General features: G+C 71.0%; 57 protein-coding genes (2 of these 57 only partly in view). 32 read left to right on the forward strand and 25 right to left on the reverse strand.

The annotated features are described in order from the left end of the window. The 3 genes in view from AB0B61_RS33905 to AB0B61_RS33915 are tightly spaced (each overlapping or abutting the next) and all read left to right on the forward strand, a layout consistent with a single transcriptional unit that may run on beyond the window. Positions 1-363 carry the final stretch of an alpha/beta hydrolase gene (locus AB0B61_RS33905; RefSeq protein WP_358440668.1) on the forward strand. Its footprint begins 1,050 nt before the window's first position, so 363 of the gene's 1,413 nt are visible here — the last part of the coding sequence; its start codon lies off the left edge, out of view; its stop codon occupies positions 361-363. Then, positions 345-608: an ATP-binding protein gene (locus AB0B61_RS33910; protein WP_358440671.1), complete on the forward strand. Its 264-nt coding sequence runs from the start codon at positions 345-347 to the stop codon at positions 606-608. Before AB0B61_RS33905 ends, AB0B61_RS33910 begins: the two co-directional genes overlap by 19 nt. Beyond that, positions 602-1,261, forward strand: a complete 660-nt coding sequence (locus AB0B61_RS33915; protein ID WP_358440674.1) for a response regulator transcription factor — start codon at positions 602-604, stop codon at positions 1,259-1,261. Before AB0B61_RS33910 ends, AB0B61_RS33915 begins: the two co-directional genes overlap by 7 nt. Positions 1,262-1,473: 212 nt before the next feature. On the opposite strand, the gene AB0B61_RS33920 is transcribed toward AB0B61_RS33915, so the two are convergent. After that, the gene (locus AB0B61_RS33920; protein WP_358440676.1) at positions 1,474-2,169 is read right to left on the reverse strand and encodes a methyltransferase domain-containing protein; all 696 of its coding nucleotides are present in this window, start codon (positions 2,167-2,169) and stop codon (positions 1,474-1,476) included. Here AB0B61_RS33920 and AB0B61_RS33925 point away from each other — a divergent pair. Continuing rightward, entirely contained in the window at positions 2,168-2,608 is a 441-nt protein-coding gene (locus AB0B61_RS33925; protein ID WP_358440679.1) for a MerR family transcriptional regulator, read from the forward strand. The genes AB0B61_RS33920 and AB0B61_RS33925 overlap by 2 nt on opposite strands. Before the next feature lie 151 nt (positions 2,609-2,759). Here the strand turns inward: AB0B61_RS33925 and AB0B61_RS33930 are convergent, their stop codons facing one another. Continuing rightward, positions 2,760-3,698, reverse strand: a complete 939-nt coding sequence (locus AB0B61_RS33930; RefSeq protein WP_358440682.1) for a LysR family transcriptional regulator — start codon at positions 3,696-3,698, stop codon at positions 2,760-2,762. Positions 3,699-3,814: 116 nt separating this feature from the next. Between AB0B61_RS33930 and AB0B61_RS33935 the strand changes: the two genes are divergently transcribed. Both AB0B61_RS33935 and AB0B61_RS33940 read left to right on the forward strand, forming a co-directional pair. Continuing rightward, positions 3,815-4,732, forward strand: a complete 918-nt coding sequence (locus AB0B61_RS33935) for an NAD(P)H-binding protein (protein ID WP_358440685.1) — start codon at positions 3,815-3,817, stop codon at positions 4,730-4,732. Next, the gene (locus tag AB0B61_RS33940; protein WP_358440687.1) at positions 4,722-4,997 is read left to right on the forward strand and encodes a darcynin family protein; all 276 of its coding nucleotides are present in this window, start codon (positions 4,722-4,724) and stop codon (positions 4,995-4,997) included. The genes AB0B61_RS33935 and AB0B61_RS33940 overlap by 11 nt, the downstream gene beginning before the upstream one ends. Here AB0B61_RS33940 and AB0B61_RS33945 read toward each other — a convergent pair. Continuing rightward, a complete protein-coding gene (locus AB0B61_RS33945) occupies positions 4,880-6,106 on the reverse strand; it encodes a DUF6461 domain-containing protein (protein WP_358440689.1) in 1,227 nt (408 codons plus the stop codon). The two genes, AB0B61_RS33940 and AB0B61_RS33945, sit on opposite strands and share 118 nt — an antisense overlap. A 142-nt stretch (positions 6,107-6,248) precedes the next feature. Here AB0B61_RS33945 and AB0B61_RS33950 point away from each other — a divergent pair, with 142 nt between their 5' ends. Then, positions 6,249-7,739: a hypothetical protein gene (locus tag AB0B61_RS33950; protein ID WP_358440692.1), complete on the forward strand. Its 1,491-nt coding sequence runs from the start codon at positions 6,249-6,251 to the stop codon at positions 7,737-7,739. Positions 7,740-7,820: 81 nt separating this feature from the next. Here the strand turns inward: AB0B61_RS33950 and AB0B61_RS33955 are convergent, their stop codons facing one another. Next, positions 7,821-8,768: a zinc-binding alcohol dehydrogenase family protein gene (locus AB0B61_RS33955; RefSeq protein WP_358440694.1), complete on the reverse strand. Its 948-nt coding sequence runs from the start codon at positions 8,766-8,768 to the stop codon at positions 7,821-7,823. 91 nt (positions 8,769-8,859) lie between these two features. Between AB0B61_RS33955 and AB0B61_RS33960 the strand changes: the two genes are divergently transcribed. Further along, positions 8,860-9,321: a MarR family transcriptional regulator gene (locus AB0B61_RS33960; protein WP_358440696.1), complete on the forward strand. Its 462-nt coding sequence runs from the start codon at positions 8,860-8,862 to the stop codon at positions 9,319-9,321. On the opposite strand, the gene AB0B61_RS33965 is transcribed toward AB0B61_RS33960, so the two are convergent. Next, complete coding sequence (locus AB0B61_RS33965) at positions 9,318-10,424, reverse strand: SWIM zinc finger family protein (protein WP_358440698.1); 1,107 nt, start codon at positions 10,422-10,424, stop codon at positions 9,318-9,320. The two genes, AB0B61_RS33960 and AB0B61_RS33965, sit on opposite strands and share 4 nt — an antisense overlap. A gap of 136 nt (positions 10,425-10,560) precedes the next feature. On the opposite strand from AB0B61_RS33965, the gene AB0B61_RS33970 reads away from it, so the two are divergent. Beyond that, positions 10,561-11,625: a transposase gene (locus AB0B61_RS33970; RefSeq protein WP_358440701.1), complete on the forward strand. Its 1,065-nt coding sequence runs from the start codon at positions 10,561-10,563 to the stop codon at positions 11,623-11,625. On the opposite strand, the gene AB0B61_RS33975 is transcribed toward AB0B61_RS33970, so the two are convergent. Then, positions 11,608-14,415 (reverse strand): SNF2-related protein, encoded by a 2,808-nt coding sequence (locus tag AB0B61_RS33975; protein WP_358441055.1) that lies wholly within the window; start codon positions 14,413-14,415, stop codon positions 11,608-11,610. The genes AB0B61_RS33970 and AB0B61_RS33975 overlap by 18 nt on opposite strands. Positions 14,416-14,525: 110 nt before the next feature. Between AB0B61_RS33975 and AB0B61_RS33980 the strand changes: the two genes are divergently transcribed. The 5 genes from AB0B61_RS33980 (at position 14,526) to AB0B61_RS34000 (ending at position 18,001) form a co-directional block, all read left to right on the forward strand. Further along, the gene (locus AB0B61_RS33980) at positions 14,526-15,143 is read left to right on the forward strand and encodes a DedA family protein (RefSeq protein ID WP_358440704.1); all 618 of its coding nucleotides are present in this window, start codon (positions 14,526-14,528) and stop codon (positions 15,141-15,143) included. Beyond that, entirely contained in the window at positions 15,127-16,215 is a 1,089-nt protein-coding gene (locus AB0B61_RS33985; protein WP_358440706.1) for a histidine kinase, read from the forward strand. The genes AB0B61_RS33980 and AB0B61_RS33985 overlap by 17 nt, the downstream gene beginning before the upstream one ends. Continuing rightward, positions 16,206-16,850 (forward strand): response regulator transcription factor, encoded by a 645-nt coding sequence (locus tag AB0B61_RS33990; RefSeq protein ID WP_358440709.1) that lies wholly within the window; start codon positions 16,206-16,208, stop codon positions 16,848-16,850. The genes AB0B61_RS33985 and AB0B61_RS33990 overlap by 10 nt, the downstream gene beginning before the upstream one ends. A 249-nt stretch (positions 16,851-17,099) precedes the next feature. Continuing rightward, the gene (locus AB0B61_RS33995; RefSeq protein ID WP_358440712.1) at positions 17,100-17,426 is read left to right on the forward strand and encodes a multidrug efflux SMR transporter; all 327 of its coding nucleotides are present in this window, start codon (positions 17,100-17,102) and stop codon (positions 17,424-17,426) included. Continuing rightward, positions 17,423-18,001 carry a TetR family transcriptional regulator gene (locus AB0B61_RS34000; RefSeq protein ID WP_358440714.1) on the forward strand — a complete coding sequence of 193 codons (579 nt, stop codon included), beginning with the start codon at positions 17,423-17,425 and terminating at the stop codon, positions 17,999-18,001. The genes AB0B61_RS33995 and AB0B61_RS34000 overlap by 4 nt, the downstream gene beginning before the upstream one ends. A gap of 330 nt (positions 18,002-18,331) precedes the next feature. On the opposite strand, the gene AB0B61_RS34005 is transcribed toward AB0B61_RS34000, so the two are convergent. From AB0B61_RS34005 to AB0B61_RS34025, 5 genes are all read right to left on the reverse strand, one after another. After that, a complete protein-coding gene (locus AB0B61_RS34005; RefSeq protein WP_358440717.1) occupies positions 18,332-19,975 on the reverse strand; it encodes an FAD-dependent monooxygenase in 1,644 nt (547 codons plus the stop codon). A 43-nt stretch (positions 19,976-20,018) separates the two neighbouring features. Then, the gene (locus tag AB0B61_RS34010; RefSeq protein ID WP_358440719.1) at positions 20,019-21,314 is read right to left on the reverse strand and encodes an erythromycin esterase family protein; all 1,296 of its coding nucleotides are present in this window, start codon (positions 21,312-21,314) and stop codon (positions 20,019-20,021) included. A 33-nt stretch (positions 21,315-21,347) separates the two neighbouring features. Next, positions 21,348-23,048: a tannase/feruloyl esterase family alpha/beta hydrolase gene (locus AB0B61_RS34015; RefSeq protein WP_358440721.1), complete on the reverse strand. Its 1,701-nt coding sequence runs from the start codon at positions 23,046-23,048 to the stop codon at positions 21,348-21,350. A 96-nt stretch (positions 23,049-23,144) separates the two neighbouring features. Next, the gene (locus tag AB0B61_RS34020; RefSeq protein WP_358440723.1) at positions 23,145-23,363 is read right to left on the reverse strand and encodes a hypothetical protein; all 219 of its coding nucleotides are present in this window, start codon (positions 23,361-23,363) and stop codon (positions 23,145-23,147) included. Positions 23,364-23,506: 143 nt separating this feature from the next. Next, entirely contained in the window at positions 23,507-24,115 is a 609-nt protein-coding gene (locus tag AB0B61_RS34025; RefSeq protein WP_358440726.1) for an XRE family transcriptional regulator, read from the reverse strand. A 109-nt stretch (positions 24,116-24,224) separates the two neighbouring features. Between AB0B61_RS34025 and AB0B61_RS34030 the strand changes: the two genes are divergently transcribed. Further along, the gene (locus tag AB0B61_RS34030; RefSeq protein ID WP_358440728.1) at positions 24,225-25,043 is read left to right on the forward strand and encodes an MBL fold metallo-hydrolase; all 819 of its coding nucleotides are present in this window, start codon (positions 24,225-24,227) and stop codon (positions 25,041-25,043) included. Between the two features lie 996 nt (positions 25,044-26,039). Here the strand turns inward: AB0B61_RS34030 and AB0B61_RS34035 are convergent. The 3 genes from AB0B61_RS34035 to AB0B61_RS34045 all read right to left on the reverse strand — a co-directional run bounded on the left by AB0B61_RS34035 (position 26,040) and on the right by AB0B61_RS34045 (position 29,096). Beyond that, positions 26,040-27,278, reverse strand: coding sequence for a serine hydrolase domain-containing protein (locus tag AB0B61_RS34035; protein WP_358440731.1), 1,239 nt, complete (start codon positions 27,276-27,278; stop codon positions 26,040-26,042). Between the two features lie 88 nt (positions 27,279-27,366). Next, positions 27,367-27,696, reverse strand: a complete 330-nt coding sequence (locus tag AB0B61_RS34040) for a PadR family transcriptional regulator (protein WP_358440734.1) — start codon at positions 27,694-27,696, stop codon at positions 27,367-27,369. 215 nt (positions 27,697-27,911) lie between these two features. After that, positions 27,912-29,096, reverse strand: a complete 1,185-nt coding sequence (locus AB0B61_RS34045) for a cytochrome P450 (RefSeq protein WP_358440736.1) — start codon at positions 29,094-29,096, stop codon at positions 27,912-27,914. A gap of 218 nt (positions 29,097-29,314) precedes the next feature. Between AB0B61_RS34045 and AB0B61_RS34050 the strand changes: the two genes are divergently transcribed. Beyond that, positions 29,315-30,043, forward strand: a complete 729-nt coding sequence (locus AB0B61_RS34050; RefSeq protein ID WP_358440739.1) for a helix-turn-helix domain-containing protein — start codon at positions 29,315-29,317, stop codon at positions 30,041-30,043. Positions 30,044-30,057: 14 nt separating this feature from the next. Here the strand turns inward: AB0B61_RS34050 and AB0B61_RS34055 are convergent, their stop codons facing one another. Both AB0B61_RS34055 and AB0B61_RS34060 read right to left on the reverse strand, forming a co-directional pair. Beyond that, positions 30,058-30,651 (reverse strand): helix-turn-helix transcriptional regulator, encoded by a 594-nt coding sequence (locus AB0B61_RS34055; RefSeq protein WP_358440741.1) that lies wholly within the window; start codon positions 30,649-30,651, stop codon positions 30,058-30,060. A gap of 30 nt (positions 30,652-30,681) precedes the next feature. Then, positions 30,682-31,653, reverse strand: coding sequence for a winged helix-turn-helix domain-containing protein (locus AB0B61_RS34060; protein WP_358440744.1), 972 nt, complete (start codon positions 31,651-31,653; stop codon positions 30,682-30,684). 60 nt (positions 31,654-31,713) lie between these two features. On the opposite strand from AB0B61_RS34060, the gene AB0B61_RS34065 reads away from it, so the two are divergent. Continuing rightward, complete coding sequence (locus AB0B61_RS34065; RefSeq protein ID WP_358440747.1) at positions 31,714-32,904, forward strand: MFS transporter; 1,191 nt, start codon at positions 31,714-31,716, stop codon at positions 32,902-32,904. Here the strand turns inward: AB0B61_RS34065 and AB0B61_RS34070 are convergent. Both AB0B61_RS34070 and AB0B61_RS34075 read right to left on the reverse strand, forming a co-directional pair. Next, on the reverse strand, positions 32,834-34,012 hold the full coding sequence (locus AB0B61_RS34070; protein ID WP_358440750.1) for an acyltransferase: 1,179 nt from the start codon (positions 34,010-34,012) through the stop codon (positions 32,834-32,836). The genes AB0B61_RS34065 and AB0B61_RS34070 overlap by 71 nt on opposite strands. A gap of 10 nt (positions 34,013-34,022) precedes the next feature. After that, positions 34,023-34,253, reverse strand: a complete 231-nt coding sequence (locus AB0B61_RS34075) for a hypothetical protein (RefSeq protein WP_358440752.1) — start codon at positions 34,251-34,253, stop codon at positions 34,023-34,025. A 12-nt stretch (positions 34,254-34,265) separates the two neighbouring features. Between AB0B61_RS34075 and AB0B61_RS34080 the strand changes: the two genes are divergently transcribed. From AB0B61_RS34080 to AB0B61_RS34090, 3 genes are read left to right on the forward strand one after another with little or no spacing between them, the layout of a single operon-like run. After that, positions 34,266-34,670, forward strand: a complete 405-nt coding sequence (locus AB0B61_RS34080) for a methyltransferase domain-containing protein (protein WP_358440755.1) — start codon at positions 34,266-34,268, stop codon at positions 34,668-34,670. Between the two features lie 54 nt (positions 34,671-34,724). After that, the gene (locus tag AB0B61_RS34085; RefSeq protein WP_358440758.1) at positions 34,725-35,282 is read left to right on the forward strand and encodes a sigma-70 family RNA polymerase sigma factor; all 558 of its coding nucleotides are present in this window, start codon (positions 34,725-34,727) and stop codon (positions 35,280-35,282) included. 32 nt (positions 35,283-35,314) lie between these two features. Next, complete coding sequence (locus AB0B61_RS34090; RefSeq protein WP_358440761.1) at positions 35,315-36,502, forward strand: CU044_5270 family protein; 1,188 nt, start codon at positions 35,315-35,317, stop codon at positions 36,500-36,502. 50 nt (positions 36,503-36,552) lie between these two features. On the opposite strand, the gene AB0B61_RS34095 is transcribed toward AB0B61_RS34090, so the two are convergent. Together AB0B61_RS34095 and AB0B61_RS34100 are read right to left on the reverse strand one after the other, a co-directional pair. After that, complete coding sequence (locus tag AB0B61_RS34095; protein WP_358440763.1) at positions 36,553-39,381, reverse strand: poly(A) polymerase; 2,829 nt, start codon at positions 39,379-39,381, stop codon at positions 36,553-36,555. Next, on the reverse strand, positions 39,381-41,171 hold the full coding sequence (locus AB0B61_RS34100) for an RNA ligase family protein (protein ID WP_358440766.1): 1,791 nt from the start codon (positions 41,169-41,171) through the stop codon (positions 39,381-39,383). Before AB0B61_RS34100 ends, AB0B61_RS34095 begins: the two co-directional genes overlap by 1 nt. A 143-nt stretch (positions 41,172-41,314) precedes the next feature. On the opposite strand from AB0B61_RS34100, the gene AB0B61_RS34105 reads away from it, so the two are divergent. Next, the gene (locus tag AB0B61_RS34105; protein ID WP_358440768.1) at positions 41,315-41,860 is read left to right on the forward strand and encodes a dihydrofolate reductase family protein; all 546 of its coding nucleotides are present in this window, start codon (positions 41,315-41,317) and stop codon (positions 41,858-41,860) included. A gap of 1 nt (position 41,861) precedes the next feature. After that, positions 41,862-42,260, forward strand: a complete 399-nt coding sequence (locus tag AB0B61_RS34110; protein ID WP_358440771.1) for a hypothetical protein — start codon at positions 41,862-41,864, stop codon at positions 42,258-42,260. On the opposite strand, the gene AB0B61_RS34115 is transcribed toward AB0B61_RS34110, so the two are convergent. Next, positions 42,244-42,942, reverse strand: coding sequence for a GNAT family N-acetyltransferase (locus AB0B61_RS34115; RefSeq protein WP_358441058.1), 699 nt, complete (start codon positions 42,940-42,942; stop codon positions 42,244-42,246). The two genes, AB0B61_RS34110 and AB0B61_RS34115, sit on opposite strands and share 17 nt — an antisense overlap. 119 nt (positions 42,943-43,061) lie before the next feature. Here AB0B61_RS34115 and AB0B61_RS34120 point away from each other — a divergent pair, with 119 nt between their 5' ends. Next, positions 43,062-43,643 (forward strand): TetR family transcriptional regulator, encoded by a 582-nt coding sequence (locus AB0B61_RS34120; RefSeq protein ID WP_358440773.1) that lies wholly within the window; start codon positions 43,062-43,064, stop codon positions 43,641-43,643. A 7-nt stretch (positions 43,644-43,650) separates the two neighbouring features. Here AB0B61_RS34120 and AB0B61_RS34125 read toward each other — a convergent pair whose 3' ends face one another. Further along, positions 43,651-44,106, reverse strand: a complete 456-nt coding sequence (locus AB0B61_RS34125; protein WP_358440776.1) for a pyridoxamine 5'-phosphate oxidase family protein — start codon at positions 44,104-44,106, stop codon at positions 43,651-43,653. 130 nt (positions 44,107-44,236) lie between these two features. Between AB0B61_RS34125 and AB0B61_RS34130 the strand changes: the two genes are divergently transcribed. The 6 genes from AB0B61_RS34130 (at position 44,237) to AB0B61_RS34155 (ending at position 48,959) form a co-directional block, all read left to right on the forward strand. Continuing rightward, positions 44,237-44,575, forward strand: coding sequence for a YciI family protein (locus AB0B61_RS34130; protein WP_358440779.1), 339 nt, complete (start codon positions 44,237-44,239; stop codon positions 44,573-44,575). Next, positions 44,572-45,057: a sigma factor gene (locus AB0B61_RS34135; protein ID WP_358440782.1), complete on the forward strand. Its 486-nt coding sequence runs from the start codon at positions 44,572-44,574 to the stop codon at positions 45,055-45,057. Before AB0B61_RS34130 ends, AB0B61_RS34135 begins: the two co-directional genes overlap by 4 nt. Next, positions 45,003-45,524: a DUF6596 domain-containing protein gene (locus tag AB0B61_RS34140; RefSeq protein WP_358440785.1), complete on the forward strand. Its 522-nt coding sequence runs from the start codon at positions 45,003-45,005 to the stop codon at positions 45,522-45,524. The genes AB0B61_RS34135 and AB0B61_RS34140 overlap by 55 nt, the downstream gene beginning before the upstream one ends. A gap of 77 nt (positions 45,525-45,601) precedes the next feature. After that, entirely contained in the window at positions 45,602-46,402 is an 801-nt protein-coding gene (locus tag AB0B61_RS34145; protein WP_358440787.1) for an alpha/beta hydrolase, read from the forward strand. A 39-nt stretch (positions 46,403-46,441) separates the two neighbouring features. Continuing rightward, positions 46,442-47,500, forward strand: a complete 1,059-nt coding sequence (locus AB0B61_RS34150) for a winged helix DNA-binding domain-containing protein (protein WP_358440790.1) — start codon at positions 46,442-46,444, stop codon at positions 47,498-47,500. Positions 47,501-47,573: 73 nt separating this feature from the next. Further along, a complete protein-coding gene (locus tag AB0B61_RS34155) occupies positions 47,574-48,959 on the forward strand; it encodes a serine hydrolase domain-containing protein (RefSeq protein WP_358440792.1) in 1,386 nt (461 codons plus the stop codon). Between the two features lie 30 nt (positions 48,960-48,989). Here the strand turns inward: AB0B61_RS34155 and AB0B61_RS34160 are convergent, their stop codons facing one another. After that, a complete protein-coding gene (locus AB0B61_RS34160) occupies positions 48,990-49,985 on the reverse strand; it encodes an aldo/keto reductase (RefSeq protein ID WP_358440795.1) in 996 nt (331 codons plus the stop codon). 131 nt (positions 49,986-50,116) lie between these two features. Between AB0B61_RS34160 and AB0B61_RS34165 the strand changes: the two genes are divergently transcribed. The 3 genes from AB0B61_RS34165 to AB0B61_RS34175 are packed head-to-tail and all read left to right on the forward strand — an operon-like array spanning position 50,117 to position 51,789. Continuing rightward, positions 50,117-50,977, forward strand: coding sequence for a helix-turn-helix transcriptional regulator (locus tag AB0B61_RS34165; protein ID WP_358440797.1), 861 nt, complete (start codon positions 50,117-50,119; stop codon positions 50,975-50,977). A 51-nt stretch (positions 50,978-51,028) separates the two neighbouring features. Continuing rightward, positions 51,029-51,547, forward strand: coding sequence for a DUF2975 domain-containing protein (locus AB0B61_RS34170; protein WP_358440800.1), 519 nt, complete (start codon positions 51,029-51,031; stop codon positions 51,545-51,547). Further along, positions 51,547-51,789 (forward strand): helix-turn-helix transcriptional regulator, encoded by a 243-nt coding sequence (locus tag AB0B61_RS34175; RefSeq protein WP_358440803.1) that lies wholly within the window; start codon positions 51,547-51,549, stop codon positions 51,787-51,789. Before AB0B61_RS34170 ends, AB0B61_RS34175 begins: the two co-directional genes overlap by 1 nt. Before the next feature lie 70 nt (positions 51,790-51,859). On the opposite strand, the gene AB0B61_RS34180 is transcribed toward AB0B61_RS34175, so the two are convergent. Beyond that, a complete protein-coding gene (locus tag AB0B61_RS34180; protein WP_358440805.1) occupies positions 51,860-53,194 on the reverse strand; it encodes an FAD-binding oxidoreductase in 1,335 nt (444 codons plus the stop codon). A gap of 88 nt (positions 53,195-53,282) precedes the next feature. Next, on the reverse strand, positions 53,283-53,631 hold the 3' portion of the coding sequence (locus tag AB0B61_RS34185; protein ID WP_358440807.1) for a carboxymuconolactone decarboxylase family protein. It continues 137 nt past the right edge of the window; only the last 349 of its 486 coding nucleotides appear in the window; its start codon lies beyond the right edge, outside the window; it ends in the stop codon at positions 53,283-53,285.

Consider the following 53,631-nt stretch of genomic DNA (forward strand, 5'->3'; position numbering starts at 1 on the left):
GCATATAGCGAGGTCAAGGCCGTGGAGAAGCGGCTGAGGCGCGCCGCGCCACGCATCGGCTGGACCGTGGCGTGGCCGCTGGCCAACTTCTGTACCGGGCTCCCGCGGAAGACACCCTTCCTGCCCCATCCGGTTCGCCCCAGCGGCCTGCCCCCGATCCTGATCGCCGGCGGCCTGTACGACGACGTGGCGCGCTCAGCGAGCACCCGGCCGCCCTTCAGCCCGGCACCGCCGACCTGGAGCGGCTGGCCGGGCGGCTCACCTCCGCCGGCCGCACGATCACCATGTGCCGTACGGGGACAGAAGGCGTCCTGCCGCCGGCCGTCGACCACACCGCCTACCGGGTGGTCCAAGAGGCACTGACGAACGTCGTACGCCATTCGGCCGCGAGCGAGGTCACCGTCCACCTACATCAGGACGACCGCGGCCTGCGCGTTGAGGTCCTCGACAACGGCGCCCCGGCTCCCGCGACCCAGGCCGAGGGCCAGGGTATCCGCGGCATGCGCGAACGGGTACGCCTGCTCGACGGCACACTGCCGGTCGGGCCGCTCGAGACGGGCGGCTGGCTTGTCCGCGCCGACCTGCCCAAGGAAGGGATCGCATGGTGACGATCCGGGTGTTGGTCGCCGACGATCAGGAGGCGGCGCGGGAGGCGTTGCGGCTCATCCTCGACGGCGAACCCGACATCGACGTGATCGCGACGGCCGCCGACGGCGCCGAGGCGGTGCGGCAGGCGCTGTGGCGGCGGCCGGACGTGGTGGTGATGGACCTGCGGATGCCGGGCATGGACGGCATCGCCGCCATTGACCGTCTCGCCGCCGCCGATTCCGCTCCCCGTGTGCTCGCTTTGACCACGTTCGACCTCGACGAGTACCTGTTCGGCGCGCTGCGCGCGGGAGTGGCCGGTTTCCTGCTGAAGGACAGCGACCCCGACGTGCTCGTCACGGCGGTCCGCGAGCTGCACCAGGGCCGGGGGTTGATCGACCCGCAGGTCACCAGCCGCCTGATCAGCCGCTTCGCCGCACTGGCCCCGCGCCCCGCCACCCCCGAACTCGACCTGCTGACCCCGCGCGAACACCACGTGCTACGCCTCTTGGCCCGAGGACTGAGCAACGGCGAGATCGCCGCGGCGTGCACCATCGAGGAAGGCACGGTCAAAACCCACGTCAACCGGATTCTCACCAAACTCGGCCTCCGGACCCGCGTGCACGCCGCGATCTACGCCCACGAACACGGCCTCGTCGCCCGCGATGCTCCTTGACCGTCCGCCGAAGACGCGCTGTGGCCGGCGCCTTCGCGCGTTTCCTCGGCTCTCCGCAGGCGGCCACCACCCGCACCGGCTACCCCGCGACTTGGCCGGCCCGCAGCATCCAGTCGCCGACCTGGCGCGAGGAACAGCACGTAGACGCTGATCACCCAGGGGAAGGCCCCCACGGCTCAGGCCCAGGTCAGCGCTGCGGAGACAACAGATCGCTAGCCCTGCGCGGCGACGAGGAACATCGGCACCGCGACGAAGATCCGGTTCGTGCGGGCGCGCTCGGCCTGCTCGGCAAGCCAGCTCTCCTCGTCGGTGATCCGGCGCAGCAGGGCGAGCGCGGTGTCATCGGTGAACACGCTGGTGCGCACCTCGACGACCGGGTCGGTGAACCCGGCATCGAGCAGCAGGTTGCGGTATCCGCGGGCGACGCGCGGCGACGGGAGCGAGCCCGCCATCGCGTGGACCAGCCGGCGGGTGGTCTCCGGCTCGTCCGAGTCGATGACGAAGGTGTCCCAGTCCTGGCCGAGCAGTACGGCCCGGCCGCCCGGCGCGAGCACCCGGCGGGCCTCGGCCACGGCTCGCGCCGGATCATGGAGCGTGTGCAACACCTTGTCCGCGCGGTAACCGGCAACAGACCCGGACTCCAACGGCAGGTCGCAGGCATCGCCGACGTGGAACTCGCCGGCCGGCCAGCGCTCCCGGGCCACGGCGATCATCTCGGGGTCGTTGTCGACGCCGACCGCGCGGGCCCCGCGCTCGGCCAGCTCGGCGACCCCGCGGCCACCGCCGCAGCCGACGTCGATCACGGTTCGGCCGGTGAGGTCGCCGAGCAACTCGTAGGAACGTGTGCGCAGTTCGACGGACATGGGCTGCGCATCGACGGCGTCGAGAACAGCAAGCAGATTCGACATGCCTGCCATGGTCCGACTTAATGTCGACATGAAGTCAAATCCGATGACGATCGGCCAGGTGGCCGATCATTTCGGCCTGCCGGCCCACGTACTGCGGCATTGGGAGTCGGTGGGCCTGCTCTCTCCCGCCCGTGTGGCCGGCGACCGCCGCCGCTACACCCGCGACGACCTGTTCCGAGTGGCGTCGATCGTGATCGCGAAGCAGGCCGGTCTGCCACTGCCGGACATCCGGAGGTTTCTCACCGCGCGCGACCCCGCCGCCCGCAAGGACGTGCTGCGCAGCAACCACCGCGCGCTGCAGACCAGGATGGCGGCGCTGCGCTCAGCACTCGATCTCCTCGAAGCCGGAATGAACTGCTCGCACGAGGACATCACAACCTGCCCGAACTACCGGACCCACCTCGAGGGGACGGCACTGGCCGGGCCAATGACCGAGTGAGCTGTTTTCCTTCCTGACGCCTCGCGGATCTGCTTGCGGTGGTACTCGGCGGTCCGGCCAACCTACGTGTTGGCCGTTCCCCGGCTTCTGGCCGCGGTCGGGTTCGGGCCTGTGCCCGGGCGCCCGGGTATGCGCGGACCCGCGCCGTGGGCTATTCCTCCCGGACCGGACGGAGTACGCGGCGCACGGCGCCACGCAGCCACTGGTGGGCCCCGTCGGCGGTGTGGCGCGGGTGCCAGGCCATGCCGATCGTCAGTGGTGGCAAGGGCAGCGGGATTTCCAGCAGGCGTAGTCCCAGCGTGTGCGCCGCGTCGCTGAGTGGCGAAGGGGGCTCGCCCGGCAGCGCGGTCGGCACCAGGCAGACCACGTCGCCGACCGCGGCCAGCGCCATCGCCGCCAGATGTCCGGGCAGTACGGCGCTGACCCGCCGGCTGAGCCCCTGCTCGGCCAAGGCCGCGTCCAGCGGGCCGGTGAAGCGGCCCCGGCGGCTGACCGCCACGTGCTCGGCCGCGGCCAGCCTGGCGGGCGTCAGGCTTCCTTCGGCGAGCGGGTGCCCGGCCCTGACGCCGGCCGCCATCCGCAGCGTGACCAGCTCTTCGACCCGGGTCTCCGGGTCGACGTGGTCGATGGCCCCGATCTCCAGATCGATCCGGCCCTCGCGCAGCGCGGGGCCCGCCTCCCACTCCTCGGCCAGCACCCGCAGCGAGACGCCCGGAGCCTGACGCCGGGCCAGCCCGAGCAGACCCGGCGCCAGCGCCGCGCCGACCAGGTCCGAGGCCTGGACGGTGAAGGCGCGCCGCAGTGCGGCGGGGTCGACCCCGCCGCTCGGGGTGAGCAATGCCTCCAGCCGACGCACCACCGCGGCGGCCTCGTCCCGCAGCGCCTCGGCGCGGGGCGTAGGCACCATCGCCTGACCTGCCCGCACCAGCAGCGGATCCTGGAGCACCCGGCGCAGCCGGGCCAGGGTACGGCTCATCGCCGCAGGGGAGGTCCGCAGCCGCGCGGCGGCACGGGTGACGCTCTGCTCGGTCAGGAGGGCGTCGAGGGCGACGGCGAGATTGGCGTCGAGGTTCGGGGCTGGGCTGCTCACCGGCATTATTCCGTTTCGGGCAATGATTGGATGCTGAAGTTCCCATTGTGGCAATGCGGCTCGGGTCGGCACGATCAGGGGGCCGTACCGAATCCGACACGAACCGCGAGGTTTTCATGATCGTCATTACCGCCCCCACCGGGAACATCGGCCGGCGGCTGCTGTCGCTGCTGGTCGAGGCCGCGCCCGCACGCGGAGAGGAGTTGCGCGTCGTGGTCCGCGATCCTGCCCGGCTCCCCGAGGCCGTGCGCGGACGGGTCGAGGTGGTCACCGGCTCGCACGGCGACGCCGCGACCGTCGAGCGCGCCTTCACCGGGGCCGACGCCGTTTTCTGGCTGGTGCCGCCGGACGCCTCGGCCACGCCCGACGAAGCGTACAGCGGCTTCACCCGCCCGGCCGCACGGGCGTTCGCCGCCCACGGCGTCGGCCATGTCGTCGGCGTCTCGGCGCTCGGCCGCGGCACTCCGCAGGCCGCCCAGGCCGGGCTGGTCACCGCCTCCCTGGACATGGACGACCTGATCGCCGGCTCCGGCGTCGCCTACCGCGCACTGGCCAACCCGTCCTTCTTCGAGAACCTGCTGGAGGAGGCCGGCTCGATCCGCGAGAACGGCGTCTTCACCGACACCGTCGCCGCGGACCGTCCAGCCCCGCTGGTGGCCGTCGCCGACATCGCCGCGACGGCGGCCGGGCTGCTGCTGGACCGCTCCTGGACCGGCGTCGGCAGTGTTCCGGTGCTCGGCCCGCAGGACCTGTCGCCCAACGACCTGGCCCGCATCATGACCGAGGAGCTGGGCCGTCCGGTCCGCTACCGGCGCCAGCCGCTCGACGAGCTGCGGTCCACCCTGCTCGGCTACGGCCTCAACGAGGCGTTCGTCGAGGGCGTGGTCGACATGAAGCGCGCCAAGGACCAGGGCCTGGACTCGGGCGTCGATCGCTCGCCGCAGGCGGGCCCGGCCACCGGATTCGCGCAGTGGTGCGCGCGGACTCTCAAGCCCGCCGTCCTCGCCACACCGGAGGCAGTCGATGCCCACTGACCGAACCGAGCCGCCGGTCACCGCGTTCATGCTGGTCAAGACGACGCCCGAGTGGCCGGCGATGACCGTCGCCGAACGCGTCCAGACTTTCACCACCCAAGTCGTTCCGGTGATCGAGGCTCGCGCCCGCGGCGTCCGCTCCCGCTTCTACGACACGGAGTTCTCCTCGGCGCGGGCGGCGCGCAGCGTCGCGGCGACGGCCGCCGCGTGGTCGGGGTCGGCCATGACCTGGCCCCTGTGGACCAGGGCGAAGTGGGTGCTGTAGGCAGCCCTCCTGGCGTCGGGTGACAGGGCGTGGCGTACGGATATCACCGCCTGCCAGCGCGGCCGGACTGCCTCTCGCTCCGCTTCGCCCGGGCGGTGATGCCACCCGCAGCTCGGGCAGGCCGGCATGCCGGTCTCGGTATCGATGGAGAAGATGGTGCGCCTGCCGTCCGGGGAGCGGTGCGGATCCGCGGATGGGCCGGCCGTCCACTCGCCGGTGGCCCCATCGATCGGATGGCCGGTCAGCTCCGACTCGTAGCCGCGGATGAGCTCGGCGAGCGGGGAGTCATGCCCGACCGACCTCGTCTCGCCCCGCTCGGCCGAAGCCAGCGCGGCGGCGAGCACCGGGTGGTCGGCCACGCCGGCCAGCTCGCACTGGCGGCGGGCTTCGGCGACCGCGACCCGCCGCTGGAGGTCAGGGGAGGCATTGTCGATGGCCTCGGCGAGTTCCCGGTTGAAGGCCCGCAGGGCGTGCCGGGCGAGCGGGTCACCTTCCGGGGGATCGTCGGGAACCGCGTCGGTGATGACCCCGCCCAGCAGCGGCCGGTCCAGCAGGGCGGGGGTGAACAACACTCCGGAGATACGGCTGGCCAGGGCGAGGGCCGCGGGAATGGAGTCGGACAGGGACTGGAACTCCTCATCCGGTTCGGGTTCCAGGCCTAGCTCGCGCATGTCCTCATTCAGCGCGTCGGGGTGGCTGCCCCAGCGCTCCTGGGGCCTCTGCGGGCGAAAGGCGGTCCGAATCCGGCCGTCCTTGGCGTGTTCGAAGTCGTGCGACGCCGCGTAGTCGTGGCGCATGACGGAGACGGCCTCACCGCCGTCGCAGGTCAGCTCGCGCAGGGTCTCGGGCCGGGTCCCCGCCCAGCCGCTGTATTCAAAGGCGATCGTCCAGTCGCCGGCCCGGGTCACCAGCACCATGTCGCAGCAGCCGTCGGTCTCCTCGATACGCTCCATGACCTCCGTGTCGTCCACTGGATGGATGTTGCCGTCGGTCACGCCGAACCGCCGGAGCGTCTCGTGCTCGTCCAGGCCGCGGACGAAGGTGACGGTGTAGATCTCCTCCGTCCAGCTGTCCTCCCACGCGTAATCCGCGGGCATGATCTTGCGCATCGGTCTCCCCAGTGCTTCCCTTTCATGATCGCGGTGAGTATGGCAGGCGGATCCGACATTCCCGGCAGCAGAGATGCCCGGGCCATCGGTGACACCTTGGTCGCACGGGAGTACCGACATCGCCTCAGGGGGCCCGCATCTGATGTACTTCATCCATCGCGACTGGGAAGCCGGGCCGCTGTGCAAGAGAGTCCGGCACGTGCCCGGCCTCACGGTCCTTGAGTGGTTTCGCGGCTTGTGGGAGCCGGACGGCCTCGACCGGGCGTACTCCGACCTGGACGACGAGCTCTACGAGTTGGAACGGCTGAGGGAATGCGGCGACACCCCTCCTGAGGACATGGTCGAACTGCGCCGCCGGATTCGGATGCAGCTGTGGGCCGACAATGAGCTGCACATCGATCCTCACAGCATTCGCATCAGCAGCATGGGGACGAGTCTGGAGGAGGCGTTCTACTTCGTCGACGACGCCCGCGTCGCTGAGCAGCCGGACCGCTGGGCCTACCCCGTACACCCCTCTTGGCCGTTGCCCGACGCCGTTGCTCCCGGCCCGACGCCGTTCGTCGCGCCCTTCCCCTGCGCGGAGCTCGCCACCGCAACAGCTGGCGACGTTGGCGCCACCTACGTGCTGTTCACCGCGCTCAATGCCAGGCACGACACCCTTGGCTGGGATCGGACTTACGCTTTTCCCGGTGTGCGGCTGCCTCAATTCGGCGCCGCACTCCGCCGGCCCGTCCAGTATCGGGACACCTGGCCCGGCCACCTCCTCGACCTCAGAGCATTGGTCGCCCCGGACGAAGACGGCATCGCACCTGCCCTCGAACGTCTCAACCATTTCGCGGGCGACGCCAGAGATCTCCCTGAGCCGCACGACCAGGCGCACCAGGCGGCACTGGAACACCTGCGCACCTTTACCCCCCACGAGGGTCGTCTGCCCGAGCGGACACTCACCCAGGTCGGCGAGCACCTGGCGCAGATGGCCCGGCACGCGGACTCCATCGGCCACCGGCCCTGGTACGTCTTCGACGACATCTGGGCCAGTGCCCATCCCGACCTGGCCGCCTCTCTCATCCACTACGGCTACCACTGGGACCCCGGCTGCACGCGTAAGCACGGGTGGCAGATGCCCTGCGCGCACGAGGAGTACCTCGACCTCCACCTGCGTTGGGCAGACCGCGTCCGCGACTACGAGCCCTACGACGAACCGCTGGTGACCGAGCTGACCGGCTTGCGCAGCGTGGCTGAACTGCGCCAGCAGATATTCCAGGACACCGGCCCCGGCAAGCAGCGCCTCCTGCTGGTCCTCGATCAGGACCATCGGCGCGAGCTGTTCGGTGTCATCGGCGCCGTTCTGGGGCATCCGACACCCGACGCCTGCGAGCTCCGCTACATCCACCTGGCCGAACCCCGCGACCATGCGAAGCTGTCCGCTCGGCTGATCAAGGCGCTCTGCTTCGAGCTGCGGAAAGAGGGCTACACCAATCTCGTCCTCAGGCAACCCCCGACCGCGCCGTGCCAGAAGCGGCTGAGACCGGTCACCCTGCCCGGCACATCGCCCACCAGCCGAGTGATCCCCTTGACCGACTTCCACCTACCCGAGCACTACACCTGGCGGGCGGATCCGTTCCTCCTCTGAAGGGGAAGAGGCAGCCACCCCCGCTGACGTCCCGTGCCTAAAACAGACGAACGGCGTATGGCCTGTTCATGATCGGGCGCGTCAGGCGATGCGGACGATGCTCTTGCCGTGGGTGTCGCCGTTGGCCAGCCGCTGGATGGCGGTATCGAGGTCGGCCATCTCATACTCGGCGGTGACGTCCACGCGGACCGTGTGGTCGGCCAGCAGCCGCAGTGCCCTGGTGGCGCTGTCGGCCAAGCGTTGCGGGTGGGTCTGGCTGAGCAGATTGCTGTTGTAGGTCAGGGCCGACTTGCCGCTCATGAGCAGGTCGTTGGTGTTGATCTCGACAGGTTCGAAGGTGGCGATGTTGCCGTAGATCGCCAGGCGGCCGTGCGGCGCGAGGCGCTCCAGATTGGCCAGGCGGGCCGGCCCGCCGATGGGGTCCAGGATCACATCGAACCGCTCGTCGGCGAGGGCGCCGGGAAAGTCCTCGCGTGTCACCAGCAGGTCGTAGCCGAACCGGGTGGCGTACTCGGCCTGGGCGGTGCCGCCGACCACTCCCACGATGCGGGCGGCTCCGGCGGCCTTGGCGAACTGGGCCGCGAGCGTGCCGACGCCCCCCGCCGCCGCGTGGACGAGCACGCTGTCGCCGGGACGTACCCGGCCGACCGTGTTGATCAGGTCGTAGGCAGTGGGGGTGACCCAGCCGAAGCCGGCGGCCGTCCGAGGGTCCACGCCGGCGGCGTCGAAGGCGAGGAGGTCGGGCGCCACCACGACCTCGGCGTATGCCCCGGCGCTGGTCAGGGCGGTCACGCGCTGGCCGACGCGGCCCGCGTCCACGCCTTCGCCGACCGCGACGATGCGGCCGGCGGCCTCGAAACCGGGCACGAAGGGGCGCGGAACCGGGAAGTGGCCGCTGCGGACGAGCACGTCACCGTACTGGATTCCGGCGTATTCCACCCGGATCGCGACCTGCCCCGCGGCGGGGACGGGCTGGTCGACGTCGGCGAGGGTGAACCGGTCATCGGTGTCGAAAACCACGGCCTTCATAGTTACAGCTCCCTGTGTTGAATCAGTATCCTGATACCGAGGACCGTAACGAGTATCAGGTACCTGAGTCAACACAGGGAGCTGTTGATTGATGACCGACGTCCCCGCCGAGGAATACCTCTGTACGCGCATCCGCCGCACCGAGCAGGCTCTGATGGCCCACCATGAAGCTGTCCTGCGCGGCTACGGCCTCACCATGACCCAGTACACCGTGTTGCTGACGCTGTCGCGCGAGGACGGCATGTCCGGTGCTCAACTCGCCCGCTCCTGTGGCGTCACCCAGCAGACCATGGCCTCCGTCCTGACCGGCCTTCAGACCAAGGAACTCATCGTCCGCGAGACCTCGCCCGTGCACTCCAAGGTCCTCATCGCCTCGCTGACCGAACACGGGCGGAACGTGCTGGACGGTGCCTACGGAGAAGTCATCGTGCTGGAGCGCGCGCTCGGCGAGGCTTTCACCCCGGCCGAGCGCGACGCGTTGTGCGAACTCCTCGAACGCGCCACCACGATCCTGATCCAGCAGACGCCCAAAGCCGAGTCCCGAGCCGGTTAGCTCACCAGCGCCGACGGGTCGCGTTCCGGCGGACCGGCGGGCCACCATTGGCCGTCGCGGTCGGTGAAGGGGTACCAGCGGCCGTCGCGGCCGTAACGCAGTTGCCGGGCGCCGATGGTCCACCGGTTGCGCCATGCCTCGACCTCCGGCGGGCGCTCGCCCTCCCAGCCGGCCCGCAGGAGCGCCCCGGCTCTGGCCAGGTCCTTCTTGGGTGGGGTCCAGGCCGTTTCGAGCGTCTCCAGCCCGTCGGCGCCGCCGTACCGCCAGGCCTGTACGGCCGCTTCCAGGCCGAGGTCGAGGTCGTGGGCGGCGGCCAGGCGTACCCGGTCCTGATATTCGGTCAGTACGGCCAGCCGCCCGGTGAGCAGCAGCTCGCGGGCCCGGTCGGCGGCCGAGGCGGCGAGCACCTCCAGGGCGGCCACGTCGACCCCGGGCGCGGGCTCCAGCCCGAGCGGCGCGTACGCGACGTCGAGCGGTGGCGGCCCCGGCAACGGCGGCACGCCGAGGCTGAACGCCACCGCGGCGGGTGTACCGGTCTCGGCCGGCGTGGGGACGTCGCGGCCCTGGAGCGCCTCGATCAGCTCCTGCTCGCCCCGGCCGCGCATGAGCAGCAGGACGAATGGATCGGCGTCGAGCAGCCACGACGCCTGGTAGCACAGGGCGGCGGCGTGCTTGCACGGGTGTCCCCAGTCGGGGCAGGTGCACTCCGGTTCGAGATCGCCGACCGTCGGCAGCAGCGGGACTCCGGCGTCCTCGGCAGCCTCGACCAGGTCGTGCGGCATGTCGCGGTCGAGTAGCGCCGCGATGTGCCCCGCCTTGGCGGCCATCTGGTCGAGGAAGCGCTCCCAGTCGGTGGCGGCGAGCTGCTCGACATGGACGACGGTGTCGTACTCGCTCTCGGTGACGGCGGCGATGCGACCCGGGCTGACCGTGATGGGGCCGACCTGGCCGGTCTTGGCGTAGGCGCGCCCCTTGCGCAGGAGTTTGTGGTCGAGGGAGGTGTCCTCCATGGCCTGGATCCAGGCCCCGCCCCACCAGGAGGTGGCGAAGCGGGCGCCGGCCCGTTGCGCGGGGAATGCGGGGAATCCTCGGACAGCGTTCATCTGAATGGTGGCGCGGAGGCCTGGTCCTTTAGGGCCGGGGGATGCGCCACGCCTCCTTTCGAAAACAGCATGGAAAGGCTCGGTCACGTTCGGTAATGTGCGCGGTTAGTGAGGACGCTGTGACAGGAGGTGTGCGATGGCGATCCGCCGCTCCGCCACCAAACGCCACGGCCTGCCCTCGAGCGTGCAACTGCGGCTCACGCCCACCCCGGCCCAGGCCGACGCCGTGACGGCGGCGGTGCTGTTGTGCAATCAGGCGGCCACCGTCATCTCCCGCCTGGCCTGGCAGCACCGCGTCTTCGCCGTGGTGGAGTTGCATCGGCTGGCCTACTACGAGGTGCGGGCGCAGGTGGCCGGGACCCCCACCGGCCGCGTCACCCTCCCCTACACCGGCCGGCCAGAAGACCTCAAAGCCATCGACGCGCTGCCGCTCGGGGAGGCCGACCTGATCTGCCGGCACGGGGTGTGGCTGCTGCAGGTCGCGCTTACCCTGCCCCATCCGGCGGTGCGTGAGCCGGTCAGCGGCTTTATGGGGGCAGATCATGGCGTGGCGAACCTGGCGGTCACCTCCGATGGTGCGGTGCTGCCCGGCCCCGCGCTGGCCGGCCCGGTCGGCGGCAACGGGCACGTCCGCACGTTGCGGGAGCGGCGCCATCGCCAACGCCGACGCCTGCAGAAGAAAGGGACTGCTTCGGCGCGGCGGGTGCTGCGCCGCCTTGCTGGGCGTGAGCACCGGATGATGACCGACCTCAACCACCAGATCAGCACGTACGTGGTGCGTGAAGCCGAACGCACCGGCCGCGGCGTCGCCCTGGAGGATCTGCAGGGCATCCGCGGCCGGGTAAGGGCTCACCGGCTCCAGCGGCGCACCCTGCACAACTGGGCCTTCGCCCAGCAGATCACCTTCACCCGCTACAAAACCGCCCGAGCCGGGATCGCCTTCATCCTGGTCGACCCCGCCTACACCTCCCAGGCCTGCCCGGACTGCGGGCACATCAGCAGGGCGAACCGGCCGGCGCGAGGCCGGTTCGCCTGCCAAAGGTGTGGCCTCGCTGGGCACGCCGACCACATCGCAGCCCGCAACATCGCCACACGCGGCATAGCGAGCTGGGCTGCCATCAACCAGCCACACGCTACCGGCCTCCCTTCACCCAGACGGGACCGCGAGAGCAAACCACCAGATTCAGCCAGTGGTAGTTGATCTCAACTCCACCAGTGCGGCGAGTTCCGCGTCGGTCAGTTCGGTGAAGGCGGCGTCGCCCCCGGCCAGTACGGCGTCGGCCAGCGAGCGCTTGGCCGCCAGCATCTCGGCGATGCGGTCCTCGATCGTGCCCTCCGCGATCAGCCGGTGCACCTGGACGGGTTTGTCCTGGCCGATGCGGTAGGCGCGGTCGGTGGCCTGGTCCTCGACGGCCGGGTTCCACCAGCGGTCGTAGTGGATGACGTGGTCGGCGCGGGTGAGGTTCAGGCCGGTGCCGGCCGCCTTGAGCGACAGCAGGAACACCGGCGCCGCCCCCTCCTGGAAGCGCCGTACCATCTCCTCCCGTTTCGGCACCGAGGTGCCGCCGTGCAGGAACTGGGTGGCGACGCCCCGGTCCGTGAGATGCCGGTCGAGCAGCCGCGCCATGGCCACGTACTGGGTGAAGACCAGCACCGCCCCGTCCTCGGCGACGATGGTGTCGACGAGCTCGTCGAGCAGTTCGAGCTTGCCGGAACGGCCGGTCAGCCTGGGCGCGGCCTCGTGCAGGTAATGGGCGGGGTGGTTGCAGATCTGCTTGAGCCCGGTCAGCAGTTTGACGATCAGGCCGCGCCTGGCCATGCCCTGGGCGCTCTCGATCTGCCGCATGATCTCGCGGACCACCGCCTCGTACAGCCCGGCCTGCTCGGTGGTCAGCGCCACCGGGCGGTCGGTCTCGGTCTTGGGCGGCAGCTCGGGCGCGATGCCGGGATCGGACTTGCGGCGCCGCAGCAGGAACGGCCCCACGAGCCTGGCCAGCCGCTCGGCCGCCACGGTGTCGCCGGATTCGACCGGTTTGGCCCAGCGCGAGCGGAACCTGCCCAGCGAGCCGAGCAGCCCTGGCGTCGTCCAGTCGAGGATGGCCCACAGCTCCGCCAGGTTGTTCTCCACCGGGGTGCCGGTCAGCGCGACGCGGGCGGCCGCCGGGATCTCGCGCAGCGCCTTGGCCGTACCGGAGGAGGGGTTCTTGACGTGCTGTGCCTCGTCGGCCACCAGCAGCCCCCACGGGTGCTCGGCGAGCCGCGCCGTGTCCATCCGCATGGTGCCATATGTCGTCAGTACGAAGCCCTCATCGGCCAATGTCCGGCTATTTCCATGAAATCGGCGGACAGGGACGCCCGGTGCGAACCTGGAGATCTCCCGCTCCCAGTTCCCCAGCAGCGAGGCGGGGCAGACGACCAGCGTGGGACCGCCGCCCCGGTGCAGGTGCAGGGCGATCAGGGTGATCGTCTTGCCCAGGCCCATGTCGTCGGCCAGGCAGGCGCCGAGTCCGAGCGACGTCATCCTGGCCAGCCAGCGCAGGCCCTGCAGCTGGTAGTCGCGCAGCCGCGCGTCCAGACCGGCGGGCACGGTGATCTCCTCGGGCTCGGACAGCCGGTCGCGTAGCTCCCGCAGCCAGGCGCTCGGCTCGATCGGCACCTGCTGGCCGTCGACCTCCACGGTGCCGGTCAGCGCGGCGCCGAGGGCGTCGAGGCCGGTCAGCGGCTTGAGATCGCGCTGGCGGGCCTTGCGGGCCAGGTCGGGCTCGATGAGCACCCACTGGTCACGCAGTCGCACGACGGGACGGTGCGCCTCGGCGAGCCGGTCCATCTCGGCCGCGGTCAACCGCTCGCCGCCCAGGGCGAGCTGCCAGTTGAAGCTGGTCAGGTGCTGGCCGCCGAGGAAGGACGGCATATCGGATGGGGCGCTGTCGCGCTCGCCGACGACGGCGCGGGCGCTCAGGCCGCGTACGAGCTCCCTTGGCCAGTGGACCTCGACGCCGGCCGTGCCCAGGCGTTCCGCGGCCCCGGCCAGCAGGTCCTCCACGTCCTCGCCGGACAGGGTCAGCTCGTCGGGGACAGCGCTGTCGAGCAGGCGTTCCAGCCCGGCCCAGGCGCGGGCCGCCCGCCTGATGGCCAGCGTGGCGTCGATCCTGGCCCGGGGGCCGAACCCCGGGTCCGTGCCCGCCCACAGGTCGGCGGCGTCCACCACCAGGGACGGATCGGCCAGGCTGTGCAGCTGGACCACCGCCCGGAACTCCGCCTGCTCCAGACTGTCGGCCTCCAGACGCAGCGACAGGCGTACGCCGGAGTCCAGCCCCGCCGACACCTCGTCGGCCCAGGCGCGCAGCCGGGGCACTTTGACCGGTTTGACGGCCGCGAACGCCGAGGTGCCGGTGGCACGGACGGCGCCGGGGGAGCGCGGCATCGCGTCGGCCACCGCGTCCAGGAACGCCCGCACCAGCGACTCCGCGTCCCTCAGCCGCACCTCACCCGCGCCGCGTCCGTCGCGTCGCCGCGACTCCGCGTCCCTCAACCGCGCCTCGCCGCTTTGGACGGCCTGCCCGCCGTTATCGACGGCCCGGTCTTCGAGAGGGACGGACCGCGCGGCGGCGGGCATGGCGTCGGCCAACTCCCGGATCCGCTGTACATCGGCCGCGTCGAACGGCCCCGCCCGCCACGAGTCGAAGTCGCCCGCCGAAACCCCCGGCAGGATCCGCCCCCTGGCGACCAGTTGCAGCGCGACCAGCGCCACCGCGCCCCAGAACCGCGCCGCCGCATGAGCGCCCGCGTCGCTCCTGGCTCTGGCCAGCCCGGCCACGGCGTCGGCGACCGGGACGCGGGTGGCCCGGGCCTCAAGAACCCGCAGCTCACCGCCGTGCTCCTCGACCACGCTCACCGTGTCGTCCCCGTCCGGGTCGAGGAAGGCCATCCGCCCCTCTCTGGGTGGGTCGCCGGGCTCGAAGACGACCGCCTGCCGTACCAGATCCGTCATTGGGCTCACGGCCGTACAGTGTACGGTACGAATCACCTGTGGTTTACCACAGCACAGATCTGCCGCCCACCTCATTACCGCCACTTTGGATCTTGATTAGCCTCTACAACATGACTGAATGGCTCATCGCGCTGATGGAGACTCTGGGCGCCCCTGGGGCGGGCCTGGCGATCGCGCTGGAAAACCTGTTCCCCCCGCTGCCCAGCGAGGTGATCCTGCCGATGGCGGGCTTCACCGCCAGCAGGGGCGAGATGGACCTGCTCGAGGTGCTGGTGTGGACCACGGCGGGCTCGGTGTTCGGCGCGCTGGCGCTCTACTGGGTGGGCGCCCTGCTCGGCCGCCACCGCACACTGGCCATCGCCGCCAAGCTGCCGCTGGTGAAGGTCTCCGACATCGAGAAGACCGAGGCATGGTTCCTCAAGCACGGCAAGAAGACGGTCTTTTTCGGACGGATGGTGCCTATTTTCCGCAGCCTGATCTCCATCCCGGCGGGGGTGGAGCGGATGCCCCTGCTCACGTTCACACTGCTGACGACCGCCGGTAGCCTCATCTGGAACACCGTGTTCGTGCTCGCCGGCTACTACCTGGGCGAAAACTGGTCGCTGGTGGAGTCATACGTGGGCGTCGGCACCAACGTCGTGATCGGCATCGTCGTGCTGGCGGTGCTCGTGTTCATCGGCGTGCGAGTGGCGGAGCGACGCAAGGGGCGGCATGCGCCCCGTCGCTGAGGGCCTGCGACTACTGGCGGCGGTGTCGCTGGGCGCCGCCACCGCCCTGGGCGATGTGGTGTTCCTGGCGGTGGCGCTGCCCTTCCTGGGCACTCCCAACACGCAGGCGGCGGCCAGGCGGCTGGTCCTGCTGGAGACACGGCGCCTGCGCCTGGACCCGGCGGAGTTCGACGTGGGCGGGCGGGCCACGCGCTATCTGGCGCTCCGCGTTCCGGCGGGCTTGCTGGGCGGGCTGGTCGTGGGGCTGCTCCTGCTCGGGGCGGTGACGGTCGGCCGGCTCGCCTGGACCTGGGCGAGCGGCGACACCTTCGACGGCATCGCACCCACCTTGCCGATCGTGCTCTATTTCACCCTGGCCGGGATCCTGCTGCTCTTCCTGAACCTGTCGGGCCTGGTGGGCGTCTACTCGCTCGAACGCCGGCTGGCCCAGCGCGTGCTCGGGCCCGACCCGACCGAGAGACTCGAGCGCAGGATCGTCGAGCTGGCCGAGAGCCGGGCCGGGATCGTGGCGGCGGTCGACTCCGAGCGCCGCCGGATCGAACGCGACCTGCACGACGGCCTCCAGCAGCGCCTGGTCGCCCTGTCGATGCTGATCGGCCGATCCCGGCGCGGCCGACCCGAGCTGCTGAACCAGGCTCACGAGGAAGCGCAGCAGGCGCTGGCCGAGCTGCGCGAGGTGGCCTGGCGGGTCTACCCGAGCGGCCTCGACTCCCTCGGCCTCGGCGAAGCGCTGGCGGGGGTGGCCGAGCGATCGAGCGTGCCGGTCAAGGTGTCCTGCGAGCTGGCCGCGCGCCCGCCGATGGGGGTGGAGACGGCCGCCTACTTCGTCGTCTGCGAGGCGGTGACCAACGCCGCCAAGCACGCCGGAGCCACGCTCATCACCGTTGACGTGCACCGGGAGGGCACAATGATCGTCGTGCGGGTTGAAGATGACGGCCGGGGCGGCGCGACCGCCTCGGGAAGCGGGCTGTCGGGGCTGGCGCGCCGGGTGGCGGCGCTCGACGGCGGCTTCCAGCTGGTCAGCCCGGTGGGCGGCCCGACGACGATCGTGGCGGAGCTGCCGTGCGGGTGATCCTGGCCGAAGACTCGACGCTGCTGCGCGAGGGCCTGCTGCGACTGCTCATGGAGGAGGGCCACGAGGTGCCCGCCGCCGTGGGCGACGGTCCCGCCCTGGTCGAAGCGGTGGCCGCGCATGAGCCCGACGTGGTGGTGGTCGACGTACGGATGCCGCCGACCCACACCGACGAGGGCCTGCGCGCCGCACTGGAGATCAGGCGCCGCTGGCCCACCGTCAAAGTCCTGGTCCTTTCGCAATACGTGGAGAAGAAGTACGCCACGGAGCTGATGAGCGGTGACGTGGAAGGCGTCGGCTATCTGCTCAAAGACCGGGTGGCGCAGGTGGCCGACTTCCTCGACGCGCTCGACCGGGTGGGCGCCGGGGGAGCGGCGTTCGATCCCGAGGTCGTACGCCAATTGCTGGCCCGCACCACCCAGCTCGATCCGCTGGCCCGGCTCACCCCTCGGGAACGCGACGTCCTCGAACGCATGGCCCAGGGCCTGACGAACGCCTCGATCGCCCAGGCCATGCACGTGTCACAGAGCGCTGTGGAGAAGCACGTCAACTCGCTGTTCGACAAGTTGGGTCTGTCACACCACACCGGCTACAGCCGTCGCGTGCTGGCCGTGCTGCGCTTCCTGGAGTCGTGACAGCGGTCATCGACGTCCGTGACGGCAGCCATTGACGTCCGTGACAGCAGCGGCCGAAGCCGGGACGATCGGCGGCCGAAGCCCAGGACGGCAGCCGCCGAACCTGTCCTTCCATCCGGCAGCCCTTCTTCCGCAGTCCTTCCTCCGCTGGCCGCACCTCCGCCTGCCCCGCACTGCCCTGACGGAATGCCACCGCCGAGTTTCGTGTACGTTTGTACATGTACAAACGTACACGAAAGGTGTCTGATCATGGTGATGTACGCGTTCCTGGCATTGGCGATCGCGGCGGAGGTGGCGGCCACCAGCCTGTTGAAGAGCACGGAGGGGTTCACCCGGCTGTGGCCGACGGTGGCTTGCCTGGCCGGCTATGCGGTGTCGTTCGTGGCCCTGGCGCAGGGGATCGCGCGGGGGCTGCAGATCGGAGTGGCCTACGCGGTGTGGGCCGGGCTGGGCACGGCGCTGATCGTGATGATCGGCGTACTGTTCCTGAGTGAGCCGATCTCTGTGACCAAGGTGCTCGGGGTCGCGCTGGTGATCGCCGGAGTGGTCACGTTGAACCTGGGAGGGGCGCATTGAGCGACGCCGGGAGGGGCGCGTCGAGCCGCCGCGATCCATCCGGCCGGCGTCGCGCCATCGTCGAGGCCGCCGCCGGGCTCATCGCCGGGGAAGGCGTCAGCGGCCTCACCCATCGCAAGGTCGCCGCAGCCGCCGATGTCCCCCTGGGCTCTACGACCTACTACTTCACCGACTTGGCCGACCTCGTCCAAGCGGCTCTGGAACACATCGCCGCCCTGTCTCGCCAGGGCCTGGACGAGATGGCCCGTGACCTGCGGCAGGCCACCGACCTGGCCGCCGCCCTGGCCGAGCTCACCACCGCCTACCTCGCCGCACCCCAGCGCCACCGCACGCAAGACGAGCTGTATCTCGCCGCCAGCCACCGGCCCGAACTCCGGCCCGCCGCCCGCCTGTGGTTCGACGGCCTGACCGACCTGCTCGCTCCCCGCACCGGCCACGCCACCGCCCAGGCCATCGCCGCCTTCATCGACGGCGTCCTCCTCCACGCCCTCATCCACGACCAGCCCCTCGACACCGCCACCCTCACCACCGCCCTATCCGCCCTCATCGGCACCGGCGACCACGCACCCCGGTAGAGGTACGAGAGAAGCAGTACGACCAGATGGTCAAGTACGCCACCGCGCCAAAGCTGCGCGCCGCCGAGGCCGAGGTTCCACCCGTGGCGGCCCCAAGCACCCCGCCTACCGGGCAGGCCGGCTGCTGACGCGCCGCTTCAGAGCGCGATGGCGGCCGTGTTGAAGGAGTACGGCATGATCCGGCGTACCGTATACGCCGCCCGCTGTCCGTCGGACGAGGCGTACCACCAGCGAGACGGTCGACTTCTTCGGCGCCATCACCGTGGGAATCGGCACCGAGCCGGCCGCTGAGCAGGGCATGATGCCGCGCTGACGGATGCCTGGACCATTTCAGGGCGTGCCGAACCAGCCGGAGAGTGCTTCGCGCAGCGCGGGTACGGCGTTGCCGGCGGGTTCGTCGACGGTCGCGGCCCAGGCGATGTGGGCGTCCGGCCGGATCAGCAGGACATCGGCGGGTCTCTGATCGGTCTTGGCGGTGTGGATGTCGACGCGTTGCCGCCAGGCTTGAGCGGTTTCGCGGAGTTCTGGGCGGTCGGCGAGGTCGAGCAGGATCGGCCGGGCAGGGTGCAGGAGGTCGGCGACGCTGGTCATGCCCTGGTCGCTGTGCAGGGTGAGGTCGGGGGCGAAGGTACCGGCCAGCGGGTGAGGGCTCGTACCGGGCATCGGGTAGCGAATGTCGGCGCCGGCGACCAGCGCTCCCATGCGGCGCAGCGGCTGCTCGTCGGTGAGCAGCTCCTGGAAGACCTCTCGCAGCGCCTCGGCGGCCGCGTCGTGCCCGCGCCGCAGCGCCACCTGGGCTCGGGTGTGCAGCATGGTTCGGGTGCCGGCGAGGTGGCGTTCGGCGTGGTAGGTGTCCAGCAGGCCGGTCGGCGCCCAGCCGTGGATGTCGGCGGCCAGCTTCCAGGCCAGGTTGACCGCGTCCAGCATGCCCGCGTTGAGTGCCACTCCGGTGGCCGGGAACAGATGTGCCGCATCACCGGCCAGCAGGATCCGCCCGGCCCGGTAGCGTTCGGCCTGCCGGGCCTTGAAGGTGAAACGCGACAGCCGGAGCGCCTCTCCCACGGGCAGATCCGCGCCGAGCACGCGACGGACGCTGTCCTGTAGTTCGGCCACCGTCATCGGTACGTCGTCGTCGTACTCGGTGCTCTCGTCCTCGATGGTGTAGAGCGAGACGATCTGGGAGCCGGGCGAGGAGCCGCAGCCGAACAGACCACGGTCGGTCCGGGTGAAACCCGCGCGGATGACGCCGAAACCGGGCACGTCGAGATCGCCGTTGCCGAGCACGGTCACCGTCTCGGGCAGGGTCACCTGGGCAAGCCGGTTGACTTCCGGGTAGATGGTGCCGGGAAAGCCGATGCCGGTCCAGTCGCGGACCCGGCTGCGCGCGCCGTCACACCCCACGAGGTACTGGGCGATCACCCGGTACGGTCCGTCCGGGCCTCGCACGTTCACGGTCACCGCGGCCTCGTCCTGGCTCACCGCGATCACCTCGTGCCCGCGGCGGACGTCGACGCCGAGCTCGCCGGCGCGTTCGTCCAGCAGCCGTTCAAGCAGTTGCTGCGGCAGTGGCAAAGCGTGCAGCGGGGGATCCGCCAGCTGGGTGAAGTCCAGGTGCACACCGCCGAAGGGGAAGCGGGGAGCCGGCACAGGGTCGGTACAGGCCGCTTCGAATCGTTCCAGCAGGCCCCGGTAACGCAGCAGCTCCAGGATCTGCCCGCCGAGGCCACCGGCCTTGGGGGTGTCGCGGCGCCGCGGCTGCCGCTCCAGCACCAGCGGCCGCACCCCGGCCAGGCGCAGTTCGGCGGCCAACATCAGACCGGTCGGGCCGGCGCCCACAATGATCACGTCGGCGTCCATCACCGGCTGTTCCTCCTCGCGGGCTTTCTTCGTGGGTTCTGACAACTCCGCGGCACGTCCAGGATCTTGCCGTAGACCGGCGATCTCCTGGACGACGGGTTGGGCGTGATGCTTCATATCGATGGCCTTTCCATCGTGTCGTTCGCTTCCAGGCTGCTTCTCAGCTCGCGACATCGTCGGCCACGGTGGAGGTCGGAGTGCTGAGGATGCCGTCGAACGCGTCGAGGACGGGGGTGTGCACGTAGGCGCTCTGGATGCGGATGCGGTCGGGGGAAGCGGTGGGGCCGGTCTCGTGGCGGGCGCGGCGGAGGTCGGCGACGCTGAGCCCGAGATCGGCGTCGGCGAAGGCGGCCTCGATGCTGCCCGGCTCGGGCGGCTGCAACGCGATGTCGTCGATGGCGAAGCCGAAGCGCGCGTTCTCGTCGGGGCGCATGTCGGCGGTCTGCCCGGTGACGCTGGTCAGGGCGAGGGCGAAATAGTCATCGCCCAGCCAGTTGTGCAGGTGCTGTCCCATGGGGAGCCCCGTGAGGTGGCCGTTGAAGGAGACCGGCGTCCTTTGGATGTGGGCGTTGTGGGCCGCCAGCACGATGCGGGTCCCGGGTGCGAAGCGCTCCAGGTGCCACAGGATCGACCCGGCCATGTAGACGTCCCGGGCCGAGGTGTCGGCGGTCAGGCCGTTGCCGGCGTACAGGCCGGCCATGGCACGGAAGCCGTAGTCGGCGTGGCAGGCGGCCTCGAGGCGGCGCAGGGCGATGTCGTAGCTGTGCTGATCCCCACGGGAGACGTACAGCGGCTCGACGGCACGGAACCGGATGAGCAGGCGCATCAGGATCGCGCTGAGAGCGTCTTGCTCCGCGGCGGCCAGTCGGGTCCAGGCCGGTGCGGCCGAGGCCGCGGAGGCACCGGCGAACGACTCGGCGATCCGCATCGCCTGCTGGATCAGCGGCTGGACTTCGGGATCTATCTCGCGGAGGTAGTCGGCGACCGGGGCCAGCGCGGGAAGCAAGGATCCGCCGGCTGCCGGGATGTCGATGCCGGCGAAACGCACCGGCACCCCGGCTGTGGCGTTGTGCCGGCGCATCCAGCGCAGCGGCTCATCGACTCCCACGGGGATCGCCGCGGCGAGATGGGCTGCCAGCTCATCGTCCGTGCCTTCCCCCTGGGCCCAGGCGTCCAGGGGGAAGCCTTCGCTGAAGCCGTACTCGAAGGCCAGGACGGTGAAACCGCAGCGTTCCGCCAGGAACCGCAGGATGCGCCGGCGCATGAGCGAGAACTCATGGATGAAGTGGGAGTTCTCGCCGATGGCGACGACGCGGGCGTCGCCGATGATGTCGCGCAACGGCTCCAGGTCATCGAGCGGCGCCTCAGGGTCGAGGTGGGCGAGCGGGGCGGCATGGCCGCCGAGCCAGCCGGTGAACGGGTTGGGGTGGGACGAAGCAGGATCGACCGCCGACATCCTGGGCAACCAGCTCCTGGCCAAGCCGCCCAGCTAGCTCGGCCGTTGCGCCAGGGTGCAGGACCAGCGGCCGTCGTGCCAGCCGCAGGTCTGCTCGTAGCCGGAGCGGAACGACCCGAGCCAGGGGATGTCGTCCTCGTAGCGCGTGGGCGGCGGTGTCGGTGCGAAGTTCGCCGCGTCGTCGATGCTGCCGCTGCCGTCGTAGCGTGCGACGGTCGGATAGGGGTAGACCGGCCGGGTCCGTACGACGGTGTCGTCCTGGCGTTTCGTGGCGACGAGCCGGTCGGGGGCGACGCCGTTCTCGACCCAGGCGACGGTGGGGGTGAGCGCGTCGATCGCGTCCGGCCCCTGACCGTCACCGCAGTGGGCGACGCCGGGCAGCATGAACAGGCGGGCGAACCGCTGCGTGGCGTCCGTCCCGCCCATGCGCTCGGTGAGGGCGTGGTAGTAGGCGATCGTCCCGTACGGCGAGATCGCCTGGTCTGCCCAGCCGTGCCAGAGGAGGAGCTTGCCGCCCGCGGCGCGGAAGGCCGTCAGGTCGGGGTCGCTCGCGTCGTAGACGCCGGCCTGCTGATAGATATCGCGGAACGTCGCCGAGTCGTAGCGCAGGTCTTGCAGTGTCGCCGACGGCCGGGCAGACGGGTAGGCGAGGTACTTCAGCGCGTTCGTCGCGTTGCCCTCGGCCACGGCCGGGGCGCCGGTGGCGGTCGGGGTGACCCAGCGGGCCCAGTTCGCTTCCGAGCCCACGGGCTCGCCCCCCGGGTACATGCGCCGGCCCCGCTCATCGCGTGGCCCGTCGTACAGCTTGCGTACGGCATCGATCTGCGCGTCGGTGAGGCAGTCCGCGCTGTCGGTTCCTGTCGCGCAGCGCAGGCTCCGCGGATCGAACGCGCAGGCACGCGGGTCGTCGATCTGGCCGTCGGCCAGGCCGTCCCGTGCGTCGCACTCGCGCATGACGGCGGCGTGCAGCGCGGGAAGCTTGGCAGCGGTCATGATGGGCCGGCCCCGCGCGTCGGTGTTGGCCGTGGCGTGCCAGCCCGCGGACCACACGATGAGCGACGTGAGCAACGACGCCGGGGCGCCGGCGACGATGCCGTCGAAGTCACGCGGGTAGCGCTGCGCCTCGGTCATCCCCTCGTGGCCGCCCTGCGAGCAGCCGTCGAAGTAGGAGTAGCGCGGGCCTTGTCCGTAGTAGAGCGCGATGAGCCGCTTGGCGACGAGCGCGACGACGTGGTCGGACCGGTAGCCGAAGTCGACCCGGAGCTGCGGATCGGCACCGAACGTGCCGTCGAAGCCGGAGACGCCGACGTGCCCCCCGTTGCCGGTGGCTATGACGAAGTCGCCGCGGGTCAGCGGCACGCACCCGTCCGTCGCGTCGGCGTAGATGTCGACGCTCCCGCAGAACGCCCCGCACCCGGTCTGCAGATACCGCTGCCGCCACGTCTCGGTGGGGAGGAGCACGTCGAACTGGATCTGCGGCGCCGCGGTTCCCTTGACTTCGCAGGCCGCCCAGCCGACCGGCGAGGTCGTCGCGGTCGCGGACCCGATGATCGCCGGAGCGCCGGGCGTCCCCGACAGGTCCTGCCCGGCGAGGGCCGCGCAGTCGATCCTCGGCAGCACCACGGGAGGGCCGGAGGACGAACCGCGCGCCTCGGCGGGCACCCCGGCTACGGCCGTACGGGCCGCGGCCTGGCCACCGCCGGCCATCACGAGGACGGCGAGGACGGCGAGCACAACCGATAGCGCCCGGACTCCAGCGGTGCGGCCGGCGCGGCCCGGCGTCCGACCCCGTACACAAGCGAGCAGTACTTGCGTCATCGCCATACCTGATCATGACGGAAGGCGGGGATGGGCGGCAATGGCTTTTGGGCCCGCTCCAGGTCGAGGTCGATCGACGGTCATGGTCGCGGTGACGGCGGTCACGGCGAGCAGGAGGCCGGCGGCGGCGTAGAGCGGGGTGCGCAGGTCGTAGGTGGTGGCCAGCCAGCCGCCGAGCACCATCGTGGCGCCCATGCCCGCCCCGCAGACGGCGAGCGCGAGCCCGGCCACGTAAGCGTTCGGGGCTCCGCCGCGGACGACCGCCGGGGGCTCCCAGGAGCCGTCGAGGATGGACTCGTCGGGCCAGTGCGTGCGGCAGGCACAGGGCGAACTCCTCCGCCGGTGCAGGCGGCAAGTTAGCGAGCCGCGGCCGATCAGGTTCTGCGCGAGATGACCATGATGTATTCGCAGGGAGCGTTCGTTCGGTTGGCGAAGCCGTGGTCCGCGTCGGCTTGGAAGAACAGGGAGTCGCCTGTGTTCAGGGTCTCGCTGATCCCGCCGATCGCGACGGTGAGGATGCCTTCGAGCACCACGAGTTGTTTCTCCGTACCCGGCGGATACGCGGGCAGCAGTCCGGTAGAGACCTGCGCGGGGAGGTAGTGGACGACCATCTCGGCTCCTCCCGCGCCCGGGGCCGCTGACACCATGTGCCGCTCGAAGCGGGTTTCCGGGTCACGGAAAACGGGGCGATCGTTCTTGCGCATGACAATGGCCACACCAGACGCGGCAGCAGCCGGCGCACCGATCAGGTCCGAGAGCGACGCGTCGAGCGCGTGGGCGATCCTGGACGCGACGCCGATCGTCGGGCTCTTCTCGCCGCGTTCGACCTTGGACAGCATCGCCCGGCTGACCGACGACTGTGTGGACAGCTGCTCCAGCGTCAGGCCCGCCTCCTCGCGGCGTCGCCGCACGTTACCGCCGAACGCGCCGGCCAGGTCGTCACCGTGCTGTGGTTCGGCCGCGTTGCCGTCTTGCTCGACCACCGTGCTCCTCGATCGTTGGGTACCTCGCTGACCACAGTGTAGAGTTTCTTCTAAAGAAGATAGAGTCTTCTATAGGAGACGCGATGTGCGCCCATACGACGGAGGTTCCATGCGTTTGATCTCGAGTGGCCGGCACCATGCCAGGTTCGAATTCGGCGACCTGCAGGTGATCTCGTTGCGAGACGGATACATCGACATGCCGCCGACACGGCTCCGCGACGAGGATGGGCGCACGCTCGATGAGCTGCCGGCCGCCGTCCCGCTGGCCGGCGACAACTTGCGGCTGTCGGTCAACGCCTTCTTCGTCACCGACGGCACGCGGTCGGTTCTCATCGACACCGGCGCGTCCAACGCCTGGCACGACCCCACCATGGGATTGATCTACGACGCGCTCGACGAAGCGGGAATCGACCGCGCGCATGTCACCGATGTGGCCATCACCCACAAGCACGAAGACCACGTGAGCGGCCTGATCGCGCCGGACGGTTCAGAGGCGTTCACCAAACTCGAGCGCGTGTGGATCGGCGCGGGCGACACCTCGGTGTTCACGGGGCGGCTCGAGCCGATCCGCGACCGGGTCGTACCCGTGTCGGAGAAGGTCGCGATCAACGACTGGATCACCGCGATCCCGACACCGGGCCACACACCCGGCCACACCGTCTACGACGTCAGGAGCGGCACCGGCCACCTTCTCGTCTGGGGCGACACCGTCCACGTTCCCACGCTCCAATTCGATCAGCCGAACGTGTCCTGGGAGCTCGACGGCAACCAGTCCCAGGCCCGCGCCGCGCGAGCGGCCCTCCTCGAACAACTGACCCAACCACACCACTTCGTAGCCGGCGCCCACCTCGACTCACCCGGCATCGCCCGGGTAACCTCCTCCGGCGACGGTTACGCGCTGGAATACCTCGCACCACCGATCGGCTGATCGAGCCTGTCGGCTCCGGGCCGCGCCGGCCTCCTCGGAGGCCGGTCGACCGGATGCCGCGCTGTCAATGATCAAGCCGAGCCGGCCCTTGACCCAACCGCGACGTCGAGATGTGCGACGGAACGGGAACGTACGCCAGCGCGCCCCTCCGTCAATGACGGTCACGCGCTCCCAGTGAGCTGGTGAAATAGCGCCCCTCCGTCAATGACGGTCACGCGCTCCCAGTGAGCTGGTGAAATAGCGTACGTTTCCGTTCCTCCACATTCCGTGAGATCTACGCTCATGTCATGGACATCGACATAGAGCCCGACGCGCGGTCGAGGCTCGCCGTCTCTCAAACAGAGCGAACGCGAAGTGGGTGGATACGTCAGACGTATCAGGCAGTGTCACTTCCTGGTGGCTGGAGAACGACGCGCGAGTCACGTACGCCCCTTCGCTACCTGGATCTTCTCGAAAGAAGCCTGGAGGCGCTCAACCGCGGCCCCACTGCCCTGCCCGAACAGCAGCTTCTGCTGAAGATGCGAGCCTTCAGGCATCATCGGGAGCTACGCGACCCGACGATTACCGTACGAGCGACCGCAGCCCCTGCCGCGTCCCGCCGCTCCCTCGAGGGGGCCGCCGATGGACGCCTTCCTCGGGTTCCTCTTCGGGACCATCATCGTGGGGATGTTCGTCAACGAGCTGGGCGAACTCTCTCAGTGGGCGTCGCGTAAGCTCGCGTTCTACGCTTCCCTGGCCGTTCACCGGGACCGTGAACGCGCCGGCGAATGCGCGACCCACCTGCATGAGGCGCTAGCGCTCGTACCCGGGAAAGCGACCTGTCTTCCCGCCGCCCTTCTCCTGGTGGGCGCGCTCCTCGCCGGTGCCGTGTGGCGCGGCCGAGCGAAGGACAGGGTCTTCACCTTCCTCATCGCCAAGATTCGCCGGGCCCTCATCCGCATCAGGCGGGAAAGTGATGCGGCTCAGCACCCGATGGCGTCGCCTCTGGTAGGCGGGTCAGTCGTCGATCGCCTGGTAGAGGGTGGTCCAGAAGTCGTGGATGGCCCGCGCCGAATCCGGGGTGGACATCCCGGTCTGGGTGAGCAGGAGGCCGACGAGCTGGTTGTGCGGGTCGGCGTAGGTGGTGGTGCCGGTTCCGCCGTCCCAGCCGAACTGGCCGGTGGGCGCGTAGTCGCCGCGGTAGGTGCGCACTGCCATGCCGAAGCCCCAGCCGCCGTGCTGCCCCTGGCCATGTGACAGATGGACGACGCTGCGGGCCCACGTCTGCCGGGCGGCTGTCTGCTCGGGTGTGAGGCGGTTGGTGGTCATCAGCTCGACGGCGGGCCGGGACAGGATCCGCTGGTTCCCGTGCATCCCGTGGTTGAGCAGCATCCGGAAGTAGGCGCGATAGTCGTCGACGGTGGAGTCCAGTCCGCCGCCGCCTGACTGGAACGCCGGAGGCTTGCTGTGGTGTCCGCCGTCGGCCTCGTCCTCCACGTGGAACTCGCCGGTCTGCCAGTCGGGGGCGTACAGGGGCGGCAGCCGGTCGATCTTCTCGGCGGGCACGTGGAAGCCGGTGTCCTTCATGCCCAGCGGATCGAAGATGCGCTCGCGCAGGAACTCCTCGAACGACTGGCCGGTGACCCTGGCCACCAGCACGCCGAGCACGTCGTCGCTGACGTTGTACAGCCAGCGCTCGCCGGGCTGGTACATCAGCGGCAGCGTGCCCAGGCGGCGCATCCACTCATCCGGCCCCGGTTCGGGCAACATCCATCCGTCCGCTTGGCCGTAAACCCCCTGCTCGAAGAACGCGCTCATCATCGGGGCGGTCCGCGCCGTCATATCCAGTCCGAGCCCGCACGTGGAGGTGAGCAGGTCCCGTACGGTGATCGGCCGCCGTGCCGGCACGGTGTCGTCCAGCGGGCCGTCGGCGCGCTTGAGCACCTGCCGGTCGGCGAGCTCGGGCAGCCACTGATCCACCGGGTCGTCCAGCCGCAGCCGGCACTCATCCAGCAGCACCATCGTCGCCGCCACCGCGACCGGCTTGGTCGTCGAGGCCATCCGGAAGATCGTGTTGCGGCGCATCGGCGCGCCACCGTCATGGCGCATCGTCCCGATCGCCTCGACGTGCGTCTCCTCACCCCGGCCGACCAGGGCGACAAGTCCGGGAATCTTTCCGGACTCGACATACCGCGCCAGCACCTCGCGCAGCCTCCGCAGCCCCGCTTCGGAGAAGCTACTCTTACCAGTTCCCATCATGGATCTCCTTATTTACAGTGTTCGTCCGGGCGTGGGGCCCAGTCTTTTCTGGTGTTCCAGCCGACGGCGCGCTCGATGGCGCCGGTCAGCTGCCTTCTTCGCGGAGCTGTTCGAGCCGTTCGGTGAGGAAGCTCCAGGTCTTCCAGAACTCTTCGAGGTACGCCCGTCCCTGGGCGTTGAGGGAGTACACCTTGCGCGGCGGCCCCTTCTCGGACGGGACCTTCTCCACGTCGACCAGGCCGCGCTGCTCGATCCTGACCAGCAGCGCGTAGATGGTGCCTTCGGCGATGTCGGAGAAGCCCTGATCCCGCAGCCACGCCGTGATCTCGTAGCCGTACGCGGACCGGCCGGACAGGATCGCCAGGACGATGCCCTCCAGCGTTCCCTTGAGCATCTCCGTCATCTGCTTGCCCATAGAACGCTCCCTTCAGCTACTCAGCACTGCTGACTACGAGTACACAGTAACGCTGACTACTGGTACATAGCAACACCGAATAGCTGAAGCGCGAGCGAAGACGGCACGCGCCCGCGGGCGACGGCGCCAACGGCCTACGGCGATCAGCCAGCGTCCGCCCGGCTTGCGCAGGAACCCAGGGTCATCCCGCGAAGCCGGTCAGGCCGTCCCTCGGTTCACGCCTCGTCCCAGGTGACCGGTAGCCGGTGCACGCCGTACACATCCGAGTGGGCGCGCAGCGGCACGTCCTGCGGCGGGACGGCCAGGCGCAGCGTCGGGAAGCGCGTGACCAGCGCGGGGAAGGCGACCCGCATCTCGACGCGGGCCAGTTGCTGGCCGAGACACTGGTGGACGCCGTGGCCGAAGGAGGTGTGCCCGGCGGCGTTCCGGCGCAGGTCGAGAGTGTCGGGGTCGGCGAACTTCGCCGGGTCGCGGTTGGCGGCCTGGACCGAGACGGCGATCGCGTCACCGGCCTTGATCAGGTGACCGTCCAGCTCGACGTCTTCCAGCGCCGTCCGCATCCCGGTGTGGGCGATGCTCAGGTAGCGCAGCAGTTCCTCGACGGCCTGGTCGGCGATGCCCGGGTCGGCGCGCAGGGCGGCGAGCTGGCCGGGATGGGACAGCAGGGCGAAGGTGCCCAGAGCGAGCATGTTGGCGGTGGTGTCGAGACCGGCGCCCAGCAACAGCACCCCGATGTTGGTGAGCTCCTCATCCGTGAGGTCGCCGGTGGTCAGGTCGCTGAGCAGGTCGTCGGTGGGTTCGGCGCGCTTGGCGAGTACGAGCTCGCGCAGGGTCTCCTGCAGCGCGGCGAAGGCGCCGTAGCGCTCCTCCAGTGTGGTGTCGTTGTCGTTCACCGTCGCCGCGTGACGCTGGAAGGCCTCGCGACCGGCGTAGGGGACGCCGAGCAGCTCGCAGATCATCAGCGCGGGGATGGGTTGCGCGTACGCCGTCACCAGGTCCACCGGCGGGCCGTGCCGCTCCATGGCGTCCAGGAGCTCGGCGGTGATCTGCTCGACGCGCTCGGTGAGCAGGCGCATCCGGCGGACGGTGAACTTCGCGGTGAGCAGGCTGCGGTAGCGGGTGTGCTCGGGCGGGTCCATCCCGATGAACATTCCGGGCGGCGCGGGCGGGGGCTGCTCCATGGTCTCCGCCCCGGGCATCGGGGAGCGCATGAGCTCGTGCCGAGAGCTGAAGCGGGGGTCGGCCACCACCGCGCGGACCAAGGCGTGGCCGGTGACCAGCCAGCCCACGTGCCCGTCGGGGAAGGCCAGCCGGCTCAGCGGCCGCCGCGCCAGCTCCTCGGGCGGGTCGAAGGGACAGCCTGCGGGGCGCGTCATGGGAAGCCCTGCCAAGACGTTCATCTCTACTCCTTCAAGTCGCGATAGTACGCCTTTAGAACTTGCCAAAAGCTACGTTGCATTCAATGCAAATGTCAATCCGCTTAACCGATACTTCGGCTTTTACGCTGGTTAAAGGCGGTAAGAATTGCAATGGCCCTGCGCCTGAATGCAACTATCGAGTTGCAATGGGGTGCATGCGAACGCAATAATGTCCATCGGACCGAACGACAGGAGGCGACGTGCCAGGAGGCAGGCTGACCCATCAGGACCGCCGGCAGATCGCCGCGGGACTGGCCGAGGGACTCACCTACGCCGAGATCGCCAGGAGCCTGGCCCGGCCGACATCGACCATCACGCGGGAGGTCATGCGCAACGGTGGATCGAGCGGCTACCGGGCCGATCAGGCGCATCAGGCGACCGAAGGGCGCGCCCGCCGTCGCCGGACCCCCTCGGCGCCGGCCGCGCCCGCCGCCACCGCCGCATACGGACGTGACCCCAAAGCGGTGCACGACTTCACCGAACGAGTCACGGCACTGCTGGCCCAGCAGGGACTCCCACGAATGATCGCCAGAGTGCTGAGCTGCCTGTACGTCACCGACAGCGGCAGCCTCACCGCCGCCGAGCTGGTCCAGCGGCTACGGGTCAGCCCCGCGTCGATCTCCATGGCCGTCGGCTACCTCGAGGAGCAGGGGCTGATCAGGCGCGAACGCGACGCCCGGCGGCGGCGTGAGCGCTACATCATCGACGACGACGTCTGGTACCAGGCGTTCCTGATGAGCGCGCAGAGAAACATCATGCTGGCCGACACCGCCCTGGAGGGAGCCGAGATCCTGGGCCCCGCCACACCCGCCGGCGCCCGGTCAGAGTACGTGGGCCAGTTCCTCAAGCACACGAGCGAGGACATGATTCAGCAGGCCGAGCACTGGCGGGAGGCGCTCGCGGCGAAGCGACGCGCCGCGAGCAGGTAAGAGCGCGAAGTGAATCACTTCCCGCTGGGCTGGGCGCGGACGTGCAGGCGTTCGCCCTGCGGGCCGAAGAGGGACAGCACCTCGACCGGCTCGGGGCCGGCGTTGCCGAACCAGTGCGGGATACGCGTGTCGAACTCGGCCACCTCGCCGGGCGTGAGGATCACGTCGTGCTCGCCGAGAACCAGGCGCAGCCGCCCGGCCAGGACATAGAGCCACTCATAGCCCTCGTGCACGCGGGGATCGGGCTCGGTGCCGGGCCAGTTCGGCGGCATGACCTGCTTGAACGCCTGAAGCCCGCCGGGCCGCCGGGTGAGCGGGATGAAAGTGGAGCCGAAGCGCTGGAACGAGCGCAACTGCACGCGCGGGTCCCCGGTGGGCGGCGCGTCGACGAGCTCGTCCAGTGTCACCTGATGGGCGCGCGCCAGGGGCAGCAACAGCTCCAGGGTCGGCCGGCGCTGCCCGGACTCCAGCCGCGACAAGGTGCTGATCGAGATGCCGGTCGACTCCGACAGCTCGGTCAGAGTGGCTCCGCGCTGCTGGCGCAGGGTCCGCAGCCGCGGCCCGACGGCATGCAGAACGTCGTCCAGGGCCGGCTCGTCATCGTCCATGAAATCCACCTTGCCACAACGGCAAACACCTCAGCCGCCTGACTGCGCGCTCACCAGCACCTCTCCGGCATCCGTACGGTCATAGAACACCGACCGCCCGGCCCGCCGGCGCCGTACCAGCCCCGAGTCGAGCAGGACCTTGAGATGGCGACCCACCGAGCCCAGGCCCTGACCGGTCAGCGCGACGAGCTGGGTGGTGCTCTTCGGGGTGTCGAGCAGCATCAGGACGTTCGCCCGCGCGGGCCCGAGCAGCCTGCCCAGCGCCTCGGGCACGGGCGCGCCACCGGCTTCGGCCAGCGCCCCGGAGCACGGGTACACCACGGCGTGCCGGTGCGCCGTGTCCCACGAGACCCAGCTCTGGCTCGGGGTGACGGGGACGAACATCAGCCGCGCCCCGGACAGCTCGCGCGGCGGGTAGTCGTACGTGCTGATCTGCAGCCGGTTCTCGCCGAGCCAGCGCATCCCGGGGCGCATGTCGTCGAGGGTCGCCGCCCAGCCGCCCTGGCTCAGCCGCGCGGTGCGGGCGATGACGTCGGCCTCGATGATGCGCCGGCGGCGCGGCCAGTAGGGGAGCACCGCTCGCGTCCACACCCACTCCAGCACGTCGGCGGTGCGCTCCGGCAGGTCGCCGCGGTGGAGCCGGGCGGGCAGGGGACCGCCGAGCGACACGGTCAGGTCCGCGCGGGCGGATTCGGGCGGTGTGTCGCGGATGCGTGCGAGCTCCTGCTCGAAGACGGGCTCGGCGTCGTCGGGGGGCGTGGGGGTGAGGAAGTCGGCGTTCCAGCTGCGGCCCAGAGCGGCCTGGATGAGCAGCGCGGTGATCGGGTCACTGGCCTGCCGGGCGCGGTAGGCGGGCAGGTGGGCGTCGAGCCACGCGCGCTCGCCCGGGTGGGCGGCCGTGCCCCGCTCCAGGGTCTTCAAGCTCGCGATGGCCTCGGCCAGGGGTGAGACGACGAACCGGCTGCCCGCGAGCGTGTCCGCGTTGACCTGCCACCAGCCCATGGTTTCGCCTCCCAGCGAAACATTAACCCCCCGCCGACAGGGCCCCCGACACTGTCCGCCATGCGCACCTATCGCGAGCTTTTCCGGACGCCGGAGTTCACGCCGCTGTTCCTGACCTCCGCTGTGCAGGGGGCCGGCTACACAGTGAGCGGGCTGGCCCTGGGAACGCTGGTCTATTCGGCGACCGGGTCGCCGCTGCTGTCGGCTCTGGCCATGTTCGGCCCGGCTCTGGTTCAGGTGATCGGGGCGGCCACGCTGCTGTCGGCGGCCGACCGGTTACCGCCGCGGGCCGCGCTGACGGGTCTGGCGCTGGTCTTCGGCATGGTCACCGCCGCGCAGGCCGTTCCGGGGCTGGCGGTGTGGGCCGTCTTCGCGCTGCTGCTGGGACAGGGGTTGATCGCCTCGCTGGGCGGGGGAGTGCGCTACGGGCTGCTCAACGAGATCCTCACGCGGGAGGGGTACCTGCTCGGCCGCTCGATGTTCAACATGTCCGACGGCGCCGTGCAGATCTGCGGGTACGCGCTCGGCGGCGTGCTCGTGGCCGTCCTGTCGCCGCGCGGCGCGCTCCTGACCGGCGCGGCCCTGTACCTCACCGCGGCGGCCGTGGCCCGCTTCGGCCTCAGCCGCCGGCCGCCGAGGGCCGCCGGACGGCCGTCGATCACCGACACCTGGCGGGACAACGCCCGGCTGTGGTCGGCCAGGCCGCGCCGCTACGTCTACCTCGCCATGTGGGTGCCCAACGGGTTGATCGTCGGCTGCGAGTCCCTTTTCGTGCCGTACGCGCCCGAGCAGGCGGGACTCCTGTTCGCCTGTGCCGCGCTCGGCATGCTGGCCGGTGACGTCGTGGCCGGCCGGTTCGTGCCGCCACGGTTGAGGGAGCGGCTGCGGGTGCCGCTGTGCCTGCTGCTCGCCCTGCCGTACCTGATCTTCATCCTGCGCCCGGCGCTGCCCGTCGCGGTGGCGGCGATCGTGCTCGCCTCGGCGGGGTACGCCGCGAGCCTGCTGCTCCAGGAGCGCCTGATGGCGCTGACTCCGGAGGAGCTGAGCGGGCATGCCCTGGGGCTGCACTCCTCGGGGATGGTCACCATGCAGGGCGTGAGCGCCGCGCTCGCGGGTGCCGTCGCGCAGCTGACCTCGCCCGCGACGGCGATAACGGTGCTGGCGGCGGCCTCGGTCACGGTCACCCTGACCTTGGCCCCCGGGCTGCGGCACCCACGTGACGCCGCCGCCCGGGAAAGCGTCCACGCCTGACCTCAGGCGGTCCCTGCTCGTACGTACGGGCCACGCCCCAGCACACCAGCAACGCCACCCCGAAGACCGGCAGCCAGCCCAACCGGGCCAGCACCCACCCGAAACCGTCCGGAGCGGTGTGCAGACCGGGCAGCGCGTCGCTCACGAACAGCCCGGCCACGGTGACCGTGATCAGCGCGGTCTGGTGCCACAGGAAGATCGTCATCGCCGACAGGTTCACCAGCGCCACCGCCGCCCAGGCGGCCGGGCGGCGCAGCGCCCGGCGCAGCGGGCCTCGGAGAAGCAGGGCCGCACCGCACTGGGCGAGGCCGAAGCAGACGGCCGCGAGGGAGGGCGGGTCGAGGTTGGAGACCGGGGCGCCGGGCACCCCGACCATGGCGGCCGGATATCCCGCCCACAGGACGAGCCCGGCCGCGGTGGCCGCGCCGCCGAGCAGCAGCGCCCAGCTCATCCCACGGCCGCTTAGGTCGCCCCGGGCCCAGGCCGCGCCGAGGCAGTACGGCACCAGCCACCCGGCCACCACGTTGACCCAGCCGAGCCAGGCCGGCCCGTCCAGGCAGTACAGGATCAGGTCGCCGAGCAGGACGGCGGCGAGCGGCCACAGCGGGTGCAGCCGGGCCACCAGCGGGGTCAGCGCCGTCAGCACCGCGAACACCAGCAGGAACCACATCGGCGACAGCACCAGCTTGACCAGCACGCGCACGGTGTCCAGCGCGACCCCGGAGGCCAGCAGCGCGCCCGCGACCACGGCCCACACCACCAGCACGGCCACGACCGGCCGGAACAGCCGGGCCATCCGCCCGCCGAGCCACCGCCCGTACGTCATGCCGCGAGCGCGGGCGCCGGCGTGACCCTTCGCCCCCACCTGTCCACCGACCAGGAAGAACACCGCCAGCGTCTGGAACACCCACGAGACGGGGGTGATCTCGGGCAGGTGCTTGAGCGGGCTGGCGGCGCGCAGCGTGCCGTCGCCGACGACCACGGCGGTCACCAGCCAGTGGCCGAGCACCACCCCGAGGATCGCCAGGGCGCGCAGCGCGTCGACGCCCCGGTCGCGGCCGGCCGGGGTCGATGCCTCGATCCGCCGGATGAGCTGGGAGGATGCCATGGCGCCGAAGCTACGGATCGCCCCTTGTGGTCGGCTTCCCCCTGGGGAGCGCACCCTTGGCGTAGCTCCGAAGTATCACGCGGGTCAGTTGCGCCAAAGCGGTGAGCCGCTGCGACGGCGCGATCTCGGTCCCGCTGAACTGGAACGACCCGTCCTCCGAGCGCATCGGCGTGGCCTTCGCCTGGCTGCCCGCGAAGGACGCGGCCGGCCGTTCTCCGTGCCTGGCACGTGATGCGCTCATAGCCTGACCCCCATGAGCGAGGAAACCGATCTGGTCCGGCGCGGCTACGACGAGCTGTCCTACCGCTACCGGGGCGACGCCACGGCCCTCGATCTGCCGGGCGCCTCCTTCGACGCGATCGTGTGCCTGTACACCCTCATCCACCTACCGCTGGAGCGCCAGCCCGCGCTCATCGAGCGTGTCGCCGCCTGGCTGCGGCCCGCGGGCCGGTTCCTGGTCACCACCGGCTGGGAGTCCTGGACCGGTACCGAGGACTGCTGGCTCGGCGGCGACACGACGATGTGGTGGAGCCACGCGGACGCGGCCACCTACCGGACCTGGCTGGGTGCGGCCGGGCTGGAGGTCACCGCGGAGGAGTTCGTCCCGGAAGGGGACAGCGGGCACGCCCTGTTCTGGGCCCGCAAACCGGGCAACTGACGAGATTCCGGGTGGGATGCGGTAATCCGGGAGCGGCCAGAGGGACTACTGGGTGTGGACGATCCTCAAGAACGATTCACCGACCTCTACGACCGGCACTACCGGAGCGTGCTCGGCTACGCGCTGCTGCGCGCCGAGCGTGACGCGGCCGAGGACGTCTCCAGTGAGACGTTCCTCGTCGCCTGGCGGCGGCTGGACGACCTGCCCGAGCCGCCGCTGCCGTGGTTGCTCGGCGTGGCGCGCAACCTGCTGGCCAAGCAGCGCGACTCGCGCCATCGCCGGCAGGCTCTGGTCGACCGGATCACGGCGCTGACCACCTCGCGCGACCATGTCGGCTGGGACGTGGCCGAGCACGTCATCGACAGGGAGAGCGCGCTGGCCGCGCTGTCGGCCCTGCCGGAGCAGGACGTGGAGGCGATGGTGTTCGCCACCTGGTACGGCCTGCCGCCCGAGCAGGCGGCCGCGGTCATGGGCTGTTCGGTCCGGACGTACAACGTGCGGCTCCATCGCGCGCGCAAACGGCTCGCCACCGCGCTGCGCCTGGAGCCGGGCGGTACGCGCCCGCGAGCCCGTACGGCCGGTGGCCGGTTCCAAGAGCACCCAGAGACCTGATGCCCGCAGCACCCCACCACCCGGAGAATGACATGACCGACCGCTTGTTCGCCCAGCTCAAGCCGATGGAGCTGGAGGAGATGACAGAAGAGGCCCACCAGCGGCGCCGCGCGGCCGACCTGGCCGCCGCCTTCCGGACAGCCCGCTCCGCGCCGCCGTCCCGGCGCCGGATCCGGGCCCCGTTCCTGCTGGTCGCGGGCACGGCCGCGGCCGGAGTGGCCGCCGCGGCGGTGATCGTCGTGACCGGCTCGAACACCGCGCCCCCGACCGCCACCACCTCTCCCACTCTGCCTCGCACCGCGCGGACCGCGATCGCGGCCGAGCCGGTGAACGCCCGCTCGTTCCTGCTCGCGGCGGCCGCGACCGCGGTGCGTGAGCCGGCCACGTCCGGCCGCTACTGGTACGTCCGCGAGCGCACCTTCTCGAAGGTGCACGTCGTGCCGGGCGACTACATGACCCAGATCAAGGCCCTGCTGGCCGAGGAGCAGCGGAAGGAGAAAGAGCTCAAGGACAAGCCGGGCGAACTCGCCGCCCAGCGCAAGGAGATCACCGAGAAGATGACCAAGCTCAAGCAATCCGAGCTGCCGTACCTGGCCTTCACCACCGACACGCAGGACACCTGGCGCGCGATGAAGCCGGGCGCGGCCAGCCGCTACGTACGAGACCCGGACGTGAGCGTCACCTTCGGTTCCCCGCAGGACGAGGCCGACTGGAAGGCCGCGGGCTCACCCGAGCTGGCGGTGAAGAGGCCTACCACCCGCGACGACAGCAGCGAGCGGGTCCTGTCGATCGACAACCCGAGCCTGACGATCCAGAACATCGCGCGGCTGCCCACCGGCGAGGACGCGTTGAAGCGCCGCCTGGACACGCTGTTCAAGCAGAGCCCCAACAGCGCACGGATCGGCAGGGCCGTCTATCTGTGGCAGACGGGCGTGGACCTGATGACCGCGCCGATCACGCCCGGCACCCGCTCCGCCCTGTTCAAGGTGCTGGCCGGCCGGGACGGGATCACCTCGCAAGGCCGGGTCACCGACGCGGTGGGGCGTACCGGGGTCGCCCTCTCGACGCCGGGGATCGACGGGGTGGAGCTCCGGATGATCATCGATGAGGACACCGCCGAGCTGCTGCAGTACGAGGTCGTGGAGAAGGGGCAGCCGCTCTTGCGGGTGGCGCTGGAGCGGATGGGCTGGGCCGACCGCCTGGGAGACGTCCCGGCCTGACGCGGGCGTCGAGGCCCGCACGGGGGCAGGTGCGGGCCTCGACCTGTTTGTCAGCTCAGGGTCGGTACGACGCCGCCCTCGGCCTGTTCGATCGTGATGCCGGGCATGTTCCTGGCCCATCGGCCGGTGATCTCGCTGAGCCGCGCGGCCCGCGGAGGCGTGTGGCCCAGGCCGATCGCGTAGCGGCCCTGCCGGGGGTCGCGCTCGAACGGGCGCGGCCAGGCGTGGACGTCCGCCACCCCGGCCTCTTCCAGCCAGGTGAGCAACTCCAGCATGCGTCCCCTGACGCGGCCGAGGGCCGCGTCGAGGTCCTCAGGGCGGTCGGAGCGTACGGTCAGCACCGCCCAGGCCGCGTGACGGCGGTGGAGCGGCGGCGGGGCGGTCAACTCCGTGAACCGGCCGTTCTCCGTGAGCTCCCATGCCTGGTAGAGCTCACGGGTGAGCAGGTCCAGGCCGCCGGAGGTGACGTGGCGAGCGCAGTTGCGTACGGGAGCGCTGGGCGTCATCACCGCCATCACCGCCATCACCGCCATCACGGGCGTCGTGGCTGGGATGAGGGCGACCGGTTCGTGCCAGTCCCAGGCGGCCCACGTGCTGAAGAAGTGGCGTAGGAGATCGGTGTCGGATCCGTCCGCGGCATCGAGGACTGTGCGGGCGGCCAGCACCGCCCAAGCCAGACCGGGCAAGCCACCGAACGGGGCCGCGTCCAGGCCCTTCGCCCGAGCCCACGCCTTCACCCGGTGGGCGAGGCGGGCGAATCGCTCGTGTGCGGGGCCCACCGCGGCGCGGATCGCGTCCGCGTCGCTGACGGCGCTCAGGGCGATGGCCGCCGCCTCGCCCAGTTCGGTACGGCGGAACACGAGCCGCGCCGGCGGGATCTGATCGGTTGCCACCACGGTCAGGTCGACGTCCAGGCCGGACACGTGCAGGCGCAGGCCCGGTACCCGTGCGCCGACCACCCGCCGCAGCCGGACGGCCTCAGGCAGCGCCGCCCGCACCCGCGCCTCCACGTCCGTGCCGGACTCTTCCCCGTCGGGGAGTGCGGCCACCAGGTCCAGGTCGGCTCCGGGGAGCGCGCAGCCCATCCGTCGGGAGCCGGCGACGTGCACGATCCCGGGACTCAGCGCCTGCGCCAGCCGGCGAGTGACGCGATCGGCCAGGTCCTCCAGGCCCAGAACAGACTCGGGATCGAGCACGGACACGGGCACGGCGGCGGTGGGCTCGGGCAGCCACTGGAGTTCGCCCGTACCCAGGGTGATCACGGCGCGCGGGCGCATGGGTTCGTCCCCTCGCCGCGACAGCAACACGACCGCCCCGACGCGGGCGGTCATCGCGTCGAGCCGGATGCCCGCACGGTTGGGGGCATGCACACGGCCCAGAGTCAGGTGCGGCGTGAAGCCCTCCGCGCGGCCCACGCAGCGGGGAAAGCGCTGGTGGAGGGCCTGGCGCAGGCGGGCCCATGGGGCGGGATCGGCGGCGGCCGGGTCGAGCCAGACGGTCGCGTCGTGGCGGTGCTGGAAGGACCGGATCCCCTCCAGCCGTACGGCGAACGGCTGGACCTCAGCGACCGCCTCGGCCAGCAGCGGCGCCGCCACGTCGAACGCCGACTCCGGCACGAACCCGAAGAGCAGGTTGACGTGCGGCGGCCACCGGGTCACCTGCGGATCGTGCGTCCGGCGAACCGCCTGCATGGGCGGCCACAGCTCCTCCGGCGGAATCCAGGCCACCGCGGTACGCGCGGTCGGCGGCATGTCCAGCACCCCGGCGGGCGCGCTGCCCGTGACGTCGAGGACGGCCTCCACCCCGTAGTGGTCGGAGACGTGCAGTCCACCGGGCTCGGGAGTGTCTCCGCGCAGGGCGGCCGCGACGGTCCGGGGGCGGCCGCGCACCAGCACGCGGTCCAGCCGGGCGGCCCGCCCGGACAGCGAGGACAGCGCCGCCAGCGGGTTGGCGCGCGGGTCGAAGGTGGGAGTGTGGTCGCCGGGCCCGTACGCCTCCGTCCAGGCGTCGCGAAGCCCGAGCGCCGACGCGGGGACGTCCGTGCCGTCGTTGAAGTCGCCCATCAGGACCAGGTCACCCTCGACGCCGGCCAGCCCTTCGGCGATCCGGGCGAGCTCGGCCCGCCGCCGCGCCGCGCCGTCGGCGGTGTGGTCGCTGGTCAGATGGGTGGTGGCGACGACGAGCGGGCCGGCGGCGGTCTCGGTCGCGAGGGCGGCGACCGCCTTGTGCGGGCCGAGCCGGTGCCAGGCCGCCTCCCGTACGGGCAGCCGGCTGAGCAGCAGCAGCCCGCTGTCGGCGACGTCCTCGCCGCCCGGGTCGGTGCCGACGGTGTAGCGGGCCCGCACCCACGGGGCGGCCAGCAGGAGCGACAGCAGCGCGGGCTCGACCTCCTGCAGCGCGATGACGTCGGCGTCGGCGGCTTCCAGGGCCGCCAGCAGCAGGGGGCGGCGTCGGGCGGTGTCGATGCGGTCGCTGTCGTAGCGGTCCCACAGGGTGTTCCAGGTCAGGACGCGCACGGCCGCACCCGTGGACGCTCGCACCGCTTCCTGGCCCGTGCTGGGCCGCCAGCCGGCGGCCGGGTCCCAGGTGTGCGGGGTTCTGACGCTGAAGACGGGCGCACGCAGGCGGCGCGGGGCGCGTACCCGGCCCGCGTCGCAGCTGTCGATCCGGTCCAGTCCGGTGGCGCGGTCCCAGATCAGCTCGCCGTCCGCCTCGACGAACAGCACCCGATGCCACGGGACGTCGCCGCCGGGCACGAAGGTGGGCAGCGGGATGCGCTTTGGGGCGGCGTCCCGCTGGCCGACGCCGAGCACGAAACGTGAGGGGTCGAAGCGGGGGTCCCAGCGGACCCAGTGGTAGATCTCCTCGCTGGTACGCATCACGCCTCTTCCCCCTCCAAGGCGCCGTCCACGTCATCGACGGTTCCGGAGGCGCCGACGTACCAGGTGTGATGGGCATGGCCGGGATACGGCGGGACGTACCGGCGCATCTGATCGTCCAGCACGTGCGGCGGCACCGGATGGGCGCGGCGGGCGTTGCGCCGGTGCAGTTCGTCCTCCTCCACCAGCGCGACCACGTGCGTCGTCAGCGCGGCGCGGCGTCGCGCCACGGCGTGGACCAGGGAACGCTGGTGCTGATTGAGCGAGGTGGCGTCCCATACCACGGTGCCACCGGCCGCCAGGGCGGCATCGAGGCGGTCCAGTCCCTCGCCGAGCACTTCCCGGTTGGCCCGCTGGTTCGCCCGCGAGCCTCTAGCCGCACGGAGATCGTCCAGCGACAGGTACGCGTCGATCTCCGTCAGACCGGCTGTCCCTGGCAGACCGGCGGTCTCTGGCGGACCAGCCATTTTCGTCAGACCAGCCGCGAACGTGCTCTTCCCGCTGCCTGACGGCCCGACCAGATGCACCAGCCGGGGGAATCGCCCCGACCGCCACCGCCAGGTCGCCGCCACGGCCTCCTCAACCGTGGTGACCCTTCCCTTGGCCCAGGCGTCGCGCGCCTCCGCCCAGCAGCGCTCGGCCGCCTCCCCGCCGAGCCCGGTCAGGGCCGCGCGCAGACCGGCCCGAATCGGCTGCAACGGATCCGGCCCGAGCAGCCCGGCGTCCTCGGCGTACAGCGCCGACCATTCGACCTGCTCACGCTCATGGTCGGCCTCATCGTCCACCCGACCCGCCAGCGTGGCCGCCGCCACGGCGTGCAGCACACCCAGGTCTGCGGCCAACGCCATGCGCCCCAGCCCGGCCCGCCGCTCCTCGTCCGGGTAGGGCCGGCGCAGCGCGCCGTGCAGCCCGGTCAGGTCCGCGACCCGCCGCGCCAGCCGCATGCCCAGCGGCCTGACCAGCCGGGCCGCCAACCGGGCCCGCGGTACGGAGTGCAGCGCCGTGGCCAGCACACCCGCCAGCCGAGCGTCCCCGCGCCGGCCGATCGCGTCCAGCCGGGCCGACACCTCGGCCACCGCGCCGTGCCCTGCTTCGGCTGGGGCGAGGTCCACCGAGGTCAGCAGGGCGTTCACATCGCAGTCCGCGCCCGAGCGCACCGACCACAACGCAGCTCCTGGGCCAAGAGCGTTCGGTACGACGGTCGCGTGCATCCAGTGCGTGCTGGTCTGGACGTGCTCCCGGCGCACCCACTTGGCCACCCGCCCCGCGAACTCCGCCCGCCCGAACCCGTCGACGGCCCGCACCACGTAGCCCTCTTGCCGCTCCGCGTTCAGCCGCAGCCCGCGCAGCGCCCGCTCGTCGAAGACCCCGCGCCACAGCACCGGCGGGACCGGAATCCCCAGGCCGCGCAGGAAGGCGACCGTGCGGTCCCAGTCCAGGCATCGATCGTCGTCCCACACCGAGAAGCCGTAGAACCAGCTGTCCAGCTCCTGGTAGGCGAGGGAGTGCCGGGCGTACATGTTCTCCCCGCACACCCGCCACCCCGCCGGGATCCGTCCACCGATCCGCCCTTGCAGCGCTTTGACCCACGCTCGGGAGGGATGGTGGGCCGAGTCCAGCGACCGGGCGTGCATCCCGTCCGTATAGAGGGTGGTGTTCTCTCCGTCGAGCTTCTCCGTGACCACGACCTCGCGCCCGCGCAGCCCGGACAGATCTCCCGCGCGAACGTCGTCCGGCGTCACGCCAGGCGACCAGGGCAGGTGAGGGGTACGCGGATAGTGCACGCGCATGATCCCTCCCCCCTTGTGGCTGAAGTCACAGTACAAGCGGCAAGAAAGCGCCTCCATCGATTAAACGGCCGACCATTGCAGGAGTCTTGACAATTATATTTTTCGGTGCGAGGCTGAGGGCACCTCAGACAAGGAGCACAGCGATGAGAAAGATCGTGGCGGGCCTGTTCATCTCCCTGGACGGCGTCGTGGAGTCCCCGGAGAAGTGGCACTTCCCCTACTTCAACGATGAGATGGGGGAGATCGTCGGGTCGCAGATGGAGCAGGCCGACGTCATGCTCCTCGGGCGGCGGACCTACCAGGAGTTCGCCGCCCACTGGCCGCACCAGGACCCGGCCGACAACCCCTTCGCCGACCGCATGAACAACACCCCCAAGTACGTCGTCACCAACACCCTCGACACCGCCGAGTGGCAGAACACGACGATCATCAAGGGCGACGTCGTGGCCGGGCTGACCGAGCTCAAGCAGCAGCCCGGCAAGGACATCGGCATCACCGGCAGCGCCGCCCTGGTCCGGTCGCTGCTGGCCGACGGCCTGCTCGACGAGCTGCGTCTGCTGGTCCACCCGATCGTGGTCGGCGCCGGCAAGCGCCTGTTCGAGGAGGGCACCGGGCAGATCCCGCTGCAGCTGGCCGACTCCAGGACGCTCAGCACCGGCGTCCTCTCCCTCACCTACGGCAGGGCGTGACATGGCCGCCAAGACCGTCGCCGACAAGCTGCTCGTCAAGCCGCGTACCGCCGTCTGGATCTCCGACGACGAGCACCGTCCGCTCGTCGAGCCGCTGCCCGAGGGCGCGCGGCACGTCGAGGACCTGAGCGAGGCGGGCGTCGCGGTGCTGTTCGCCACCGACGCCGCCGCGGTCCGGCGGCTCCTCAACGAGCACCGCGATCGGCTGTCCCGGCCTACGGCCTTGTGGGTGGCCTACCCGAAGGGCAACAAGGCCGACATCAACCGCGACACGCTCTGGCCCATCGCCGCCGAGTACGACCTGCGGCCGAACGGGCAGGTCGCGGTGGACGAGGTCTGGTCGGCGCTGCGCTTCCGTCCGCTCAAGGAAGGCGAGCCGCCCTTCACCGGTGGCCGCTAGCCCCGGTGGCGTCGCCGGGCAGGCCCATCTGCGGATGGAAGGCGCTGTCGGCGTCGACGTCTGCGCGGATGCGCTCGGCGGGCAGGCGCATCAGCAGGCCGTCGCAGCGGCAGGGCGAGCCGCACCGGTGACAGTGGCAGTCGCCCACCACCGAGGCCTGTTCCCAGTATCGGTGGACGGTGGTCACCGGCTCCCAGCCGGCCGCCTTCAGCACCCCGTCGGCACGTCCCGGCCGGTCGCGTAGCCACACCATCGCGTACGCCTCGGTGCACCGCTCCCTCAACCAGGCGGTGCGCTGCTCGGCGAAGGCGGTGCCGAGGCCACGACGACGCATCGACGGCACCACGGCCATGGTGCTCAGGATGCCGACCCGGCGGCCGTCGGCGGACGGCGGCGCGGGGGACAGGATCCCGTGCGGCATCGGGGCGGTGAACGCGCGATATTCCTCATCGTCGATCACCTGGGCCAGGGCCGCGCCCACCGGCGTCATCGACCCCTGCGGGAAGGCCGCCAGGAACTGCACCCTGTCGTCATCGCGCATGTGCCGCAGGAGCCGGTCGACGGTGAGCACGCCGTGGCCGAGAGCGGCGTTGACGACGGCGGCGGCCGCCGCGACCCCCCGCTCGTCCCCGAGATGAAGCCGGGCGATGAACCAGCCGGGCGGCGTGCTGGGCGAATGCATGCGAGTCACGGTCCTCGTTATATCTGGGTACCGTTCTCGAATTCAGGTGAACGAAATTCACGTATCTCCAGCAGAGTACTATGCTTAGAGTGGTTTGAATTCCGATCCAGGAGATACGCATGCGGCAGAACCCGGCACGACGGGCGGCGCTCCTTGACGCCGCCATCGAGGTACTGGCCCGCGAAGGGGCGCGCGGGCTGACCTTCCGTGCCGTTGACGTCGAGGCGCAGGTGCCCAACGGCACGGCCTCCAACTACTTCGACAACCGCGACGACCTGCTCACCCAGGTCGGTCACCGCTTCTACGAACGGCTGGAGCCCGAGGCCACGATGGTGGCCAGCGCGCTGGAGGGACCGCGCGACCGCGACCGGGTCACCGAGCTCATGCACGACCTGGTGGAGCGGATCAGTCAATTCCGCTCCGGCTACCTGGCCCTGCTCGAACTCCGCCTGGAGGCCACCCGCCGCCCCGAGCTGCGCCGCCTGCTCACCGAGCGCATCCGCGCCGACGTCGACGCCAACATCACCTACCACACGGAGTCCGGCCTGCCCGGCGACGCGACCACCGTGGTCCTGCTCTACCTGGCCCTCAACTGGCTGATCCTCGAACGGCTCACGCTGCCCGACGTCTTTCCCGAGAGCCAGATCCACGACCTGGTCACCGACGTGGTCGAACGCGTCCTGCCCGGCCCCGGGCGTTAGCCGCGCGTCAGGCGAGCCAGTGTCCGTCGCGCATGAGGTCGCGGCCCTCCAGTTCGTCGGCCTCGCGCCAGGCCTGCAGCCGCTGGGGCTGGATCCGGAAATAGAGGTAGGGGCTGCTGAGCCGGCGCGGGTCGAAGCCGGTCTTGGCGGCGAAGGCGTCACCGAGCTGGTCGGAGAGCTCGCCGGCCGGGACCGCCTGGACGCTTCCCTCGATGAGGACCACATCGCGGGTCGGGCCGATGCCGAGCCGGACCTTGCCGGTGGCTTGAAGGTTGCGGCTGGTGGGACTGGTGGCCGGGGTGGAGATGAGCAGGGTGGCGCCGTCCCAGAGGAAGGACAGCGGCACCATGTAAGGCGTCCCGCCTTGGCCGTCGGCCGTGGCCACCCAGGCGTCGACGTCATGGGCGAGCCGGTCGAGGGTGTCCTGCTTGCGCTGCTGCGGGGTTCGGGGCGAGTCGCTCATCTGAAGAGGTCCCTTCATGCTCAAGATCGATGCCTGACCTTACAGAACGACCTCGGACCGCCGCCTCGCCGTACCGCCCACCGGGGATCTTGGCAGACTGAGACCGGCGGGCAACTGGTGAGGAGGACCGGTGCGTTACGTGCTGATGTTGTGCAGCGACGTGTCCGATGAGACGGTCGCCGGGCAGGATCCGGACATGGTCGGCTGCGGCGGCTGGACCGAGGACATGGAGCGCCGCGGGATCCTGCGGGGCGCGCTGGGGCTGCGGCCCAGCAGCGACGCGACGACCTTGCGCGTACGCCAGGAGGAGGTCCTGCTGACCGACGGGCCGTTCGCCGAGACGAAGGACCAGATCGGCGGGTTCAGCGTGATCGACTGCGCCGACCTCGACGAGGCCATCGAGCTGGCCGCCGCCCATCCGTGGGCGCGCGTGGGACAGATCGAGATCAGACCGGTCTGGCAACCATGACGGGCCAGGTCACTGTGGCGGTCGCGGCCGCGTTCCGGCAGGAGTGGGGGCAGGTCGTCGCCACGCTCATCCGGATGACCGGCGACTGGGACCTGGCCGAGGAGTGCGCGCAGGACGCCTTCGCCGCGGCCCTCGAACGGTGGCCGCGCGACGGAGTGCCGCGGCGGCCGGGCGCGTGGCTGACCACGACGGCCCGCAACCGCGCGCTCGACCGGCTGCGCCGCGACACCGTCGGGGCCGAGAAGCTGCGGCAGCTGGCGCTGCTCGACGCCCGGGACGGCGAGGGGAATGGCGACGAGAGCGGGGTGGGTGATGACCGGCTGCGGTTGATGTTCACCTGCTGCCATCCCGCGCTCGCTCTGGAGGCGCAGGTGGCGCTGACCCTGCGTACGCTGGCCGGGCTGACGACGGCCGAGATCGCGCGGGCGTGCTGCACGACGCCCGGCGGGCCACGCGGGTGGACGCCGCCGGTGTGCTGGTGACCCTCGAACACCAGGACCGCGGCCGCTGGGACACCGGCGAGATCGCCGAGGGCGCCGAGATCCTGGAGCGGGCGCTGCTCGAAGGCCGTCCCGGCGCCTACCAGGTCCAGGCGGCCATCGCGGCCTGCCACGCGACCGCGGCCAAGGCCGCCGACACCGACTGGGCGCAGATCGTCGCCCTGTACGACCGGCTCGCCCAACTGGTCCCCTCACCGGTGGTACGCCTGAACCGGGCGGTGGCCGTGGGCATGGCCGAGGGCCCCCAGGCGGGGCTGGCGCTGGTGGACGGCTTGGCGGAGTCGGGCGAGCTGGACGGCTACCACCTGCTGCCGGCGACGCGCGCCGACCTGCTGCGACGTCTGGGCCGCGACGGCGAGGCGGCCGACGCCTACCGGCAGGCGCTCGACCTGGCCGCCAACGACTCCGAACGCCGCTATCTGGCCGGACGGCTGGCCGAGGTCAGCTGAGGGGAGGCGGGTGTCGGTTCCGGCTCGTCCCGTTCGTCGGTGAGGCGAGATGACCGGCCAGGGAAAGAAGGAGTCTCATGCACACCGTGCTCTCAGCCGACGGCACCCGCATCGCGTACGACCGCTCGGGCAGCGGCCCGGCGCTGATCTATGTGAGCGGCGCGCTCTGCGACCGCTCGACGGGTGCGCCGCTGGCCGCGCTGCTGGCGCCGTACTTCACCGTCTTCACCTATGACCGGCGCGGGCGGGGAGACAGCGGCGACACGGCGCCGTACCAGGTCGAGCGCGAGGTGGAGGACCTGGCGGCGGTCATCGCCGAGGCCGGCGGGGCCGCGGCGGCGTACGGCATGTCCTCGGGGGCGGCGCTGGCGCTGCGGGCGGCCGCTCAGGGGGTGGCGATCACCAGGCTGGCGCTGTTCGAGCCGCCCTACAGTCCCGACGAGGCGGACCGGCTGGCGCGGGCCCGCGCCTATGCGGCCGAGCTGACCGCGTTGCTGATCGCGGGGCGGCGTGGGGACGCGGTCGCGCTGTTCATGACCACGGTGGGGCTGCCGGCGGAGCTGATCGGCCGGATGCGGGGCGCGCCGATGTGGCCCGCGCTGGAGGCGCTGGCGCCCACTCTCGCCTACGACGCGGCCGTCATGGGCAACGGCTCCACGGGCGGCGCGTTGCCCGTCGAACTGGCGGCCAAGGTGGGCGTGCCCGTCCTGGTGGCCGACGGCGGCGCCAGTCCGGCGTGGCTGCGCGACATGGCGCGGCGCCTGGCCGACGCGCTTCCGGAAGGGCGGCACCGCACGCTGGCGGGCCAGACGCACGACGTGGATCCGCAGGTGCTCGCCCCGGTGCTGCGGGAGTTCCTCAGCGATCCCACCGTATGATCGCCTGATGCCCAAGAACCTGCTGGACGGGATGGCCCGATGATCACTGCCAGGGAGCTCAACCGGGCCACGCTGGCCAGGCAACTCCTGCTCCAGCGGCACGCCATGCCGGCGATACAGGCGGTGGAGCACCTGGTCGGTCTGCAGGCGCAGGCGCCGTTCCCGCCGTACTTCGGGCTCTGGTCGCGCCTTGCGGGGTTCCGTCCCGAGGAGCTGGCGGGGCTGCTGACCGGGCGTGAGGCGGTACGGATCGTGCTCATGCGCGGCACCGTCCACCTGGTCAGCGCCGCCGACTGCCTGACGTTACGGCCGCTGACGCAGCCGCAGCTCACCAAGTACCTGCACAGCGGGTACGGCCGGCAGCTGGCGAGCCTGGACCTGGCGGCGGTCGTCGAGGCGGGCCGCGAGGCGCTGACCGGCGGCCCCCTCACCGCGGCCAAGCTCGGGACCCTGCTGGCCGGGCGCTTCCCCGGCACGAACGCCGCCGACCTGGCGCAGGTCGTGCGCCTCCTGGCGCCGCTGGTGCAGGTACCGCCCAGGGCGGTGTGGGGCAAGGCCGGGCAGACCGCGTACGCGACGGCCGAGTCGTGGCTGGGCCGCGAGCTGCATCCCTCCCCGGCGCTGGAGGACCTGGTCGTGCGCTACCTGGCCGCGTTCGGGCCCGCGACCGTGGCCGACGTACAGGCGTGGTCGGGGCTGACCGGGCTGCGCGAGGTGGTCGAACGGCTGCGTGCGCGGCTGGTCGAGCTGGACAGGGGGCTGTTCGACCTGCCGGACGCGCCTCGGCCGGGCCCGGAGGTGGAGGCGCCGGTGCGGCTGCTGGCGCCGTTCGACAACCTGCTGCTCAGCCATGCCGACCGCACGCGGATCATCTCCGACGAACACCGCAAGCGCGTCATCACGATCAACGGGCAGGTGCTCGGCACGGTCCTCGTCGACGGGTTCGTACGAGGGGTGTGGAAGCGGGACAAGCGGGTGGTGAGCGTCGAGATGTTCGCGCCGGTGTCGCCGGGGCAGGCCCAGGAGATCCGGGAGGAAGCGGCCAGGCTGCTCTCCTTCGCCGAACCGGGCCAGGCCGGTGAGATCCAAGGGATCTGATGGCGGTTTTCCGTAAAGGATGATGAGGGTTTCCGCGATGTGCCGTGGCGGGCGCGATCCCTAGCGTTGACGGGTGCTTCTGAACACTCTCGCGGCGCTCTTCCTGGCCGTACTTCCCGCGCCTCCCGCCCCACCAACCCCCGCCTTGATCGATGGGTTCATCGCCCAATATCGTGAAGCGACCGGATTGCCGGGTGTGGCGGTGGTGGTCACCAAGGGGACGCAGGTCGTCCACGCCGCGGGCTACGGCCGGACCGCGACAGGCGAGCCCGTGACCGCCGACACCCCCATGGCGCTCGCGTCGCTCAGCAAGTCCTTCACCTCGCTGGCCGTCCTGCAGCTGGTGGAGAAAGGCCAGGTCGAGCTCGACAAGCCGGTTCGCGGTTATCTGCCCGAGTTCCAGATGGCCGATCCCCGGGCGGCCGACATCACGGTGCGCCAGCTGCTCAACCAGACGTCGGGCATGGCCGACTCGGCCTTCCACGAGAAGAGCCTGCCCCAGCCCGACACCCTCCAGGGCTCGGTGAGCCGGCTCAAAGACGCGCGGCTCGCCTCGAAGCCGGGCACCGCCTACAGCTACCACAACACGAACTACCAGGTCGCCGCCCGGCTGGTCGAGGTGGTGAGCGGCGAGCCGTTCGCGGGCTACCTCAAGACGCACGTGTTCACGCCGCTCGGCATGCGCAACAGCAGCACGATCGACACCGATCGGGACCTGCCGGGCAGCGCCCGGGGTCACCTCTATCTGCTCGGCCAGGCGATCGCCGTGCCGGAGCCGCCCGGGTTCGGCAACGGCTCCGGCGGCGTGCTCAGCAGCGCCAACGACATGGCCCGCTGGCTGATCGCCCAGAACAGCGGCAGCGGCATCCTGTCTCCCGCGAGCATCAAGGAGGCGCGCACACCCTCCGCCCAGAACCCCGACTACGCCCTCGGCTGGGAGCTCGACCGGACCGCGGGCGGCACCCCCGTCGTACGCCACAGCGGCGACCTGTTCACCTCCACCGCCCAGCAACTGCTGATGCCCGAGTCCGGTTACGGCGTGGCGGTCATGGCCAACACCGGCATGGCCTTCGCCGACAGCGCCGCGCTCATGGACGGCCTGGTCGCCCTGATCGAGGGCCGGCAGCCGGACGCGCCCTCCTCTCCCTTCCTGGCCACCGACCTGGTGTTCACGCTGCTGACGCTGGCGACCGTCGCGCTGGCGGTGCGCGGCATCGCCCGCTCCCGGCGCTGGGCCGCCCGCCGGACGGGCTGGCAGCGATGGCGGCTGCTGCCGTACTTGTTGCCGCTCATCCTGTGTACGGCCATCGCCCCGGTCTTCCGGGTGCTCGCCCGAGGCAGCGACATCGCCTGGATCCAGGTGGTCTACCTCTACCCGACGTTCATGATCTGGCTGGTGACGGCCGCGGCGGCGGGGACGGCGCTGGTGGTCGCGCGCCTCTGGCCCTCACGTTCATGATGGCCTTCGTCGGCACCGTTCTGGCCGGACTCAGTTGCCCACGCCGAGGTGGGACATGAACGCGGACGGATACCGGTCGCCACGGGCCGAGCCCGGCGGCACCGCCTTCTCGATCTCGGCGAGGTCGTCCGCGGTGAGGTGCACATCCATCGCGGGCAGCGCCTCGGTCAGCCGCTCGCGGGTGCGAGCGCCGACCAGCGGCACGATGTCCTGGCCCTGTGCGGCCACCCAGGCGATGACCAGCTGGGCGACGGTGCGGCCCTTCGCCTCGGCGACCCGGCGCAGGGCCGCCACGAGGGCGAGGTTGTGTTCCACGTTCTCGCCGGAGAACCTCGGGCTGAAGCCGCGGCTGTCGCCGGGGCCGGCGGTGTGGCCGGCGCTCCAGTGCCCGGAGATGAGGCCGCGGCCGAGGACGCCGTACGCGGTCAGGCCGATGCCGAGCTCCCGCAGTGTGGGCAGCACGTCCGCCTCCACCGCGCGGGAGATCAGCGAGTACTCGATCTGCAGGTCGGCGATCGGGTGCACGGCGTGCGCCCGGCGGATCGTCGCCGCGTCGACCTCTGAGAGGCCGATGTGCCGCACGTATCCGGCGTCGATCATCTCCTTGATCGCGCCTACCGTCTCCTCGATCGGCACCGCCGGGTCCAGCCGGGCGGGACGGTAGATGTCGATGTGGTCGGTGCCCAGCCGGGTCAGCGAGTACGCCAGGAAGTTCTTCACCGCCTCGGGACGGCAGTCATGCCCGCCGAACTCGTGGCCCGGCCCCCGCAGCATGCCGAACTTGACGCTCAGCGCGTAGCTGTCGCGATCCCGGCCGGCCAGCGCCTCAGCGAGCAGCAACTCGTTGTGGCCCATGGCGTAGAAGTCGCCGGTGTCGATCAGCGTGACGCCGCCCTCCAGCGCGGCGTGCACGGTGGCGATGCTCTCCGCGCGGTCGGCCGTGCCGTAAGCACCCGACATGCCCATCGCACCCAGGCCCAGCGCGGAAACGGCCGGTCCGGTGCGGCCCAGGGTTCGCATCTGCATCGTGTTCTCCCTCGTTCTCGATGTCGTCCCCCCCAACCTTGGGCCTGGGCCGGGACGGGCGGGAGCGGAGCGTTCATCGTGGGAGAGCCGCTCCCTGGATGGGCTCACCGGCCGTGAGAGACCATGAGGGCATGCAACGTGAGCAGCTCGCCGACTTCCTGCGCCGCCGCCGCGAGGCGATCCGCCCGGCCGAGGTGGGCCTCGCCGACGGCCCTCGCCGCCGCGCGGCCGGCCTGCGCCGGGAGGAGGTGGCGATGCTCGCGGGCATGTCGGTGGACTATGTCGTACGCCTCGAGCAGGGCCGCAGCAGTCAGCCCTCGACCCAGCTGCTCGGCGCGCTGGCCCGCGCGTTGCGCTTGTCCGACGATGAGCGCGACCACCTGTTCCACCTGGCCGGCCACCGGCCGCCGCCCGCCGACGGGGTGGCCCGCCTGGCCCGCGCCGGCCTGATGCGCATGCTCGACCTGCTCGGCGACACCCCGGCCCTGGTGCTGTCCGACCTGGGTGAGGTCCTCGCCCAGAACCGGGCGGACGTCCTGCTGATGGGCGAGCACACCGGCTTCTCCGGCGACCGGCGCTACGTCGCATACCGCTGGTTCACCGAGCCCGCCGCGCGCGCCATCTGCCCGCCCGAGGAGCAGGAACATCACTCCCGCCAGCTCGTGGCCGACCTGCGGGCGACCGCCGGCCGCCGGTCCGGCGACCCCACGGTCGCCGGGCTCCTCGACCGTTTGCGGGCCGCGAGCGCCGACTTCCGGCGGCTCTGGGCCGAACACGAGGTGGCGGTCCGGCGCGCCGACCGCAAGACCATGCTGCACCCGCGGGTGGGGCGCCTGGTGATGGACTGCGAGACCCTGGTCACTCCCGACCAGGGGCAGCAGCTGCTGGTGCTCACCCCGGCGGACGCCGAGACCCGCGAGCGGCTGGAGCTGCTGCGCGTACTCGGTATCGAAGAGTTCCCCACAAGGACAACGGGCACACCCGCACGGTGAAGCGGCCGATCAGGGCATGCGGTGTGCATGCCGTCACCGGGCCTGCTTTCCGTGGAGGGCAGCATTCTCGACAACCCCGCACAACGGAAGACCGTGGACGTGAGCGGCACCGTCTACGACAACCCCTATCCCGTGAAGAAGGGGGTCGAGTTCGCCTACGATCTGCCGCAGATCTGCAAGAACGACCCCGGCTTTGTCACGCAGCTGGCGTACCAGAGTTCGCGCTTCGCCACCCCGCTGGTGCTGCTCGCCGCGTTCTTCCTGCTCGACCGCCTGATAGCGGCCGCACGACGCGACAACGGCTTCGACGAGGCGGTCGTTCGCAGGCTGCGGTTCCTGGGCCTGTTCCTCATCGCGGGCACGCTCGCCACCTCGATCTCCACCACCGTCATCGAGACCGGCCTGGCCCTGTCGATGGTGGCCGGTACTGTCGGGGAGGTGGGAGCGATGGCCCTGCACGGCTGGGCCGTCCCATGGGCGTACCTGATCGCCGGGCTCGGACTCGTCGTGATGTCCAAGGTCGTCCGCGTCGGCACGTACATGCGCGAGGAACTCCAAGGAACTGTCTGATGCCGCCCGCTGAAAACCCCGACCACGCCATCGAGGTGCACCTTGACCGGCTGCTCGAAGAGCGCGGGATGACGGTGGTGGAGCTGGCCGACAGGGTGGGGATCACCAACGTGAACCTGTCGATCCTCAAGAACGACCGCGCCAAGGCGATCCGGTTCTCGACGCTGAGCAAGATCTGCGAGGTCCTCGGCTGCCAGCCCGGCGACCTCCTGTCCTTCACACCCCCCTCTTCGGCAGGTTGATCTGCGTCGGTATGGCAGTAGGCGGGGGTACGCCCCCGCCACCTGCTCACCGGATGTACTGGTGCAGGGCCTACTGCGGCCGGACGTTGTGGTTGCGGGCGAACAGGTTGCCGGGGTCGTAGTGACGCTTGACCGCGGCGAGCCGCTCGTAGGTCCGCGTGGGATAGATCGCGGCGACATCCTCCTCGGTGGCAGAGGTGAGGAAGTTGGCGTAGGCGCCGTTGACGTGGGGTGCGAGTCTCGCCCAGATCGCGTCCAGAGCGGGACGCGCGGCCTCGACGACCGGCTGCGGCCCCAGGATTGTGGTCACGATCATCAACTCCGCCTGGCGATGCGCGTAGGCCGTGGCATCGTCGGGGACCCGGGAGACCGCGCCGCCGACGCTGCGAACGGCGATGAACGGCGACCCCTGCGCTGCCCCGACCTCGACCAGGGTCCGAAGGAGCTCGGGCACCGATGCCTTGTCGACGAATGCGCTCCGGGTCACCAGCTGGATACCCGGCGGCGGGGTGGCGCCGTCCACCAGCGCGTCCGCATAGGGCCTCAACGCCACGTCGTCGGCGATCACCGTGCCGAGCCGCCGGAGCGGGTCGATGGCCCGCGCCGCGAGATCCGGGTCATCGCCGTCGAAGGCGAGGCGGATCTCGACCGGCGCTTCGGGCCCGCCCGCGAAGGGATTGGCGAACTCCACGACGGAGGTGAGCTCTTCGGGCGCGGTACGGAGGTGGTCCGCCCAGCCCTGGAGCACGACGGCCGCCTCCGACGCCGGGAAGCTGATCTTGCCGTAGAAGATGTCCGTCGTCGGGTGGGCCGCGAACGCGAAGGCGGTCACGATCCCGAAATTGCCGCCGCCACCGCGAATCGCCCAGAACAGCTCCGGGTTCTCCTCCTCGCTCGCCTGGACGACCTCTCCGCCGGCCGTGACCACCTCCACGGTGACCAGGTTGTCCAGCGCGAGGCCGTACTTCCTGACCTTCCAGCCGATGCCACCGGTCAACGTCAGCCCACCGACACCGACGCCCTTGGTGTCGCCCGAGGAGATCGCCAGGCCGTGCGGGGCCAGGGCGGCCACGACCTGACCCCAGGTGGCGCCGCCGCCGATCCGTACGAGATGGCGGTCCTTGTCGATGACCTCGACGTCCGCGAGCTTGCCAAGGTCGATCACGACGCCGTCGTCGAGGGTGCCGAACCCCGCGAAGCTGTGGCCGCCGCCTCGTACGGACAGCGAAAGCCCCGCGCCGGCGGCGAATCTGACACCCGCTTGGACGTCCTCGACGCTCTTGGGCCGCAGAACGTAGGCCGGGCTGCCGGAGGCCAATATCGAGCGGCCGGCCGATGGGTACTCGGCCGCGCCCGGTTCGATGATGTCGCCGCCGAAGTCACGGCGAAGGGTTTCAAGACTCATGACATTCCTTCGGAGATAGTCGCCCTGGAGGGGGCGGTGGCCGGCCCGGATGGAGGGGATCCCGGGCCGGCGGGGATTGGTCTGCCGGTCAGTTCGCCATGCCGTCGAACATGCCGGGCTGGTAGGAGCCCCCCGGGTTGCGCACGATCACGTTGAGCCGGTTGTTGGCGTTGATCATGGCGATCACGGAGACCAGCGCGACGATCTGGTCGTCGTCGTAGTGCTTGCGCACCCGGGCCCAGGTGTCGTCGGACACGCCGTGGTGGGTGTCGGCGAGCCGGGTACCCTCCTCGGTGAGCGCCAGCGCGGCCTGCTCGGCCTCGGTGAACACGGTGGACTCGCGCCAGGCGGCGACCAGGTGGAGCCGGACCGCGCTCTCCCCGGCGGCCGTGGCGTCCTTGGTGTGGTAGTCGACGCAGAAACCGCAGCCGTTGATC

Origin of the sequence: Nonomuraea sp. NPDC049158, from assembly GCF_040648335.1 — a bacterium.
GTDB lineage: Bacteria > Actinomycetota > Actinomycetes > Streptosporangiales > Streptosporangiaceae > Nonomuraea.

Excerpts from the sequence above, each read along its gene's own strand:
- AB0B61_RS34040 (WP_358440734.1), bottom strand. The coding sequence starts at position 27,696 with ATGGGCAAGCAGATGACGGAGATGCTCAAGGGAACGCTGGAGGGCATC.
- AB0B61_RS33980 (WP_358440704.1), top strand. The coding sequence starts at position 14,526 with ATGACTGAATGGCTCATCGCGCTGATGGAGACTCTGGGCGCCCCTGGG.
- AB0B61_RS34115 (WP_358441058.1), bottom strand. The coding sequence starts at position 42,942 with ATGCATTCGCCCAGCACGCCGCCCGGCTGGTTCATCGCCCGGCTTCAT.
- AB0B61_RS34125 (WP_358440776.1), bottom strand. The coding sequence starts at position 44,106 with ATGAGCGACTCGCCCCGAACCCCGCAGCAGCGCAAGCAGGACACCCTC.
- AB0B61_RS34110 (WP_358440771.1), top strand. The coding sequence starts at position 41,862 with ATGGCCGCCAAGACCGTCGCCGACAAGCTGCTCGTCAAGCCGCGTACC.
- AB0B61_RS34150 (WP_358440790.1), top strand. The coding sequence starts at position 46,442 with ATGATCACTGCCAGGGAGCTCAACCGGGCCACGCTGGCCAGGCAACTC.
- AB0B61_RS33940 (WP_358440687.1), top strand. The coding sequence starts at position 4,722 with ATGCCCACTGACCGAACCGAGCCGCCGGTCACCGCGTTCATGCTGGTC.
- AB0B61_RS33970 (WP_358440701.1), top strand. The coding sequence starts at position 10,561 with ATGGCGATCCGCCGCTCCGCCACCAAACGCCACGGCCTGCCCTCGAGC.
- AB0B61_RS34010 (WP_358440719.1), bottom strand. The coding sequence starts at position 21,314 with ATGTCGGCGGTCGATCCTGCTTCGTCCCACCCCAACCCGTTCACCGGC.
- AB0B61_RS34090 (WP_358440761.1), top strand. The coding sequence starts at position 35,315 with ATGACCGACCGCTTGTTCGCCCAGCTCAAGCCGATGGAGCTGGAGGAG.
- AB0B61_RS34160 (WP_358440795.1), bottom strand. The coding sequence starts at position 49,985 with ATGCAGATGCGAACCCTGGGCCGCACCGGACCGGCCGTTTCCGCGCTG.
- AB0B61_RS33925 (WP_358440679.1), top strand. The coding sequence starts at position 2,168 with ATGCCTGCCATGGTCCGACTTAATGTCGACATGAAGTCAAATCCGATG.
- AB0B61_RS34030 (WP_358440728.1), top strand. The coding sequence starts at position 24,225 with ATGCGTTTGATCTCGAGTGGCCGGCACCATGCCAGGTTCGAATTCGGC.
- AB0B61_RS34120 (WP_358440773.1), top strand. The coding sequence starts at position 43,062 with ATGCGGCAGAACCCGGCACGACGGGCGGCGCTCCTTGACGCCGCCATC.
- AB0B61_RS33935 (WP_358440685.1), top strand. The coding sequence starts at position 3,815 with ATGATCGTCATTACCGCCCCCACCGGGAACATCGGCCGGCGGCTGCTG.
- AB0B61_RS34175 (WP_358440803.1), top strand. The coding sequence starts at position 51,547 with ATGCCGCCCGCTGAAAACCCCGACCACGCCATCGAGGTGCACCTTGAC.
- AB0B61_RS34105 (WP_358440768.1), top strand. The coding sequence starts at position 41,315 with ATGAGAAAGATCGTGGCGGGCCTGTTCATCTCCCTGGACGGCGTCGTG.
- AB0B61_RS33955 (WP_358440694.1), bottom strand. The coding sequence starts at position 8,768 with ATGAAGGCCGTGGTTTTCGACACCGATGACCGGTTCACCCTCGCCGAC.
- AB0B61_RS34070 (WP_358440750.1), bottom strand. The coding sequence starts at position 34,012 with ATGGCATCCTCCCAGCTCATCCGGCGGATCGAGGCATCGACCCCGGCC.
- AB0B61_RS33995 (WP_358440712.1), top strand. The coding sequence starts at position 17,100 with ATGGTGATGTACGCGTTCCTGGCATTGGCGATCGCGGCGGAGGTGGCG.
- AB0B61_RS33965 (WP_358440698.1), bottom strand. The coding sequence starts at position 10,424 with ATGAACGCTGTCCGAGGATTCCCCGCATTCCCCGCGCAACGGGCCGGC.
- AB0B61_RS34165 (WP_358440797.1), top strand. The coding sequence starts at position 50,117 with ATGCAACGTGAGCAGCTCGCCGACTTCCTGCGCCGCCGCCGCGAGGCG.
- AB0B61_RS34005 (WP_358440717.1), bottom strand. The coding sequence starts at position 19,975 with ATGAAGCATCACGCCCAACCCGTCGTCCAGGAGATCGCCGGTCTACGG.
- AB0B61_RS34060 (WP_358440744.1), bottom strand. The coding sequence starts at position 31,653 with ATGGGCTGGTGGCAGGTCAACGCGGACACGCTCGCGGGCAGCCGGTTC.
- AB0B61_RS34135 (WP_358440782.1), top strand. The coding sequence starts at position 44,572 with ATGACGGGCCAGGTCACTGTGGCGGTCGCGGCCGCGTTCCGGCAGGAG.
- AB0B61_RS33975 (WP_358441055.1), bottom strand. The coding sequence starts at position 14,415 with ATGACGGATCTGGTACGGCAGGCGGTCGTCTTCGAGCCCGGCGACCCA.
- AB0B61_RS34145 (WP_358440787.1), top strand. The coding sequence starts at position 45,602 with ATGCACACCGTGCTCTCAGCCGACGGCACCCGCATCGCGTACGACCGC.
- AB0B61_RS34055 (WP_358440741.1), bottom strand. The coding sequence starts at position 30,651 with ATGGACGATGACGAGCCGGCCCTGGACGACGTTCTGCATGCCGTCGGG.
- AB0B61_RS34095 (WP_358440763.1), bottom strand. The coding sequence starts at position 39,381 with ATGCGTACCAGCGAGGAGATCTACCACTGGGTCCGCTGGGACCCCCGC.
- AB0B61_RS34045 (WP_358440736.1), bottom strand. The coding sequence starts at position 29,096 with ATGAACGTCTTGGCAGGGCTTCCCATGACGCGCCCCGCAGGCTGTCCC.
- AB0B61_RS33950 (WP_358440692.1), top strand. The coding sequence starts at position 6,249 with ATGTACTTCATCCATCGCGACTGGGAAGCCGGGCCGCTGTGCAAGAGA.
- AB0B61_RS33920 (WP_358440676.1), bottom strand. The coding sequence starts at position 2,169 with ATGTCGAATCTGCTTGCTGTTCTCGACGCCGTCGATGCGCAGCCCATG.
- AB0B61_RS33960 (WP_358440696.1), top strand. The coding sequence starts at position 8,860 with ATGACCGACGTCCCCGCCGAGGAATACCTCTGTACGCGCATCCGCCGC.
- AB0B61_RS34075 (WP_358440752.1), bottom strand. The coding sequence starts at position 34,253 with ATGAGCGCATCACGTGCCAGGCACGGAGAACGGCCGGCCGCGTCCTTC.
- AB0B61_RS34100 (WP_358440766.1), bottom strand. The coding sequence starts at position 41,171 with ATGCGCGTGCACTATCCGCGTACCCCTCACCTGCCCTGGTCGCCTGGC.
- AB0B61_RS34180 (WP_358440805.1), bottom strand. The coding sequence starts at position 53,194 with ATGAGTCTTGAAACCCTTCGCCGTGACTTCGGCGGCGACATCATCGAA.
- AB0B61_RS33945 (WP_358440689.1), bottom strand. The coding sequence starts at position 6,106 with ATGCGCAAGATCATGCCCGCGGATTACGCGTGGGAGGACAGCTGGACG.
- AB0B61_RS33985 (WP_358440706.1), top strand. The coding sequence starts at position 15,127 with ATGCGCCCCGTCGCTGAGGGCCTGCGACTACTGGCGGCGGTGTCGCTG.
- AB0B61_RS34065 (WP_358440747.1), top strand. The coding sequence starts at position 31,714 with ATGCGCACCTATCGCGAGCTTTTCCGGACGCCGGAGTTCACGCCGCTG.
- AB0B61_RS33915 (WP_358440674.1), top strand. The coding sequence starts at position 602 with ATGGTGACGATCCGGGTGTTGGTCGCCGACGATCAGGAGGCGGCGCGG.
- AB0B61_RS34080 (WP_358440755.1), top strand. The coding sequence starts at position 34,266 with ATGAGCGAGGAAACCGATCTGGTCCGGCGCGGCTACGACGAGCTGTCC.
- AB0B61_RS34035 (WP_358440731.1), bottom strand. The coding sequence starts at position 27,278 with ATGGGAACTGGTAAGAGTAGCTTCTCCGAAGCGGGGCTGCGGAGGCTG.